General features: G+C 71.0%; 48 protein-coding genes and 1 pseudogene (1 of these 49 running past the window's edge). 35 read left to right on the top strand and 14 right to left on the bottom strand.

Annotated elements, in window-relative coordinates:
• The 12 genes and pseudogenes from VGX25_RS23645 to VGX25_RS23590 form a co-directional block, all read left to right on the top strand.
• Positions 1-10,089, top strand: a pseudogene (locus VGX25_RS23645) (amino acid adenylation domain-containing protein) (its annotated part extends 5,568 nt beyond the left edge of the window); the annotation flags it as partial.
• Between the two features lie 8 nt (positions 10,090-10,097).
• The gene (gene panD, locus VGX25_RS23640) at positions 10,098-10,508 is read left to right on the top strand and encodes an aspartate 1-decarboxylase (protein ID WP_326920073.1); all 411 of its coding nucleotides are present in this window, start codon (positions 10,098-10,100) and stop codon (positions 10,506-10,508) included.
• 1 nt (position 10,509) lies between these two features.
• Positions 10,510-12,318: an ABC transporter ATP-binding protein gene (locus VGX25_RS23635; RefSeq protein WP_326920072.1), complete on the top strand. Its 1,809-nt coding sequence runs from the start codon at positions 10,510-10,512 to the stop codon at positions 12,316-12,318.
• Between the two features lie 94 nt (positions 12,319-12,412).
• Positions 12,413-14,509 carry an ABC transporter ATP-binding protein gene (locus tag VGX25_RS23630; RefSeq protein WP_326920071.1) on the top strand — a complete coding sequence of 699 codons (2,097 nt, stop codon included), beginning with the start codon at positions 12,413-12,415 and terminating at the stop codon, positions 14,507-14,509.
• Positions 14,510-14,520: 11 nt separating this feature from the next.
• Positions 14,521-15,510 carry an ABC transporter substrate-binding protein gene (locus tag VGX25_RS23625; RefSeq protein WP_326920070.1) on the top strand — a complete coding sequence of 330 codons (990 nt, stop codon included), beginning with the start codon at positions 14,521-14,523 and terminating at the stop codon, positions 15,508-15,510.
• An 8-nt stretch (positions 15,511-15,518) separates the two neighbouring features.
• Positions 15,519-15,782, top strand: coding sequence for an MbtH family protein (locus VGX25_RS23620; RefSeq protein ID WP_326920069.1), 264 nt, complete (start codon positions 15,519-15,521; stop codon positions 15,780-15,782).
• A 279-nt stretch (positions 15,783-16,061) separates the two neighbouring features.
• Positions 16,062-17,330, top strand: coding sequence for a hypothetical protein (locus tag VGX25_RS23615; protein ID WP_326920068.1), 1,269 nt, complete (start codon positions 16,062-16,064; stop codon positions 17,328-17,330).
• Between the two features lie 57 nt (positions 17,331-17,387).
• Complete coding sequence (locus VGX25_RS23610; RefSeq protein WP_326920067.1) at positions 17,388-18,602, top strand: hypothetical protein; 1,215 nt, start codon at positions 17,388-17,390, stop codon at positions 18,600-18,602.
• A gap of 109 nt (positions 18,603-18,711) precedes the next feature.
• On the top strand, positions 18,712-19,611 hold the full coding sequence (locus VGX25_RS23605) for a helix-turn-helix transcriptional regulator (protein WP_326920109.1): 900 nt from the start codon (positions 18,712-18,714) through the stop codon (positions 19,609-19,611).
• The gene (locus VGX25_RS23600) at positions 19,577-19,765 is read left to right on the top strand and encodes a DUF397 domain-containing protein (protein ID WP_326920066.1); all 189 of its coding nucleotides are present in this window, start codon (positions 19,577-19,579) and stop codon (positions 19,763-19,765) included. The genes VGX25_RS23605 and VGX25_RS23600 overlap by 35 nt, the downstream gene beginning before the upstream one ends.
• Positions 19,749-22,034, top strand: a complete 2,286-nt coding sequence (locus tag VGX25_RS23595) for a Tex family protein (protein WP_326920065.1) — start codon at positions 19,749-19,751, stop codon at positions 22,032-22,034. The genes VGX25_RS23600 and VGX25_RS23595 overlap by 17 nt, the downstream gene beginning before the upstream one ends.
• Complete coding sequence (locus VGX25_RS23590) at positions 22,034-23,596, top strand: amidohydrolase (RefSeq protein ID WP_326920064.1); 1,563 nt, start codon at positions 22,034-22,036, stop codon at positions 23,594-23,596. The genes VGX25_RS23595 and VGX25_RS23590 overlap by 1 nt, the downstream gene beginning before the upstream one ends.
• Here VGX25_RS23590 and VGX25_RS23585 read toward each other — a convergent pair.
• The 4 genes from VGX25_RS23585 to VGX25_RS23570 all read right to left on the bottom strand — a co-directional run bounded on the left by VGX25_RS23585 (position 23,565) and on the right by VGX25_RS23570 (position 27,055).
• On the bottom strand, positions 23,565-24,548 hold the full coding sequence (locus tag VGX25_RS23585; protein WP_326920108.1) for a methyltransferase: 984 nt from the start codon (positions 24,546-24,548) through the stop codon (positions 23,565-23,567). The two genes, VGX25_RS23590 and VGX25_RS23585, sit on opposite strands and share 32 nt — an antisense overlap.
• 79 nt (positions 24,549-24,627) lie before the next feature.
• Complete coding sequence (locus tag VGX25_RS23580; protein ID WP_326920063.1) at positions 24,628-25,251, bottom strand: class I SAM-dependent methyltransferase; 624 nt, start codon at positions 25,249-25,251, stop codon at positions 24,628-24,630.
• Position 25,252: 1 nt separating this feature from the next.
• Positions 25,253-25,774, bottom strand: coding sequence for a pentapeptide repeat-containing protein (locus VGX25_RS23575; protein WP_326920062.1), 522 nt, complete (start codon positions 25,772-25,774; stop codon positions 25,253-25,255).
• Positions 25,775-26,119: 345 nt separating this feature from the next.
• Positions 26,120-27,055, bottom strand: coding sequence for a methionyl-tRNA formyltransferase (locus VGX25_RS23570; protein WP_326920061.1), 936 nt, complete (start codon positions 27,053-27,055; stop codon positions 26,120-26,122).
• 85 nt (positions 27,056-27,140) lie between these two features.
• Here VGX25_RS23570 and VGX25_RS23565 point away from each other — a divergent pair, with 85 nt between their 5' ends.
• The 5 genes from VGX25_RS23565 (at position 27,141) to VGX25_RS23545 (ending at position 31,517) form a co-directional block, all read left to right on the top strand.
• On the top strand, positions 27,141-28,460 hold the full coding sequence (locus VGX25_RS23565) for a lysine N(6)-hydroxylase/L-ornithine N(5)-oxygenase family protein (RefSeq protein WP_326920060.1): 1,320 nt from the start codon (positions 27,141-27,143) through the stop codon (positions 28,458-28,460).
• A gap of 42 nt (positions 28,461-28,502) precedes the next feature.
• Positions 28,503-29,300: an NAD(P)-dependent oxidoreductase gene (locus tag VGX25_RS23560; RefSeq protein ID WP_326920059.1), complete on the top strand. Its 798-nt coding sequence runs from the start codon at positions 28,503-28,505 to the stop codon at positions 29,298-29,300.
• 88 nt (positions 29,301-29,388) lie between these two features.
• Positions 29,389-29,739, top strand: coding sequence for a YciI family protein (locus VGX25_RS23555; RefSeq protein ID WP_326920058.1), 351 nt, complete (start codon positions 29,389-29,391; stop codon positions 29,737-29,739).
• Complete coding sequence (locus tag VGX25_RS23550) at positions 29,736-30,959, top strand: RNA polymerase sigma factor (protein WP_326920107.1); 1,224 nt, start codon at positions 29,736-29,738, stop codon at positions 30,957-30,959. The genes VGX25_RS23555 and VGX25_RS23550 overlap by 4 nt, the downstream gene beginning before the upstream one ends.
• A 99-nt stretch (positions 30,960-31,058) precedes the next feature.
• Positions 31,059-31,517 (top strand): carboxymuconolactone decarboxylase family protein, encoded by a 459-nt coding sequence (locus VGX25_RS23545; RefSeq protein WP_326920057.1) that lies wholly within the window; start codon positions 31,059-31,061, stop codon positions 31,515-31,517.
• On the opposite strand, the gene VGX25_RS23540 is transcribed toward VGX25_RS23545, so the two are convergent.
• Together VGX25_RS23540 and VGX25_RS23535 are read right to left on the bottom strand one after the other, a co-directional pair.
• The gene (locus tag VGX25_RS23540) at positions 31,518-32,477 is read right to left on the bottom strand and encodes a hypothetical protein (RefSeq protein WP_326920056.1); all 960 of its coding nucleotides are present in this window, start codon (positions 32,475-32,477) and stop codon (positions 31,518-31,520) included.
• The gene (locus VGX25_RS23535) at positions 32,461-33,270 is read right to left on the bottom strand and encodes an IclR family transcriptional regulator (protein WP_326920055.1); all 810 of its coding nucleotides are present in this window, start codon (positions 33,268-33,270) and stop codon (positions 32,461-32,463) included. The genes VGX25_RS23540 and VGX25_RS23535 overlap by 17 nt, the downstream gene beginning before the upstream one ends.
• A 143-nt stretch (positions 33,271-33,413) precedes the next feature.
• Between VGX25_RS23535 and VGX25_RS23530 the strand changes: the two genes are divergently transcribed.
• The 10 genes from VGX25_RS23530 to VGX25_RS23485 all read left to right on the top strand — a co-directional run bounded on the left by VGX25_RS23530 (position 33,414) and on the right by VGX25_RS23485 (position 44,626).
• Positions 33,414-34,727, top strand: coding sequence for a sugar ABC transporter substrate-binding protein (locus VGX25_RS23530; protein ID WP_326920054.1), 1,314 nt, complete (start codon positions 33,414-33,416; stop codon positions 34,725-34,727).
• Positions 34,728-34,870: 143 nt separating this feature from the next.
• A complete protein-coding gene (locus tag VGX25_RS23525; protein ID WP_326920053.1) occupies positions 34,871-35,713 on the top strand; it encodes a sugar ABC transporter permease in 843 nt (280 codons plus the stop codon).
• Entirely contained in the window at positions 35,710-36,576 is an 867-nt protein-coding gene (locus VGX25_RS23520; RefSeq protein WP_326920052.1) for a carbohydrate ABC transporter permease, read from the top strand. Before VGX25_RS23525 ends, VGX25_RS23520 begins: the two co-directional genes overlap by 4 nt.
• A 10-nt stretch (positions 36,577-36,586) precedes the next feature.
• Entirely contained in the window at positions 36,587-37,516 is a 930-nt protein-coding gene (locus VGX25_RS23515; protein ID WP_326920051.1) for a 5-dehydro-4-deoxyglucarate dehydratase, read from the top strand.
• Positions 37,513-38,784 carry a glucarate dehydratase family protein gene (locus tag VGX25_RS23510; protein ID WP_326920050.1) on the top strand — a complete coding sequence of 424 codons (1,272 nt, stop codon included), beginning with the start codon at positions 37,513-37,515 and terminating at the stop codon, positions 38,782-38,784. Before VGX25_RS23515 ends, VGX25_RS23510 begins: the two co-directional genes overlap by 4 nt.
• Positions 38,778-39,902, top strand: coding sequence for a hypothetical protein (locus tag VGX25_RS23505; RefSeq protein ID WP_326920049.1), 1,125 nt, complete (start codon positions 38,778-38,780; stop codon positions 39,900-39,902). The genes VGX25_RS23510 and VGX25_RS23505 overlap by 7 nt, the downstream gene beginning before the upstream one ends.
• Positions 39,903-40,082: 180 nt before the next feature.
• A complete protein-coding gene (locus VGX25_RS23500; protein ID WP_326920048.1) occupies positions 40,083-41,249 on the top strand; it encodes an ROK family transcriptional regulator in 1,167 nt (388 codons plus the stop codon).
• Positions 41,250-41,305: 56 nt separating this feature from the next.
• On the top strand, positions 41,306-42,754 hold the full coding sequence (gene ngcE, locus VGX25_RS23495) for an N-acetylglucosamine/diacetylchitobiose ABC transporter substrate-binding protein (RefSeq protein WP_326920047.1): 1,449 nt from the start codon (positions 41,306-41,308) through the stop codon (positions 42,752-42,754).
• 2 nt (positions 42,755-42,756) lie between these two features.
• On the top strand, positions 42,757-43,668 hold the full coding sequence (locus VGX25_RS23490; RefSeq protein WP_326920046.1) for a sugar ABC transporter permease: 912 nt from the start codon (positions 42,757-42,759) through the stop codon (positions 43,666-43,668).
• Between the two features lies 1 nt (position 43,669).
• Positions 43,670-44,626, top strand: coding sequence for a carbohydrate ABC transporter permease (locus tag VGX25_RS23485; protein ID WP_326920045.1), 957 nt, complete (start codon positions 43,670-43,672; stop codon positions 44,624-44,626).
• Between the two features lie 184 nt (positions 44,627-44,810).
• Here VGX25_RS23485 and VGX25_RS23480 read toward each other — a convergent pair whose 3' ends face one another.
• Genes VGX25_RS23480 through VGX25_RS23470 form a run of 3 tightly spaced genes read right to left on the bottom strand, consistent with a single transcriptional unit; the run spans position 44,811 to position 46,753 of the window.
• On the bottom strand, positions 44,811-45,338 hold the full coding sequence (locus tag VGX25_RS23480) for a methylated-DNA--[protein]-cysteine S-methyltransferase (protein WP_326920044.1): 528 nt from the start codon (positions 45,336-45,338) through the stop codon (positions 44,811-44,813).
• Complete coding sequence (locus VGX25_RS23475) at positions 45,335-46,159, bottom strand: isocitrate lyase/phosphoenolpyruvate mutase family protein (protein ID WP_326920043.1); 825 nt, start codon at positions 46,157-46,159, stop codon at positions 45,335-45,337. Before VGX25_RS23475 ends, VGX25_RS23480 begins: the two co-directional genes overlap by 4 nt.
• A 57-nt stretch (positions 46,160-46,216) precedes the next feature.
• Entirely contained in the window at positions 46,217-46,753 is a 537-nt protein-coding gene (locus VGX25_RS23470) for a GNAT family N-acetyltransferase (protein WP_326920042.1), read from the bottom strand.
• A 70-nt stretch (positions 46,754-46,823) separates the two neighbouring features.
• Here VGX25_RS23470 and VGX25_RS23465 point away from each other — a divergent pair, with 70 nt between their 5' ends.
• Both VGX25_RS23465 and VGX25_RS23460 read left to right on the top strand, forming a co-directional pair.
• A complete protein-coding gene (locus tag VGX25_RS23465) occupies positions 46,824-47,483 on the top strand; it encodes an oxidoreductase (RefSeq protein WP_326920041.1) in 660 nt (219 codons plus the stop codon).
• Entirely contained in the window at positions 47,480-48,241 is a 762-nt protein-coding gene (locus VGX25_RS23460; RefSeq protein WP_326920040.1) for an isocitrate lyase/phosphoenolpyruvate mutase family protein, read from the top strand. Before VGX25_RS23465 ends, VGX25_RS23460 begins: the two co-directional genes overlap by 4 nt.
• 21 nt (positions 48,242-48,262) lie before the next feature.
• Here VGX25_RS23460 and VGX25_RS23455 read toward each other — a convergent pair whose 3' ends face one another.
• Both VGX25_RS23455 and VGX25_RS23450 read right to left on the bottom strand, forming a co-directional pair.
• Positions 48,263-49,480, bottom strand: a complete 1,218-nt coding sequence (locus tag VGX25_RS23455; RefSeq protein WP_326920039.1) for a helix-turn-helix transcriptional regulator — start codon at positions 49,478-49,480, stop codon at positions 48,263-48,265.
• Positions 49,480-49,977, bottom strand: a complete 498-nt coding sequence (locus VGX25_RS23450) for an NUDIX hydrolase (protein ID WP_326920038.1) — start codon at positions 49,975-49,977, stop codon at positions 49,480-49,482. The genes VGX25_RS23455 and VGX25_RS23450 overlap by 1 nt, the downstream gene beginning before the upstream one ends.
• Positions 49,978-50,205: 228 nt before the next feature.
• On the opposite strand from VGX25_RS23450, the gene VGX25_RS23445 reads away from it, so the two are divergent.
• From VGX25_RS23445 to VGX25_RS23420, 6 genes are all read left to right on the top strand, one after another.
• On the top strand, positions 50,206-50,436 hold the full coding sequence (locus VGX25_RS23445; protein ID WP_326920037.1) for a hypothetical protein: 231 nt from the start codon (positions 50,206-50,208) through the stop codon (positions 50,434-50,436).
• Positions 50,437-50,546: 110 nt separating this feature from the next.
• Positions 50,547-51,896, top strand: coding sequence for a M20/M25/M40 family metallo-hydrolase (locus VGX25_RS23440; protein WP_326920036.1), 1,350 nt, complete (start codon positions 50,547-50,549; stop codon positions 51,894-51,896).
• Positions 51,897-51,972: 76 nt separating this feature from the next.
• The gene (locus VGX25_RS23435; protein WP_326920035.1) at positions 51,973-52,578 is read left to right on the top strand and encodes a cysteine hydrolase family protein; all 606 of its coding nucleotides are present in this window, start codon (positions 51,973-51,975) and stop codon (positions 52,576-52,578) included.
• Positions 52,579-52,585: 7 nt separating this feature from the next.
• The gene (locus VGX25_RS23430; protein WP_326920034.1) at positions 52,586-53,491 is read left to right on the top strand and encodes a GlxA family transcriptional regulator; all 906 of its coding nucleotides are present in this window, start codon (positions 52,586-52,588) and stop codon (positions 53,489-53,491) included.
• A gap of 179 nt (positions 53,492-53,670) precedes the next feature.
• On the top strand, positions 53,671-54,009 hold the full coding sequence (locus VGX25_RS23425; protein ID WP_326920033.1) for a VOC family protein: 339 nt from the start codon (positions 53,671-53,673) through the stop codon (positions 54,007-54,009).
• Positions 54,010-54,438: 429 nt separating this feature from the next.
• Positions 54,439-54,696 (top strand): hypothetical protein, encoded by a 258-nt coding sequence (locus VGX25_RS23420; protein ID WP_326920032.1) that lies wholly within the window; start codon positions 54,439-54,441, stop codon positions 54,694-54,696.
• Positions 54,697-54,703: 7 nt separating this feature from the next.
• Here the strand turns inward: VGX25_RS23420 and VGX25_RS23415 are convergent, their stop codons facing one another.
• The 3 genes from VGX25_RS23415 to VGX25_RS23405 all read right to left on the bottom strand — a co-directional run bounded on the left by VGX25_RS23415 (position 54,704) and on the right by VGX25_RS23405 (position 57,275).
• Complete coding sequence (locus tag VGX25_RS23415) at positions 54,704-55,285, bottom strand: sortase domain-bontaining protein (protein WP_326920031.1); 582 nt, start codon at positions 55,283-55,285, stop codon at positions 54,704-54,706.
• Positions 55,282-55,788 carry a hypothetical protein gene (locus tag VGX25_RS23410; protein ID WP_326920030.1) on the bottom strand — a complete coding sequence of 169 codons (507 nt, stop codon included), beginning with the start codon at positions 55,786-55,788 and terminating at the stop codon, positions 55,282-55,284. The genes VGX25_RS23415 and VGX25_RS23410 overlap by 4 nt, the downstream gene beginning before the upstream one ends.
• A gap of 68 nt (positions 55,789-55,856) precedes the next feature.
• Positions 55,857-57,275 carry a sigma-70 family RNA polymerase sigma factor gene (locus tag VGX25_RS23405; protein WP_326920029.1) on the bottom strand — a complete coding sequence of 473 codons (1,419 nt, stop codon included), beginning with the start codon at positions 57,273-57,275 and terminating at the stop codon, positions 55,857-55,859.
• Positions 57,276-57,671: the final 396 nt, after the last annotated feature.

Genomic DNA, 57,671 nt, shown 5'->3' with positions numbered 1-57,671 from the left:
ACCCGGCTGATCGCCCGGGTGCGCTCGGTGTTCGACGCCGAGCTGGCGGTCCGCTCGGTGTTCGAGACTCAGACACCCGCGGGGCTGGCCGCGCTGCTGGAGTCCGGAGTAGACAGTGCGCGACCACCGCTGTGCCGGGTCGAGCGGCGGCCGGAGCGGGTGCCGCTGTCCTACGCGCAGCGGCGACTGTGGTTCCTCGACCGGTTGGAGGGCCCGTCGGCCACGTACAATGTACCGCTGGTGAGGCGCCTGTCCGGGGCGCTGGACGTGGCCGCGCTGCGGGCCGCGCTGGCCGATGTGGTGGACCGGCACGAGGCGCTGCGGACCGTGTTCCCGCTCCACGAAGACACGCCGTATCAGGAGGTGCTGCCGGCCGGCGTGGAGCTCGGGGTCCGCGAGGTGGCCGAAGACGACCTCGACCGGCTGCTGACCGAGCTGGTGCGCGCGCCGTTCGATCTGGCGTCCCGGATTCCCATGCGGGCCGAGCTTTTGACGCTGAACGACCGGAATCATGTGCTGGTGCTGGTGTTTCACCACATCGCCTCCGACGGGTGGTCGATGGCGCCGCTGTGGCGGGACATCGCGGCGGCGTACGCGGCTCGGTGCCGCGGCGAGGCGCCCTGCTGGCTGCCGCTGCCGGTCCAGTACGCGGACTACACGCTGTGGCAGCAGAACCTTGGCGAGTCCCAACTGGACTACTGGCGGGAGACGCTCGCCGGGCTGCCCGAGCGGATCGAGCTGCCGCTGGACCGGCCGCATTCCGCGGTCTCCTCGTACCGGGGCGTGCTCTACACCTTCTCCTGGGACGCCGAGCTGTGCGCCGGGTTGATCGGACTGGCCCGCGCGTGCGGGGCGACCGTGTTCATGGTGGCGCATGCCGCGCTGGCCGCGCTGCTGACCCGGCTGGGCGCCGGCACGGACATCCCGATCGGCACACCGATCGCCGGACGCACCGACCAGGCCCTTGACGACCTTGTCGGGTTCTTCGTCAACACGCTGGTGTTGCGGGTGGACACCTCGGGAGATCCGTCGTTCCGGGAGCTACTGATCCAGGCGCGGGAGCGCAACCTGGACGCGCACGCACACCAGGACGTGCCGTTCGAGCGGCTGGTGGAGGAGCTGAACCCGGCCCGGACGCTGTCCTACCACCCGCTGTTCCAGGTGATGATCGCCGGGCAGAACAACGCCCGCGCCGACGTGACGCTGCCCGGGTTGACCGTCACGGAGATCCCGGTGACGACCGGCACGTCGAAGTTCGACCTTTCTCTGTCGCTGACCGAACGGCCGGACGGGATCGACGGGATCATGGAGTACAGCAGCGAGGTCCTCAATCGATCCACAGTAGACACTTTGCTGGCCCGCCTTGAGCGGCTGCTGCGGGCCGTGGTGGCCGATCCGGACCGGCCGATCGGCGAGGTCGACCTGCTCGCCGACGACGAGCGGGAGCGCGTGCTCGGCCCGTGGAGCGGAACCGTTCGTGACCTCGGCCTGGCCACGTTCCCGGAGCTGTTCGACGCTCAGGTCCGGCAACGACCCGACGCCACCGCTGTGGTGTTCGAGGACGAGTCGCTGTCGTACGCGGAGTTGGATGCGTGGGCGAATCGGTTGGCGCACGCGTTGGTGGAGCGGGGTGCGGGTTCGGAGCGGGTGGTGGCGCTGGCGGTGCCGCGGTCGGTGGAGATGATCGTGGCGCAGCTGGCGGTGCTCAAGGCGGGGGCTGCGTATCTGCCGATCGACCCGGATCTCCCGCGCGACCGCATCGACCTCATGCTGCAGGACGCGAATCCCGTACTGGTGATCGATCGGTTGTGGAATGCCGACGGTTACCCGTCCGTCGCGCCGGAGGTGTCGTTGCTGCCGGAGAACGCGGCGTACGTGATCTACACGTCCGGATCGTCGGGACGGCCCAAGGGAGTCGTCGTCACGCACGCTGGGGTCACCGGCCTGGTGGCGACACAGGTGGAGCGGTTCGGGGTGGGGCGGCACAGCCGGGTGTTGCAGTTCGCGTCGCCGAGTTTCGATGTGGCGTTCTGGGATCTGTGCCTGGGGTTGCTGTCCGGTGGCTGCCTGGTCGTGGTGCCGGCCGAGCGTCGGGTGCCCGGTCCGGCGTTGACGGAGTATGCGGTGGCGCACCGGGTGAACTTCATGATCCTGCCGCCGTCGCTGTTGGCCGAGCTGCCCGCGGAGTGCGTGCTGCCGGAGGATTCGGTGCTGCTGGCGGGGACGGAGCGGGTGTTGCCGGAGTTGGTGCGGCGGTGGGCTCCGGGGCGGCGGATGTTCAACGCCTATGGTCCGACCGAGGCCACCGTGAACTCCTCCCTCGGGGCGTGTGATCCCGACGATCTCCTTGTGCCGATTGGCATCCCCGACCCCGGCACGCGGGCCTACGTGCTGGACGCGGGGCTGCGGCCGGTGCCGCCGGGGGTGGTGGGGGAGTTGTACCTGGGTGGGTCTGGCCTGGCGCGCGGGTATCTGGGCCGGCCGGCTTTGACGGCGGAGCGGTTCGTGGCAAACCCCTTCGGCGACGGAAGCCGGTTGTATCGCACGGGGGATCTGGTGCGGTGGTTGCCGGATGGGCGTTTGGTGTTCGTGGGTCGATCCGATGATCAGGTCAAGATCCGCGGGTACCGGATCGAGCCGGGAGAGATCGAATCCGTGCTGGCGGAGCACTCGTCGGTGGGGCAGTCGGTTGTCGTCGTCCGGGAGGATCGGCTGGTGGCGTACGTCGTTCCGGCGGCGGGTCGGGATGAGGGGGCCGAGGCCGAGCAGGTGGGGCAGTGGCGGGCGCTGCACGATGCGGTGTTCGCCGGCGCTTCGGATGCTTTTGTGGGGTGGAACTCCAGCTACGACGGTGCGCCGATCCCGGTGGCCGAGCTGCGCGAATGGCATGCGGCGACCATCGAGCGGATCATGGCCCTCCAGCCTCGGCGGGTGTTGGAGATCGGGGTCGGCAGCGGCCTGATCCTGTCCGAGGTGGCTCCTCGTTGCGATTTCTACCACGGCATCGACCTGTCCGAGCAGGCGATCGCCAACCTGCGCCGTGAGATTGGCGCGAACGTCCTGCTGGAGGCGCGGCCGGCGCACGATCTGCCGGACGGGGAGTTCGACACGATCATCCTCAACTCGGTCGTGCAGTACTTCCCCAGCGTCGACTACCTGGTGGACGTGGTCCGCTCGGCGTTCGACCGGCTCCTCCCCGGCGGTGCGCTGTTCCTCGGCGACATCCGCAACCTGCGGCTGCTGGACCACTTCCGGGCGGCCACCGGCCGAACCGGACCCGAGCCGGAGCTGCTGCTGGACCCCGGCTTCTGGGCCGCGCTCGGTTTGGGTGAGGCGGACCTGTGGGTCAAGCGCGGGATGCATCACAACGAGCTGACCCGCTACCGCTACGACGTCGTGCTGAACAAGACACCTCCACGGGAGCCGATCGTCGAGCAGGTGATCGCGCTGGACGCGCTCGACGAGGTATTGCGGCAACGGCCAGACCGGATACGCGTGACGGGAGTGCCCAACGGGCGGTTGACGGATGGGCCGGACCCGGAGGACTTCCACCGGCTGGGTGCCGAGTTGGGCTACCACGTCGCGGTCACCTGGGCGGCGCGGGGGACCGAGGGCGCGCTGGACGTGGTGTTCCAGACGGACGGTGAGCCGCGGCAGGTGTACAGGGGGACGCCGGCCCGGGTTGCGTTGTCCTCTTTGGGCAACCATCCCGCTCGGCGATTCGACGTTGCCGCGCTACGGGCGCAGCTGCGGGACCGGTTGCCGCGGTACATGGTGCCGTCGGACATCGTGGTGCTGGACCGGTTGCCGATGTTGCCCTCCGGCAAGGTCGACCGCAAGGCCCTGCCCGATCCCGAGCCGCGGTCGCGGACGACGGGTGGGGCGCCGCGCACGCCGGTGGAGGAGGTGCTGGCCGGGCTGTTCGCCGAGCTGCTCGGCGTGCCGGCGGTGGGGGTGGACGACAACTTCTTCGGCCTGGGCGGGCATTCCCTGCTGGCCACCCGTCTTGTCGCCCGGCTGCGCCCCGTGTTCGCGGTGGAGCTGCAGGTGCGGGCGGTGTTCGAGGCGCCGACGGTGGCCGGGCTCGCCGCATCGCTGGCCGCCATCGAGTCCGGGCCGCGCCGCCCGGCCCTCGAACCGGTCGAGCGTCCGGCGTTCATCCCGCTGTCGTACGCGCAGCAACGGCTGTGGTTCCTGCACCGGCTGGAGGGCCCGTCCCCGACCTACAACATGCCGGTGGCCATGCGGCTGACCGGCGACCTCGACGTCGACGCGCTGCGTGCCGCGCTGTCCGATGTGATCGGCCGGCACGAGGCGCTGCGCACGACCTTCCCGGAGCGGGACGGCGTGCCGTACCAACACGTCCTTGACGAGTACGAGGTGCCGCTTCCCGTGACCCACGCGACGGTCGAAGATGTCGTGGGACACGTGTTCGACCTGGAGACGAGCATTCCGCTCCACGCCGAGCTGCTGGTGCGCGGTGAGCGGGAGCACGTGCTGGTGCTGGTGTTCCACCACATCGCGGCGGACGGCTGGTCTATGGGTCCACTGTGGCGCGACCTGGCTACCGCCTACACCGCCAGGCGCGCCGGCCGGACGCCGGACTGGGCGCCGCTGCCGGTCCAGTACGCCGACTTCACGTTGTGGCAGCGGGACATCGACGTCGAGTCTCAGGTGGACTACTGGCGGGAGACGCTCGCCGGGTTGCCGGACCGGATCGAACTGCCCACCGACCGCCCGCATCCCGCGGAGGCCTCATACCGGGGTGAGCTGTTCCGTTTCTCCTGGGACCTCGACCTGACCGCCCTCACCCGCACCTGCGGCGCCACGGTCTTCATGGTGGTGCACGCCGGGCTCGCGGCCCTGCTCACCCGCCTCGGCGCCGGCACGGACATCCCGATCGGCACACCGATCGCCGGGCGCACCGAGACGGCGCTGGACGACCTCGTCGGATTCTTCGTCAACACCCTGGTGCTGCGGCTGGACACCGCCGGCGACCCGACCTTCCGGGAGCTGGTGGCCCGGGCGCGGGAACGCAATCTGGACGGCCACGCCCATCAGGACGTGCCGTTCGAGCGGCTGGTGGAGGAGCTCAACCCGACCCGGTCGCTGTCCCACCACCCGCTGTTCCAGACGATGCTGGCCTGGCAGAACAATCCCGCCGCCGACATCCGGCTACCCGGCCTGACCGTAGCGGAGGAGCCGATCCGGACCGGCACGGCCCGCACCGACCTCGTGCTCTTCGTCGGTGAGCGACCGGCGTCCGGCATCCGCGGCACCGTCGAGTACAACACCGACGTCTTCGACAGATCCACAGTGGACTCGATCCTGGACCGGTTGGAACGCCTGCTGCGGGCCGCGGTGGCCGATCCCGACCGCCCGATCGGCGGCATCGACCTGCTCACCCCCGACGAGCACCGCAGGCTCACCGCCGAGCGGACCGATCCCGTGCCCGTGGCCGGCGTCGCCGAGCTGTTCGAGGCACAGGTCGCGCGCACCCCCGACCACCCGGCGCTGATCTGCAACGGCGAGACCCTGACCTACGCGCAGCTGGAAGCGCAGGCCGACCGGTTGGCCCGGTGGCTGATCAGCCGCGGCGCCGGCCCGGAGAAGGTCGTCGCCCTCGCCCTGGCCCGGTCGACCCGGCTCGTCGTCGCCATCCTCGCGATCCTCAAGGCCGGGGCGGCCTACCTGCCGCTCGACCTCAACCATCCGGCCGAGCGCATCGAGCTGATGCTCGCCGATGCCGCACCACACCTCATCCTTCGACCCGACGACCTCGCCGGCGTCGATGATCGCGCCCCGGTCGAGTGGCCGACCGTCCATCCCGACAACCCGGCCTACGTGATCTTCACGTCCGGCTCCACGGGCCGGCCCAAGGCCGTCGTCGGCACCCAGCGAGCGCTGGCCAACCGGCTGCACTGGGGCCGGACGCTGACCGAGCCCGGCATCCGGGTGGCCAAGAGCGCGCTCACCTTCATCGACGGCTCCACCGAGCTGCTCGGCGGCCTGGTGTCCGGGGAGACCGTGCTGCTCGCCGACGACGCCACGGCCACCGACCCGTTCGCGTTGTCCACGTTGGTTGAACGGCACGGCGCGGGCATGCTCACGGTGGTGCCCAGCCTGCTGTCCACTGTGGTCGACAGTGCCCCCGAAGGCGCGTTCGACTCCGTGACCACGTGGATCACCAGCGGCGAGGCGCTGCCCGCGGCCCTGGCGGATGCGGTGCTCGCCCGCTGGCCGCGGGCCCGGCTGATCAACCTGTACGGCTGCTCCGAGGTGGCCGGTGACAGCCTCGAACACCGTTGCCAGGCAAGCGAACCCGGACCGGTCCCGATCGGTCGGCCGATCGCGAACACCCGCGCCTACGTGCTCGACGCGGCGCTGCGCCCGGTGCCGCCGGGCGTCCGCGGCGAGCTGTACCTCGCCGGCGCCGGGCTCGCCCGCGGCTACCTCGGCCGGCCCGGGCTCACGGCCGAGCGGTTCGTCGCCGACCCGTTCGGCCCGGCCGGATCCCGGATGTACCGGACCGGAGACATCGTCCGGCACCGGTCCGACGGCGCGCTGGAGTTCCACGGCCGCGCCGACCAGCAGGTCAAGATCCGCGGTGTCCGGGTCGAGCCGGGCGAGGTGGAGGCCGCGCTGGCCGCCCACCCGGACGTCACCCGCGCGGCGGTGATCGCCAGGGAGAACCGCCTGATCGCCTACGCGGCGCCGGCCGGAGACCCGGCCCGGCTGCGCGACCTCCTCGCCCGGCGACTGCCGGACCACCTCGTTCCGTCGGCCGTCGTGGTCCTGCCGGAGCTGCCGGTCACCCCGAACGGCAAGCTCGACCGGCGCGCCCTGCCGGACCCGGTGTCTAGAGTGGACGGACGCGACGCGCGCACCCCCGCCGAGCAGGCACTCTGCGAGCTGTTCGCCGACGTGCTCGGTCTGCCCGAGGTCGGTGTCGAGGACGGGTTCTTCACGCTGGGCGGACATTCGCTGCTGGCCACCCGGCTGGTCAGCCGGATCCGTGGGGTACTCGGCGTCGAGGTCGGAATCCGCGCGGTGTTCGACGCGCCGACCCCGGCCCGCCTCGCCGAGCTGCTGGACCCGGGCCGCGAGCGGCGCCCGCCCCTGCGGCCGGTGGACCGTCCCGACCCGCTGCCGCTTTCCTTCGCCCAGCAACGGCTCTGGTTCCTGGACCGGCTGTCCGGACCCAGCCCCACCTACCACATCCCGTGGGCCTGGCGGCTGTCCGGACCGATCGACGAGCCGGCGCTGCGGGCGGCGCTGTGCGACGTTGTGGCCCGGCACGAAGCCCTGCGCACCGTCTTCCCCGACGAGGGCGGCGCCCCGCGCCAGCAGATCCTGGATCCGGAGCGGGCCCGACCGGTCCTGCGCGTCGAGCCGTTCAGCGAAGCGCGCCTGGCGGAGGCCGCCGGTCACTGCTTCGCGATCGATCGGGAGATCCCCATCCGGGCCCATCTGTTCCATGCCGGCCCGGACGAGCACGTGCTGCTGTTGCTGCTGCACCACATCGCCGCCGACGGCTGGTCCCTGCCGCCGCTGCGCCGGGATCTGGACACCGCGTACGCCGCCCGCCGGGCCGGGCACGCGCCACGGTGGGCCCCGCTGCCCGTGCAGTACGCCGATCACACGCTCTGGCAGCGGAACATCCTCGACGAAGCGTCGCAAGTGGACTACTGGCGGGCGGCCCTTGCCGGCCTGCCCGAGGAGCTGGCCCTGCCGGCCGACCGGCCGCGCCCGCCGCGCATCACCAACCGTGGCGGCACGGTCTCGTTCGCCGTGCCACCCGAGGTGCACCGCGGCCTGCGCGTGGTCGCGCATGGCTGCGACGCCAGCATGTTCATGGTGCTGCAGGCGGCGCTGGCCGCGCTGCTGACCCGGCTCGGCGCGGGCACCGACATCCCGCTGGGCAGCCCGATCGCCGGGCGCACCGACCATGCGCTCGACGACCTGGCCGGATTCTTCGTCAACACGCTGGTGCTGCGCACCGACACCGGAGGCGACCCGACCTTCCGCGAGCTGGTTCGGCGGGTCCGGGAGACCGACCTCGCCGCATACGCCCACCAGGACCTGCCGTTCGAACGCCTGGTGGAGATCCTCAATCCGACCCGGTCGCTGGCCAGGCACCCGCTGTTCCAGGTGATGCTCGCCTTCTACCACGCCCCCTCCGGCACGGAACGGTTCCTCGGCGTCGACGCCGCCTACCGGGACACCGGCCTGCGCCAGGCCAAGTTCGACCTGTCCTTCGACCTGGTCGAGCGGCGCGGCGCCGACGGCATCGAGGGCGACATCGAGTACAGCCTCGACCTGTTCGACGAGTCCACAGTAGACATGCTGGCCCGGCGGCTGGTGCGGCTCATGGCCGCCGCGGCGGCCGATCCGGACGCACCGATCGGCCGGATCGACGTGCTCGAACCCCAGGAGCGCCGGCGCATCCTGCACGAGTGGGGTCGGGGCTCCACTGTGGATGGCACCGGCACGGTGCCGGTTCTGTTCGCCCGGCAGGCGGCGGCCACACCGGACGCCGTCGCGCTGAGCGACGAGCACACCAGCCTGACCTTCGCCGAGCTCGACGAGCGCACCGACCGGCTGGCCCGGCGCCTGGTCGCCCAGGGCGCCGGCCCGGAGCGGATCGTCGCCGTGATCCTCCCGCGCTCGGCCGCGGTGGTCGAGACGATCCTCGCCGTGCTCAAGTCCGGCGCGGCCTACCTGCCGATCGAGCCGGACCAGCCCGAGGACCGGATCGCCGCGATCCTCGCCGACGCCGATCCGGTGCTCGTGCTCACCGGCCCGGACCTCGACGGGCCGGACGGGGATCCGCTGCCACCGCCCGATCCGCGGCATCCGGCCTACGTCATCTACACCTCCGGCTCGACCGGGGCCCCGAAGGGTGTCGTGGTGCCGCATTCTTCGCTCGCCAACCTGTTCCACAGCCACCGCGAGACGTTGTACCGGCCCGCCGGGCGACGGTTGCGGGTCGGCCATGCCTGGTCGTTCGCGTTCGACGCCTCCTGGCAGCCGCAGCTGTGGATGCTCGATGGGCACGAGGTGCACGTGATCGGCGACGAGACCCGCCGAGATCCCGCCCGGCTGGCCGCCGCGATCCGCGACCGCGGCCTGCACTTCCTCGAGCTGACCCCGTCGCAGTTCGAGCAGGTGGGCCACTTCCCACCGGTGACCGGGATCGGCGGCGAGGCCGTCGCCCAGTCGCTGTGGGATCGTCTGCGCGGTGTCGAGGCCTACAACCTTTACGGGCCAACGGAATGCACGGTGGACTCGCTGGTCGCCAGGGTGGGCGACGCGGACCGGCCGGTCGTCGGCCGGCCGGTGCGCAACGCCGCGGCGTACGTGCTCGACGCCGGGCTCGCGCCGGTGCCGGTCGGCGTGGCCGGCGAGCTGTACCTGGCCGGCGCCGGCCTGGCCCGTGGCTACCTGGCCCAGCCCGCGCGTACCGCCGAGCGGTTCATCGCCGACCCGTTGGGAGCGCCCGGCACGCGGATGTACCGGACCGGGGATCTGGTGCGCTGGCGGCCCGACGGCCAGCTGGAGTACCTCGGCCGGACCGACGACCAGGTCAAGATCCGCGGGTTCCGGGTCGAGCCGGGGGAGGTCGCGGCCGTGCTGACCCGGCACGAGTCCGTCGAGCGGGCCGTCGTCGTGGTCCGGGACGATCGCCTTGTGGCCTATACGGTTCCGGCCGTGCCGGGCCTGCGCGAGTTCGCCGCCCGCGCGCTGCCCGAGTACATGGTCCCGGCCGCGGTCGTCGGCCTGGACGCGTTTCCGGTGACCCCGAACGGAAAGCTCGACCTGGCGGCGCTGCCCGCTCCTGATCTCGGCGGGCGGCCAGGGCGGCGGCCGAGCACGCCGCTCGAGGGTGTCCTGTGTGGAGTGCTCGCCGGGGTGCTCGGGCTGGCCGAGGTCGGCGTGGACGACGACCTGTTCGGCCTCGGCGGGCACTCGATGCTGCTCGTGGCGCTGCGCAACCGGATTCGCGAGGAGACCGGTCTGGACGTTCCCATCGCCGAGTTCTTCCGCAACCCGACCGTCGCCGGGCTGGCCGCCCGGTTCACCAGCTGAGGACGCCCATGCGACGCACCCTGCTGCACGCCAAGATCCACCGGGCCACCGTCACCCAGGCCGACCTGCACTACGTCGGCTCGCTCACCATCGACGCCGACCTGCTGAAGGCCGCGGACATCGTTGAGGGAGAACGGGTTCAGGTCGTCGACATCACCAACGGCGCCCGGCTGGAAACCTACGCCATCACCGGCGAGCCAGGCTCCGGAGTCATCGGGATCAACGGCGCCGCCGCACACCTTGTCCACCCCGGCGACCTGGTGATCATCATGAGCTACGCGCAGCTCGACGAATCCGAGATCGCCGGCCACCGGCCGACCGTGGTACACGTCGACGGCGCCAACCGCCCGGTCGCCCTCGGCTCCGATCCCGCGGAACCCGTGCCCGGCAACGACTTCCAGCGCAGCGGGCGGGCTTGACATGGCACTCCTGCGCCGCGCGATCGCCGGTCAACACCGGCACGTGGCCGCCGCCGCCGCGCTGCACGCCCTGCACCAGGCCGGTGAGGCGCTCGTGCCGGTCCTGATCGGCGTGGTGATCGATCGCGCGGTCGCCGCCGACGGCTCCGGCGTCCTTGCCGCCTGGCTGGGAGTCCTGGCTGCCGTGTTCGCCGTGCTGTCATACAGCTTCCGGTTCGGCGCCCGCGCCGGCGAGCGCGCCGCCGAGCAGTCCGCCCACGAACTCCGCCTAGCCCTGACCCGGCGCGTGCTCGACCCGCGCGGCGGCCCGGAATCGGGCCACCTTCCCGGCGAGCTCGCCAGCCTGGCCACCGCCGACGCCCAACAGGTCGGCGCCCTCAACCGGTCCCTACCCTATGGGATCGCCGCGCTCACCGGCCTCCTCGTGACCGCCATCGCCCTACTGCGCATCTCCATCCCGTTAGGACTGGCCGTCCTCCTCGGCGCACCCCCGCTGCTCTGGCTCGCCCACCTGCTCGGCCGGCCGATGGAACGGCGCAGCGGCGCGGAACGCGAACGCGCCGCGCACGCCTCGGGCATCGCCGCCGACCTGATCGCCGGACTCCGAGTCCTCAAAGGACTCCGCGCCGAACCGGCCGCTGTCACCCGCTACCGGTGCACCAGCCAGGAGTCACTCGCCGCAACCATCCGCGCGGCCAGGGCACAGGCCTGGCACGACGGCGGAATGCTGGCACTCAACGGAATCTTCCTAGCCATCGTCGCACTCATCGGCGGCCGCCTGGCAACCTCGGGCACGATCACGGTCGGCGAGCTAGTGGCCGCAGTCGGCCTCGCGCAGTTCCTCCTCGGCCCCCTGACAATGTTCGCCTCGCTCAACGCCGAACTCGCCCAAGCCCGCGCCTCCGCCCGCCGCATCACCGCCGTCCTCGCCACCCCACCCGCGGCACCAACTGCCAGCCGAACCCCCGATCTCCGCACCACCCCCGGCGAGCCGCTCGACGTCGTCACCCCGGATCCGGCCACGGCCGCCGCCCCGCCCGCGGCGTCGGATGTTGGCCGAGCCCTCGATCTCCGGGCCACCCCCGGCGAGCCGCTCGACGTCGTCACCCCGGATCCGGCCACGGCCGCCGCCCCGCCCGCGGCGTCGGATGTTGGCCGAACTCCCGATCTCCGGGCCACCCCGGGCGAGCCGCTCGACGTCGTCACCCCGGATCCGGCCACGGCCGCCGCCCCGGCCGCCCCGGCCGCGGCGTCGGATGTTGGCCGAGCCCTCGATTTGCGGGCCACCGCTGGTGAGTTGCTCGGTGTTGTCACCCCCGACCCGGCCACGGCCGCCGAGCTACTGGACCACCTCGCCGGCGCCGGGGCGCTCGTCGCCCCGCACGACGCGCACCTGTTCGAGTCCACAGTGCTCGACAACGTGGCCTCCGCCGCCACCCTCGACCCCCGGCGCGCGCTGGCCGCCGCCCGCGCCGACGCCCTGCCGGACGGTGATCTCACCGAGCGCGGCCGCTCCCTGTCCGGCGGCCAACGCCAGCGCGTCGCCCTCGCCCGCGCGCTCGCCGCCGACCCACCCGTCCTGGTCCTGCACGATCCCACCACCGCCGTCGACGCCGTCACCGAGGCCGCCATCGCCACCGGCATCCGCGACCTCCGCCGCGCCCGCACCACGATCATCCTCACCACCAGCCCCGCCCTCCTCGCCGTGGCCGACCGCGTGGTGCTGATCGAGGACGGCGCGATCACCGCCGAGGGCACGCACGCCGAGCTGGCCGGGCACGCCGGCTACCGGAAGGCGGTGCTCGCATGACGCGAATCCGGATCGGACAGTCGTGTCACATTGCGTCCCCAGGAAGGGAAGCGATGTCGCATCACTCACCGACCGCTGTGGCGGTGGTGCCCTCATGAGCCTCCTTCCGATCGCCACCCCCGCCCGCACCCGATCCGCCGTCCACCGACTGCTCCGTCCACACCGGACACTCGCCGCCCTGGCGTTCGCCGTGCTGCTCGCGTCCACCACGGCAGGCCTGGCCACCGCGCCGCTGCTGGGCCGCATCGTCGATCTGGTAGCCGCGAACAGAGGCGCCGGGGCGATCACCGTACCGGTCGTGCTGCTCGTGCTCGCCGCAGTCGGGCAGGGCGTCCTGCTGGGAGTCGGGAGTGGACTGGTGGCCCAGCTCGGCGAGCGGATGCTGGCCCGGCTCCGCGAGCGGTTCGTCGAGCGCGCGCTGGGCCTGCCGCTCGATCAGGTCGAGCGCGCCGGCTCCGGCGACCTCATCTCCCGGGTGAGCGACGACGTCACGGTGATCGCCGAAGCCGTCCGCAACGCCCTGCCCGCACTCGCCCGCTCTGCCCTCACCATCGCACTGACCCTGGCCGGCATGGCCGTGCTCGACTGGCGCTTCCTCGCCGCGGCACTCCTAGCCGTTCCGATCCAGCTGCACACCGTCCGCTGGTACGCCCGTCGCGCCGGCCCCCTGTACGCCCGCCAGCGGGTTGCCGTCGGCGCGCAACGGCACCAGCTGCTCGACACCTTCGGCGGCGCCGCCACCGTCCGGGCCTTCCGACTGACGGATGTCCATAGTGGACGAATCCGCGACGCCTCCCAGGCGGCCGTGGACCTGGCGCTCACCGCCGCCCGGCTGTGGACGAGGTTCTTCGGCCGCCTCAACTTCGCCGAGCTCATCGGCCTCGCCGCGGTACTCACCACCGGATTCCTGTTGGTCCGCGGGGGAGAGGTATCCCTCGGCACCGCCACCGCCGCCGCACTCTACTTCCACGGCCTCTTCAACCCGATCAATGTCGCCCTCGCCCTGGTCGACGACGCCCAGGCCGCCACAGCCAGCCTTGCCCGCCTCGTCGGAGTGGCCGGCGAGCCAGATGAAGGCCACCTAGACACAGGTGACCGCAGCAAGGGCCACCTTCACGAGGGTGGCCGCGATGAAGGCCACCTTCACGAAGGTGACCGCGATGAAGGTGGCCTTCGTATGGGTGGCCAGAGTGGGGGTGGCTTTTACGAGGGTCGCCGAGGGTGGGGTCACCTTGACGAAGGTGGCCGGGGTGGAGGTCACCTTCACGAAGGTGAGCGGGGTGAAGGTGGCTTTGGTGGGGGTGGTTGCAGTGGGGGTGGCCTTCGCGAGGGTGACTGGGGTGGAGGTGGCCTTCATGAAGGTGAGCGGGGTGAAGGTGGCCTTCGTATGGGTGGCCGGAGTGGGGGTGGCTTTGGTGGGGGTGGCCGGGGTGAGGGTGGCTTTGGCTGGGGTGAGGGTGGCTTTGGTGGGGGTGACGGGGGTGAGGGTGGCCTTCATGTCGTGGTTCGGGGTGTGCACCATGCCTACCGGCTGGGGAAGGAGGTTCTGCAGGGGGTTGATCTTGAGATTCACTCCGGAGAACGGGTGGCGCTGGTTGGGGTTAGTGGGGCTGGGAAGAGCACGCTGGCGAAGCTGATTGCGGGGGTGCATCGGCCGACGAGGGGGAGTGTTCGGGTCGGCGGGCGGGTCGTGCTGGTGACTCAGGAGGTGCACGTCTTTGCCGGGCCGCTTGCCGATGATCTGCGGTTGGGACGGGCGAAGGCCACCGATGCGCAGCTCGGGGATGCCCTGGGTCGGGTTGGGGCGCTGGCGTGGGTGGGGGCGTTGCCGGAGGGGATGGCCACCATTGTGGGGGAGGGTGGGCATCGGCTGACCGCCGCGCAGGCGCAGCAGTTGGCGTTGGCCAGGGTGATTTTGGCTGATCCGCCGATTGTGATTCTTGATGAGGCGACCGCCGAGGCGGGCAGTGCCGGGGCTCGGTTGCTTGAGAAGGCGGCGGGCGCGGCGCTTGCGGGGCGCAGTGCGCTGATTGTGGCGCACCGGCTTACCCAGGCGGCCAGTGCCGATCGGGTGGTCGTGTTGGACGGGGGCCGGGTCGTCGAGTCCGGAACGCACGAGGAGCTGGTCGCCGCGGGCGGCCACTACGCCGTCCTGTGGGACGCGTGGAGCAGCAAGGTAATCCAACATTAGCGAGGTGTCTCATGCGCACGGTGTCCCGTCGCGGCTTCCTTATCGGCGCCGGCGGAGTTGCCGCGGCCGTGCTTTCGGGCTGTGGTAACGATTCCGGGCTCGCGGCATCGGCAAGCGGTCCGTGGGAGTTCACCGACGACCGCGGCCTGAAGATCACCCGGGACGGCCGGCCGCAGCGGATCGTCGCCTACGTCAGCTCCGCGGCCGCCCTGTGGGACCTCGGGGTGCGCCCGATCGGCGCGTTCGGACCGCAGAAGACGGGGGACGGGGGCAAGGAGATCCAAGCTGGCAACCTCGATTTGAGCACGGTCCAGTCGGTCGGCAACGCCTGGGACGACTTCAACATCGAGAAGTTCATCTCGCTCGATCCCGATCTGGTCGTTACCGGACTGACCGGCCCCGAGCCCACGAACCTATGGGCGATCACCCCCGAGGTCGGCACGAAGATCCAGCAGGTCGCACCGATCCTCGCGCTCAGCGAGTACAAGGTGACCCTGCCCAAGGTCATCGACCGGTACACCCAGCTCGCCACGGCGCTCGGCGGAACCGTCGACACCGCCGCGCGCGACGAGTTCCAGCGGGCCTCCGACGAGCTGCGCAAGGCCGCCGCGGAGCGGGCCGGCCTGAAGGTGCTCGTGGTATACGCCGACAAGGACGGCATCTACGTGGCCAAGCCGGAGTTCTTCGCCGACCTGGCCTACTACCGCGAGCTCGGCCTCGACATCGTGTCCGGCGGTGGCTCCGAGGACTGGTGGGAGCAGCTGAGCTGGGAGCAGGTCGCGAAGTACCCCGCCGACCTGATTCTCACCGACTCCCGCTCGTTCTCCCTGACCCAGCAACAGATGGCTGAGTTCCCCACCTGGCAACAACTTCCCGCCGTGCGCGCCGGTCAGCTCGGCGCGTGGTCGGCCGAGCCCCGCTTCAACCACCAGCTCGCCACGCCGGTGATCCGCCAGCTCACCGACGTGGTCAAGCGGTCCCGCACCGACATCACCGTCTAGGAGCCACCATGACCAACCCCTTCGAGTCCCCCGACGCCCCCTACCTGGTGCTGGTCAACGACGAGGACCAGCACAGCCTCTGGCCCACCTTCGCCGACATCCCGGCCGGATGGACCAAGGTCTTCGGCGAGGCCACCCGCGACGCCTGCCTGTCGTACATCGAAACGAACTGGACGGACATGCGCCCGCGCAGCCTCCGGGAAAAGATGGACGGGACGACCAGAAGTGAGGAGCCGGCGCCGGGGGAATCTGGTCGACGCGAGCCAGCCTGACTGGAAGCCGAGAAGGAGAGCCAGTGCGATGGTGAGCAGATAGATCACGGAGACCTCTCAGGGTGGTGACGAGTCGCAGCTGGATCTGGCTGCCGTACGACGGGACCACGAGGCGCACGCAAAGATCAACCGATTGGCCATTGGCCGGCGGGTGGCCAGTGCACCGTGGCTGGTCAGCAAATCTTTGTGGCCACAAGACGGGGTCAGCCGAGTGATCTCGGAGGACATGTATAATCCGTCGCCGATCAATGACTTCCGGATCCAAGGCAGGACAGCTCGGTGGACCATGGCGACGGTGACGGCTTACGGCGCAGGTCCGAGTTGCGGCTCGCCTTGCAGAAACTGGCTCAGGGTCGAGGGGTTCAGCGCAAAGATCTCGTGGAGGCGCTCGGCGGCGAACTTGGTGAGCTGCGCAGGCATTGGGGACTGAACCTCACAGAGCCCGGCATCGCAGATCGCTCAAGGCTGCGCTCAGCGGTACGCGACGCCATCGTCGGTAATCTCCGGGTTCATGTCGAGAACCTGACGCCTCCCCGAGGGAAATCGCCACGCACGTACGCTCACGCGGTGTTGGTGAGCTTCAACGCCCTGCTCGACCCGGCGCATGCTTATCTCGAGGACTCGGACATCACCGCCCGGCGAGAATGGCTTGCCAGTGAGCAGGTCCCCGAGTCGTACCGGGTCAACGCTCGCACGAGCCGGCGGTACCTCAACCACGCCATCGACCAGATAGTGCAACAGATTCTCGCTGCTGGCCACGAGCCCGTGCAGAGGGATGTCCGAGCGGGCGACGACGGGGCGGAGTCGCGAGACACGGCCGACCGGCCAGAGCCAGATACGGCTCCGAGAGCGCGCATGATGCGAAGACCCCGGTCCATTGTCGTGGCCACGGGTATCGCGGCCGTGACAGTATTGACAGCGGCCCTGGTTATCATCGACCCCTTCAAATCCGCAGCCAGAGACCCAATCAGCATCCAGCTCTCGCCGATCGACTTCAGCACCGGGCAAATTGCCTCGCCCGACTTGGTGGTTCCAGAAGATCTTGCCAGCCTCGAGCAGCCGCCGGTTTACGATGATCAAGAACCCGCGCCATTCGAAGCTTGGGTCAAGGAGCATCGCGGCGTTCGTGCCGAGCGCCTGGACGTGAACTTCCTCGCTCGTAGCGGCCTGGCGGAACCAACCGTCATCGTCAATGTGCGCGTCGAGGTGGTTCGCCGTGAGCCGCCGATGAGAGGCACCCGGATCGTGCCACCAGTTGGCGGTGGAGGACAACCGATACGGCAGTTGTATGTTGACCTCGACACGACGCCACCGAAGATTACCAAGGGTGCCGAGTGGGACTTCCCCCTTCGTATCTCCCAGGTCGACCCGGAGGGGTTCTCGGTTCGGGCGCGGACGCAACGCTGTCATTGCTATTGGGTCATTGAGCTTGACCTGCTGCTGCCAAGCGATGAATTGCAGGTCGTCAAGGTCGACAACAATGGAGCACCGTTCGAGTTGACAAGCATTGCCAATACGACGGGCGAGCTTGCCCTGCCGAAAAAGTAGCTCGCTCCGTTCAGCGCTGGAGGTCATGGGATGCAGGTTAGATTCACGGTGATTGTGGTGGCCGTCGCTCTCACATGCAGCGCAAGTAGCGGTGTGGTACGAGCGGGGGAGGACGAGCGGGTCTTCGCCGCGACCGCGACAGATCACATGGTTACCGCGGCCTACACCTCGGCCCGCCGTATCCTCGTGTCCGCCGCAGAAAGGCCTTTTCGCGAGGATTCTCGAACTCGCAACCAAGGTGGAATCATCACAACCATGGACCACGAATGGGCGTTAGAGGAGCTGACGAGACCTCAACTGCTGCTGAGTCGGTTGTTAACCACGCAACGAGACGGCACTGAAGGTATAGGTAACCTGCTGCAGATCCATGCCGTCGCCCCGGCGGGAGATGGCACCCTTTGTTATATCGAGTTGGCGTTCAACTTCACACAGTACAGCCCGCTCGCCTCGGGCGATCTCACAGTTGAGCAAGCCTATCGTGCGTTTCACCAGCCAGGCCGGCAGTCGATCCAGGTCGTGGACGTTCAGGTCTCGCCTAGCGCCACGCGTAGTAGGACGAGGTTTGACTTCCCTGAGTCCGAGACCGTATATGTCTCCTACGACCACGAGTTTGGGACCTATGAATCGCCTATGCCGGAGGGCGACGGGAGTCAACCAACGTCCGACGAGGAGCTTATGCGTACAACGCGACTGGTGAATCAGGTCACGGACTGCATCATCGAATCACTTGCGCGTGACAAGTCAGATCATGGGCGGCCATCGTCTGTTGGTAACCAGCGTCTGCGCCAACTCGGCATCTGTTCAGCTCCATGCGTCATCACCGGGAAAGTGTCCTTTGCGCATCCCATCTGGGGATCGAGCACGTTGCTCACGGCCTTGACGCTGGAACTGGGCCCACCGGTAGCACATATCGTTGTTCTTGACCCTACCCACCAGGTCCGATGGTCTTACTCTGCTGACTGGCTCGATATCGGCCTTTCCTATCCGCACTCCGACAAATCTGGCAACCTCTTCATCGAGTTCAACCCGGGGCGATACGATGGAGTCGTGGTACTTCGGCCGGTTGCTGACGGGTTCGAGGACTTCTCCACTCTTCCCGACCCTGAGGTCAACGATCCCGGCCGCTTCTACGGTGCACGGCTCATCGACACCGACCAGCGCGGTAACTTTCTGATTGAACTATCCAAGAATGACTGCACTCCAGATTGTGCGGACGGCACTGTCACGCAGACGGTCTACTCTTGGAATGGCGCTGATTACGCGCCGCAATAGCAGGCCGTCCTTTGCCTACCCGGCAACAACGGTGCACCACTGATCCGTTGGGGTGGACTTTCGCGTGTCCCGGTAGGACGGTGGCCCGGTGGCTCCTAGCGTGTCGGGCATGGGTCGATCGAATGCCAGGGCGTCGTACCGGGAGCTGGGCCAGCGGCTACGGCAATGCCGGCAGGCGGCCGGTATGTCCGGTTTGCAGGTGGCGCGCGTGAACCAATGGCCGCCGTCGAAGGTGTCGCGGATGGAGAGTGGGCACCACAATGTCACCGATCTCGAGCTGTTGGACTATCTGGTGAGCTGCGGCATCTATCCCGCCCAGGCTGGCGAGCTGATGGACCTGTGCCGCCAGGCGATGCGCGACCTCGGCTACTGGCTCAGCCCGCACGGCGAGTGGCTGCCGGACTCGCTCAAGTCGCTGATCTATCACGAGTCCACCGCGGCCAGGACCACCACCTACGATCCGCTAGTCGTGCACGGTTTGCTGCAGACCGCCGACTATGCACGCGCGTGGATCGCGACCGAGCGCTGGCGAAGCCCGGAGAGTGTCCAAGAGTGCGTGGACATCAGGATGCGGCGGCAGCGAATCCTGCACCTGGAGCGGCCGGCCCGGTTCACGTTCTTCGTGCACGAGCAGGCGTTGCTCCTGCAGGTGGGTGGCCCGAAGGTCATGCATGAGCAGATGCTCCAGATTGTCCTGCTCGCCGCGCTCGACCATGTCACGGTACGGGTCGTGCCGTGGGCCGCCGGGGAGCATTCGGCATTCGGCGGATCATTCCAGCTGCTCGAATACGCCGAGCACCGACCGCTGGTGTACCTGGACAACTACGCTACGGGGCTGTTCCTGGAAGACCAGGAGTACGTCAAGCCCTACCGCACCCTCCTCAGGACCATCGCCGACGTCGCCCTGGATGAGGGACAATCACGGGAGGTGATTGCCGCCCTGGCAAACGTGTACGACCGAGGGAGCGAGCGGAATGCCGGCCACCGCGTGGAGGAAGAGCAGCTTTAGCAACCAAGGTGGGGGCTCCTGCGTGGAGGTGGCGTTCGCCGAGGTGGGGGTGGCCATGCGGGACTCGAAGAACCCGGGTGGGGGAGTGCTGCGCGTGCCGGTGCCGGCCTGGCGGCGGCTCGTTGCAGAATGCTCGGGTGCAATCGATTCATGAGCGGCTCGCCGAGGAGCTCGGCGTCCGCGAACGGCAGGTCACGGCGGCGGTCGAGCTGCTCGACGGGGGTGCGACGGTCCCGTTCATCGCCCGGTACCGCAAGGAGGTCACCGGCAGCCTGGACGACCAGCAGCTGCGCACGCTCGAGGAACGCCTGCGCTACCTGCGTGAGCTGGAGGAACGCCGGACCGCGATCCTCGACTCGATCCGCGAGCAGGGCAAGCTCACCGACGAGCTGACCGCCCGGATCATGGCGGCCGACTCCAAGGCCCGCCTCGAGGACATCTACCTGCCGTACAAGCCCAAGCGGCGCACCAAGGCGCAGATCGCCCGCGAGGCCGGCCTGCAGCCGCTCGCCGATCTCCTGCTCGGCGACCCCACCCGCGACCCGCAGACCGAGGCCGCGGCCTTCGTCGACGATGAGCTGGGCGTGGCCGACGCCGCGGCCGCCCTCGACGGGGCCAGGGCCATCCTGATCGAGCAGTTCGCCGAGGACGCCGACCTGATCGGCGCCCTGCGCGAGCGGATGTGGACCACCGGCCGGCTGTCGTCCAAGGTCCGCGACGGCAAGCAGGAGGCCGGCGCCAAGTTCGCCGACTACTTCGACTGGTCCGAGCCGCTCACCAAGCTCCCGTCGCACCGGATCCTGGCCATGTTCCGCGGTGAGAAGGAGGAGATCCTCGACCTCACCCTGCGACCCGACGACTCCGAGGATCCTCTCGGCCCGAGCGACTACGAGCGGACCATCGCCAGCCACTTCCGCATCGCCGATCGCGGCCGCCCGGCCGACCGCTGGCTGCTGGACACCGTCCGGCTCGCCTGGCGCGCCCGGATCCTGGTCCGCCTCGACGTCGACCTGCGGATGCGCCTGCGTCAGGCCGCCGAGGAGGAGGCCGTCCGGGTGTTCGCCGCCAACCTGCGCGACCTGCTGCTCGCCGCGCCGGCGGGCACCCGGGCCACGATGGGCCTCGACCCCGGCTACCGCACCGGGGTGAAGGTGGCCGTCGTCGACCGCACCGGCAAGGTGGTCGCCACCGAGACGATCTACCCGCACCAGCCGCAGCAGCGCTGGGACGAGGCGCTCGCGGTGCTGGCCGCGCTGGCCGAGCGGCACGACGTCGAGCTGATCGCGATCGGCAACGGCACCGCGTCGCGGGAGACCGACAAGCTCGCCGGCGAGCTGATCAAGCTCAACCCGAAGCTCACCAAGGTCGTCGTGTCCGAGGCGGGAGCCTCGGTCTACTCGGCGTCCGCCTACGCCGCCCAGGAACTGCCCGGCCTGGACGTGTCGCTGCGCGGCGCGGTCTCCATCGCCCGACGCCTCCAGGACCCGCTCGCCGAGCTGGTCAAGATCGACCCCAAGTCCATCGGAGTCGGGCAGTACCAACATGATGTGCCCGAGTCGATGCTGTCCCGCTCGCTCGACGCGGTCGTCGAGGACTGCGTCAACGCGGTCGGTGTCGATGTCAACACCGCCTCCGCGCCGCTGCTCACCCGCGTCTCCGGCATCGGCGAGGGGCTTGCCGCCCAGATCGTGGCGCACCGCGACGGCAACGGTCCATTCCGGACTCGCCGGGCGCTGAAGGACGTGCCACGCCTGGGGCCCAAGGCGTTCGAGCAGTGCGCCGGCTTCCTGCGCATCCCCGGCGGCGACGACCCGCTTGACTCCTCGGCCGTGCACCCCGAGGCCTATCCGGTGGTCCGCCGCATCCTCAAGGCCACCGGCGGCGACCTGACCAAGCTCATCGGCAACACCGGGGTGCTGCGCAAGCTCGACCCATCGTCCTTTGTGGACGACACGTTCGGCTTGCCAACGGTGACCGACATCCTGGCCGAGTTGGAGAAGCCGGGTCGCGACCCCCGCCCGGCGTTCAAGACCGCCACCTTCGCCGAGGGCGTGGACAAGATCTCCGACCTGCGGCCCGGCATGGTCCTGGAGGGCGTGGTCACCAACGTCGCGGCGTTCGGCGCGTTCGTCGACGTAGGCGTGCACCAGGACGGGCTGGTCCACGTCTCGGCGATGTCCCGCAACTTCGTCAAGGATCCGCGCGACGTCGTCAAGCCCGGCGACGTGGTCCGGGTCAAGGTCCTCGACGTCGACGTGGCCCGCAAACGCATCGGCCTCACCCTGCGCCTCGACGACGAGCCGGGCAAACCCGCGGCGCCGAAAGGTCCGCGTCCGTCCCGCCAGGACCGCAAGCCCCGCGGTCCCGCGCCGGCCGGCGGCTCGATGGCGGATGCCTTGCGCCGCGCGGGTTTCAACAACTGATGCTCGACCTTCGCCTGACCAACGCCAACGTCATCACGATGGACCCGGCGTACCCCGCCGCGCGCGAGATCGGCATCTGGCGGGGTCGCATCGTGGGTCTGGACGACGCCGTCGCCGCGCTGCCCGCGGCGCACGTCTCCGATCTTCAGGGTGCGACCGTCCTACCCGGATTCATCGACGCGCACGTCCACCTGACCTGGGCCGGGCTCACCGAAGGCGGCGTCACCATCGCCGGCGCCACCCGCGTCGACGACGCGCTCGCGATCATCGCCGACGCCGCGGCAGCCCGGCCGGCCGGCGAGTGGGTGGAGATCCACGGCTACGACCAGCGGGTGCTCGGCCGCCACCTCACCGCCGCCGAGCTGGACCCGATCAGCCGGGGCCGCCACGTCGTGCTGCTGCACACGTCCGGTCACGCCGGGGTCGTCAACACCGCCGTGCTTGACCGGCTTCCCGGCGTGCCGCACGACAACGGGCTGCTCGGCGACGCCGGCCTGACCGCGATGCGCGGCGTGCGCCCGCCGTATCCGGTCGCCGAGATCGCCGACGCGATCGAACGGTCCGCGCGCACCTGCCGTTCGGAAGGCGTGACCGCCGCAGCCGAAGCCGGGATCGGTGTCCACGGTGGACTGATCAGCTACAGCGGCGCGGAGGCCGCCGCGTTCCAGCTGCTCGCCGACACCGGCCGGCTGCCGATCCGCGTCCGCCTGATGGTGGCCGCCGAAGCCCTGCACCCGCTGGCCACCCACCCGTCCGACGGCATCGCCCGCGGCATCGACCTCGGCCTGCGCACCGGTTTCGGCGGCGACCGCCTGTCCCTGGGCGCCATCAAGATGTTCACCGACGGCGGCATGGGCCCGCGCACCGCCGCCCTTTCCGCCCCGTACGCCGGCTCCGACCACAGCGGCGACCTGTTCACCGACCCCGACGTGATCCACGGCTACGTGCGCGACGGCCACCGCGCCGGTTGGCAGCTCGCCATCCACGCCATCGGCGACCGTGCCGTCGACCTCGCCCTCGACGCGCTCGAGGCCGCCCAGACGGCCCACCCGCGCCCGGACGCGCGCCACCGCATCGAGCACGCCGGCCTGGTTCGCCCCGACCAGCTTCCCCGCTTCGCCGCTGTCGGCGCCACCGCCGTGGTCCAGCCGAGCTTTCTGTGGTACTTCGGCGACGACTACGCGGCCATCATGGGCGAGGATCGGATGGCCTGGCTCTACCGCGGCAAGTCGTTCCTGAACCACGGCATCCCGCTGGTCGCCAGCTCCGACCGCCCGGTCACCCCCGGCGCTCCGCTGCGCGCCATCCAGTTCATGGTCACCCGCACGTCGTCCTCCGGCCGGCTCATCGGACCCGACGAGCCGGTCACCGTCGACGCCGCCCTCCGCGCCTACACCAGCAACGCCGCCCACGCCTGCCGCTGGGAGAGCGTCCTCGGCTCCGTCACCCCGGGCAAGCACGCCGATCTCGTGGTGCTGGGCGACGATCCGCGCCGCGTCGACCCCTCCCGCATCGCCGAGATCGACGTGATCACCACGCTGGTCGCCGGCGAGCGACCGTGAACTCCAGTGCCGTGCGGCCTTCCGCCACGGGACTGCAGCCGCGGAGCGTGAGCCCGCAGTCGGCGGCGAGTCCGGCGAGCTCGTCGACGGTCCGTTCCCGGCCGCCGAAGCACATCAGCATGAACAGGTCCATCGCGGTGCCGGCCCCCTGACCCCGCAGCGGCTCGATCACCACGACGGTGCCGTTCGGTGCGGCGGCCCGACGGCATCCGGCCAGGATCTTGCGGGCGTGGTCGTCGTCCCAGTCGTGCAGGATGTCGGACAGAAGATAGGCGTCGGCCCCCACGGGCAGCGGGTCGAAGAAGCTGCCGGAAACGGTGCCGGCCCGATCATCGAGTCCGGCTGCCGCGAACCTGTCGGCCGCGGCGGTCGTCGTGGGCGCCAGATCCAGGACCCGTCCGCGGAGACCGGGGCGGGCGTGCAGGATCGCGGCGAGCACCGTGCCATCGCCCCCGCCGACGTCGAGGATCTCGGTGAAGCGGCTCCAGTCGAAGCGTTGCGCGATCTGCGGGGCCTGCACCCGGAATCGCCAGCTCATCTGGGCGTCGAACGAGCGCCGCAACTCCGGCCTGGCGTCGAGGTCCGCCCAGAAATCCCGCCCGTATCGGTGCGCGTAGGCCGAAGCGCCGGTGGTGATCGTCTCGAGCAGGTCGACGAAGGCGAGGTCGGCGCGACCGCCGGCGCGGTTGATGTCGAGCAGGGGCTTGATCCCTTCCGGGGCGTCCTCGCTCAGCTGGGCGCCGAGGCTGGTGGGTCGATAGTGGCCGGACTCCGCATCGAGGTCGAAGACGCCGACCGCGACCAGATGATCAAGCAAGCAGCGCAGGGCCGACGGAACGGTTCCGGTCTCGGCCGCGAGTCGCTCCGCGGTTGCTCCCGCGCCGCCCGCGCGCTCGGCCAGGCCGAGCGTCGCGGCCACCCGGATGGACATGGGGGTGGCCAGATCGGCCATGGCTCGAATCGACGGTGTCGCGGCTGACGGGTCCACCGTCCCAGGCTATCCATGCCGACCCGACCGCCCCCGCCGCCGGTCAACGCTGCGCGATCACCCACTGGAAGGTCGCCGCGCCTTCGGGTTCCTGGATGGTCACCAGCTCGTCGACGAGCAGGGTGAGGCCGGCCTGCCGGAGCAGCTCACGGTTGGTCGCCGGGTCGTGGCTGCTGAAGTACATGGGGGCGCCGAGCCAGTCGTCCTCGACACCGTCGGCGCTATCGCAGGCCAAGGCGGCGAGAAACAGCCCACCGGGGCGCAGCCATCGAGTGATCCGCTCGTACAGCGCGGCGTGCTCGTGTCTTGGCACGTGCCCGATCGAGTAGAACGCGGTCACGGCGTCGAAGCTGCCCGCGGGGAACCGCAGCGCGGTCATGTCCTCCTTGCGGAAACGGGCCCGCGGAACCATGCGTCGGGCGAGCTCGAGCTGCCCCGCCGAGATGTCGACGCCCAGCACGTCGTGCTGCTCGGCGAGTGCCGCCGTGCACGGGATCCCGGAGCCGCAGCCGAGGTCGAGCACGGCGGCCGGTGTACGCAGCCGGGCCAACAAGTCCTCGAGAAACCGCATGCGCGGGGCGTCGTCGATCTCGTTGCCCCAGTCGAGGTATCCGCCGGCGATCTGGTCGTAGCCCGCTTCGACGACGTGTCGGGGATCGCTTTCCATCTCAACCTTCCACGATCAGACCGGCTTCCGCGGCGATCAGGTTGGACACCGCCACCGCCTGTTCGGGGCCGATGGTGGCGCCACGCAAGGAGAGTAGGCCGCGGGCGGTGGTGAAGCGGGAGGTGCGCAGGTCACAGTTCGACGCGCGGGTGGCGCGGAACTCGGTGTCGATGAAGTCGCAGTCGGCGAAGACCACATTGGACAGATCGCCGCTGATCGTGGCCTCGCGGAACGAGCATCCGAGGAACACGGCCACCCCCTTGACCTTCTCGATGTGCAGCAGCCCGTAGTCCAACCGGCAGTCCTCGACGACAAGGTCCGTCGCCAGCTCCAGCGACAACCGCAATCCCATCGCGCGGCACGTTCGCAGCTCGACCCGGCGCGCCACCACCTGCTGCAGCGAGGCGTTGGACAGCTCGACGCTGCGCAGCACCACATCGGTGAGCGTGAGCGGGCCGAGCTTGGCTCCCGACAGGTCGACCCGCTCCACGATCGCGGTGCTGATGGTCCCCTCACCGGCCACCTCGGCCTGGTCACCCCCTCCACCCGCGCCGAGTCCCACTCGAACTCGCCGGCGAAGTCCGCCACCCCGCCGGCCAGCTCGGCGCCCTCGACCTCGGGCATCCGAATCGTCCGCTCCCCAACCACCTTGCGCTCGGCCACGCGCCGACAGTAGCCGCTCCGGACGGCATGGGGATCTGCCTCGGGCCCACCGCCGACACCGCGGGCTTCCTGATCGACCACGCTGGACGGGATCCCGGCTTGCGTACCACAGGACGACGACGCAGGTCTTCGCGGAGGAGCGGATGCGTGCCTACCGCGCGCTCGGCCGGGACTCCACGGCGAAGACGGCGCGGGCGCAGGAGGTTCAGGTCAGGTAGCCGCCCATGGTGCGGAAGTACTCGGTGGCGGGCAGTTCCCGCCCGTCGTCGGTGCGGACGCGCTTGATCAGCAGGCCGTGGTTGTGGCCGCGGCGGGCGTCCGGGCCGGCGACGATCACCACGCCGTCGTCCTCGCGGATGAAGATGCGGCCGGGGGTTCCGCCGTAGCGGCGGCGGGAGACCGCGGCGGACACCACGCGGATCCGCTTGCCGCGGTGGAAGGTGAAGGCGTTGGGGTAGGGGTCGGACTGGGCGCGGACGAGGCGCTCGAGGTCCTCGGCGGTCCAGGTCCAGTCGATCCGACTGTCCTCAATGGACCGCTTGTGGAAGAACGTGGCCTTGCCGCGATCCTGGGGCGTCCAGTCGGTCCGGCCGGACGCGATCAGCGCGAGGGCCTCGGTGGTGACCGGGGCGATCAGGGCCACGGTCTTGTGGAACAGGTCCGTGGCCGTGTCGGTGTCGGATACCGGCACGGCGTGCTGCACCACGATGTCGCCGGCGTCGAGGTCGGAGTTCATCATGTGCGCGGTGACGCCGACCTCGCGCTCGCCGTTGATCAGCGCCCAGATCAGCGGGGAGAAGCCGGCGTAGGCCGGCAGCAGGGAGTCGTGCACGTTCAGGGTGCCGTGCCGGGGCAGCGTGAAGATCTGCGGCGGCAGCCAGGTGCGCCAGTTGTTGGCCACGATGAGGTCGAGCTCGGCCTCCTCGAGCCGGTGCACGAGCTCGTCGTCCGGGCGGGACCGCAGGAGCACCGGAACCCCGTGCCGCTCGGCCAGATCCGCAACGGAGTCGGCCCAGATCTTCTCGTAGGCGTGATCGCTTTCCGGATGCGTGACCGCGAGCGCCACCTCGTGCGGCGCGGCCAGCAGCGCCTCGAGGGTCCGATAGCCCCAGGTCTGGTACCCGAACATGGCGACGCGCATCCCCGCTCCCTCGCTCCTCGCTCGTCGGTGAGGTCGGTGACCTACCCCTACTCCAGTGATCGATGTTAGGTTAGCCTTACTTCACATGCGACCGGGCGACCCGGGGGTGCCGATGTACGACGTGGTCGGAGTTGGCTTCGGACCGTCCAATCTCGCGCTGGCGATCGCGCTCGACGAGCACAACCGGGACGCCGAAACCCCCCTGAGCGCGTTGTTCCTCGAGCGCCAACCGAGGTTCGGCTGGCACCGCGGCATGCTCATCGACGACGCCACCATGCAGGTGTCCTTCCTCAAGGACCTGGTGACCCTGCGGAACCCCACGAGCGAGTTCAGCTTCCTGGCCTACCTGCACGGCCGGGGGCGATTGATCGACTTCGTCAACCACAAGTCGCTTTTCCCGCTGCGGGTGGAGTTCCACGACTACCTGGAATGGGCCGCGGCGCGGTTCGCCGACCGGGTCCGGTACGGCCACGAGGTCACGGCGGTGCGCCCGCTGCCGGGCGGTTTCGAGGTGACGGCCGGGACCGGCGAACGGTCCGTGCCGTTCCGTGCCCGCAACCTCGTGCTCGGCCTCGGCCTCGAGCCGAACCTGCCGGAGGGCGCGGTGCTCGGCGCCCGCATCTGGCACAACCGCGACCTGCTCGGCAGGATCGACGATCTCGGCGACCTCGCGGCCGGACGGTTCGCGGTCGTCGGCGCCGGGCAGAGCGCGGCCGAGGTGACCAAGTTCCTGCACGAGCGGTTCCCGGATGCCGACGTCTGCGCGATCTTCTCCCGGTACGGCTACAGCCCCGCCGACGACAGCCCGTTCGCCAACCGGGTCTTCGATCCCGCCGCCGTCGACCAGTTCTACGCCGCGCCGGACGACGTCAAGCAGCGGATCCTCGGCTACCACGCCAACACCAACTACTCGGTCGTAGACAGCGACCTGATCGAGGAGCTCTACCGGCGGGTGTACCGGGAGAAGGTGCTCGGCGCCGAGCGGCTCAAGATCTACAACGCGTCGCGCGTGGTGGAGGTGGTGGAGACCGTCGGCGGCGTCCGGGCCACGGTCGAGTCGATGACCACGCGCGCGAAGTCCGTGCTGGACTGCGACGTCCTGGTGTACGCGACCGGCTACCGGCCGGCCGATCCGCTGGCCCTGCTCGGCGACGCGGCCACGGCGTGCCGCCTCGACGGTGCGGGCCGGGTACGGGTCGACCGCGACTACCGGCTGGTGTCCGATTTGGACGCCGGGATCTACCTGCAGGGCGGCACCGAGCACACGCACGGGATCTCGTCGTCGCTGCTGAGCACCACGGTCGTGCGGGTCGCCGACATCCTGCAATCGATCGTGCGCCGGCGGCACGCGGGTCCAGATATGTGGACGCCGGCCACCCTTGCGAACGCTTCGCCGGTGCGGTAAGACCGGGGCGGATCCCGCTCCGCCGATCATCGGAGTCACGTCTTGCCCCAGCGAATTCTGCTCACCGGCGCGGCCGGTGGCGTCGGCACGCTCATGCGACCCAGGCTGGCCAGGCCCGATCGGGTGCTGCGGCTGCTGGACATCGCGCCGCTGCCGCCCGCCGCCGACGGCGAGTCCGTCGAGCCGGTCACCGCGTCGATCACCGACCTGGCGGCGATGGTCGACGCCTGCGCCGACGTGGACGCGATCGTCCATCTGGGCGGCCAGGCCACCGAGGGCCCGTGGGACAGGATTCTGGACGTCAACATTCACGGCACCTATGTCGTGCTCGAGGCGGCCCGGCGCGCCGGCGTCGGGCGGGTGATCCTGGCCAGCAGCAACCACGCGGTCGGCTTCCACCCGCTGGCCGAGACGCCGGTCCCGGACTACCGGTTTCCCCGGCCGGACACCTACTACGGCGTGAGCAAGGTGACGATGGAGGCGCTCGGCAGCCTTTACCACGACAAGTACGGGCTGGACGTGATCGCGATCCGGATCGGGGCCTGGTTCGAGCGACCGCAGGACGAGCGGATGCTGGGCATCTGGCTGTCCCCGGACGACGGCGCGCGCCTGCTCGAGGCCGCGATCTCCGTGCCGGCGCCGGGGTTCCGGGTCGTCTGGGGCGTCTCGGCCAACACCCGCGGGATCGTCTCGCTGGCCGAGGCGCGCGCGATCGGCTACGAGCCCCAGGACGATTCCGAGGCCTACGCCGAGGGCCTCCCGCCCACCGACGAGCGCGGCCGCACCTTCGTCGGCGGCTGGTTCTGCTCGCCCGACCTCGACGTGGAACCGAAGCCGTGACGCCCGGGTGTCCAGATCGGCGGGTGCTCGTTCGTCCATAGGGTGACAGGCTGGCGAGAGGCGCCGGCCGGAAGCCCGAGGAGGAGCTATGCCGCAGTACGTTGCCCTGATCTACTCGGCGGACGTGGACTGGAGCCTGCCGGAGTACGCCGAGGAGATCAAGGAGTACAACGAGTTCGGGATGGCGGCGGAGGCCGTGATCAGGGGCGGGAACGCGCTGTACCCGACGGCGACGGCGACGACGGTGCGGGTCGCCGGGGGCAAGGGCGGAGACGTGCTCACCAGCGACGGGCCGTACGCCGAGACCAAGGAGGCCCTGACCGGGTTCTACCTGCTGGAGTGCGCCGACCTGGACGAGGCCGTGAAGACCGCCGCGCGGATCCCCGCAGCCTGGACGGGCGGCGCGGTCGAGGTTCGGCCGGTCATCCAGTTCGGCTGATGGGCGCCGGTGACGCGGTCGCGCGGCTGGTGCGCGAGGAGGGGACGCGGGTCCTGGCCACGCTGATCCGCGTCACCGGCAGCATCGACCTTGCCGAGGACGCGGCGCAGGACGCCGTCGTCAGAGCGTTGGAGACGTGGTCGCGGGACGGGGTGCCGGACAATCCGCGGGCCTGGTTGCTGGTCACGGCGAAGCGGCGCGCGATCGACATCGTCCGGCGTGAGGCCGGCCGGGCCGGGAAGGAGGCGGAGGCGATGACGTTCGCCGACCCCGGCCCGGAGCCGGCCGAGGACATCCGGGACGACCTGCTGCGGCTGGTGTTCACCTGCTGCCATCCCGCGCTCGCGGTCGAGGCGCAGGTGGCGCTGGCGCTGCGGACGCTCGGCGGGTTGTCCACCGCGGAGGTGGCCCGCGGGCTGATGGTGCCCGAGGCGACCATGGCCAAGCGCCTCACCCGGGCGAAGCAGAAGATCGCGCAGGCCGGGATCCCGTACCGGGTGCCGCCGGCCGATGAGCTGCCGGAGCGGCTGGCCGGGGTCGCGGCCACGGTGTATCTGATCTTCAACGAGGGGTACGCGGCCGGCGCCGGCGCGGAGCTCGTCCGGGTCCCGCTGACGGCAGAGGCGATCCGGCTGGCCCGGCTGCTGGCCGAGCTGATGCCGGACGAGCCGACCGTGCTCGGCCTGCTGGCGCTGCTGTTGCTGCACGACTCCCGGCGTGGCACCCGGGTCGACGCCGAGGGGCGGCCGGTGCTGCTTGGTGATCAGGACCGGACCCGGTGGGACGCCGAGGCGATCAAGGAGGGGGTCGAGCTGGTCGGCGCGGCGCTGCGGCGCACCCGGGACCGGCCGGACGCCTACGTGGTGCAGGCCGCGATCGCCGCATGCCACGCGATCGCGGCCTCCTATGCCGAGACCAACTGGGACGCGATCATCTCCTGGTACGACGTGCTGCTGAGCATCCAGGACACCTCGGTCGTGCGGCTCAACCGGGCGGTGGCAGTGGCCGAGCGGGACGGTCCGGCGGCGGGCCTTGAGCTCGTCGACCGGATCACGGACCTGGACTCCTACCCGTGGTGGCACGCCACCCGGGCCGAGCTGCTGCGCCGCCTCGGGCACAGCGAGCCGGCCATGGCGGCGTGCCGGCGGGCGCTGGCGCTGACGATGAGCGAGCCGCAGGCCGAGCACCTGCGCCGCCGGTTCGCCGATCTCGCACCGTGAGCCGGGCAACATCCTCACGCTGTCACGATCCCAGGCCGCGGTGTCGTCCTACGCGTGACCGACGAACGCGGAAGGGAACATGGAGCCATGGAACCGAGGATGAACATCGCGAAGCTAGCGCCCGAGGCGTACAAGCACATGTACGGCCTCGAGCAGTTCCTCGCGAACAGCACGCTCCCGGCGACGATCAAGGAGCTGGTGAAGCTGCGGGTGAGCCAGCTGAACGGGTGCGGGTTCTGCGTGGACATGCACAGCCACGATCTCAAGGCGGCCGGGGAGACCGACGAGCGGCTGTTCACGGTCGTGGCCTGGCGGGAGGCGCCGTACTTCACCGAGCAGGAGCGGGCCGCGCTCGCGCTGGCCGAGGAGGCGACCCGGCTCGGCCCCGAGGGCGTCAGCGACGCGGTGTGGGACAAGGCCAAGGAGCAGTTCGACGAGCAGACGCTCGCCGCGCTGGTGGTCGCGATCGCCACGATCAACGCGTGGAACCGGTACGGCGTCACGCTTCGGCTCGTCGCGGGCTCGCACCGGAGGTCCCAGGTCGCGGTTGGACAGTGATCAGGCGGCACCGAAGATCGGCTCGTGCTCGCGGTTGTGGAGCATGTCGAGGGAGCGCCCGGCCGGCGTCGAGCCGGTCGGGCGCCACCGCACCTGGACCGACGAGCCGGCTCGCAGCACGGTGGCCCCGGGGAGCACGGTCGAGTAGGGCTCCCCGGTCGGCGAGATCGCCTCGTGCAGCACGCGGGTGACGTAGTCGACGCTGCCGATGGATTGTCCTGTGGCACAAAGGATTTCGGTGACGTCGGTGGCCGGGCCGGCGCGCACCCCGGCGGCGTAGGTCACGGCCGGGTTGCCGCCGAGGCCGGTGAGCCCGGGACTGTCGCCGCGCGCGATCACCGCGGCGATCACGTCGTCCAGGCAGGCCGCGAGCGCCGCGATGGTCGGGTCCGCGGCGAGGCCGTGGCGTCCCGGCGCGGCCACCCAGTCCAGCGCGTCCCCGGCGTTGGCCCACAGGAACTGGCCCGGCGCCGTCCGCGCCACGGTGACCGGGCCGAGCGGGCCGGTGCGGTAGTCCTCGGCGGCGCGCCACACGCCGCCGTCTTCCCGCGTGGCATGGCCGGCGAACCAGGAGTCCGCCCGCTGCCGGTCGTAGTCGCCCCACCAGGCACCCGCGCCGTGCGTCGCCGGTCCCGCCGCGATCCGGACGCGCATCCCGGCCGGGTCGATCCCGAGCTGGCTCACGATCCGCTGCGCGTGTGCCACGAGACCGCCGAGGCCGGCCGACCGCAGGGTCGTGAACCGCGCCGGATCGGCGCGGGCCAGATCGTTGATCGCGGCGACGTCGCTGTACTCCACATAGGACCGTGTGATGTCGTTGGCGTGGATGAAGGACAGCGCGTCCCGCAGCCCCGCCGGCGGGCGCGCCGGCCCCGCCGCCTTGTGGACGGAGCACCCGACCGTGAGCACGAGGACGGCGATCAGCAGCGCGACCCGGGCCCGGTCAGCGGATGCCGGCACGGCGCAGGGTCGTGGCCAGGTCCTGGGTGCGGGCGAGGACGGCGGCGGCGATGCGGTGGATCTCCGAGTCGGTTGCGGCCTCCGCGGGCATGGAGCAGCTGATCGCGTCGGTGGCCGGGATGCGGTAGTCGACGACGGCGGCGACGCACGCCACGCCGGGGGTGCCCTGCTCGGACTCGAACGCCCAGCCGCGGGAGCGGACCACGTCGAGCTCGGCGTGCAGCGCGGCGCGGTCGGTGATGGTGTTCTCGGTCAGCGCCTCCAGCGTCGGCGGCAGGACCGAGTCGATCTCCTCCGGGGTGAGCGCGGCGAGCAGGGCCTGGCCGAGCGCGGTGAGGTGCGCGGGCAGCCGGCGGCCGACCCGGGAGAACAGCCGGACCGAGTCGCGGCGGTCGCGGCTGGCCAGGTAGAGGACGTGCGCCCCGTCCCGGCGGGCGTAGTGGGTGGTGTGGCCGACCTCGGCGCGCAGGTCCTCGAGGGCCTCGCAGGCGTAGGGGAGGGCGGGGTCGCGGTCGAGGTACGCGGTGCCGGACAGCAGGGCGTGCGGTCCGACGCCGAACGCGGAGCCGGCGGCGTCGGCCTCGACCCATTTGAGCTCGCGCAGGGTGCGGACCAGGGCGTGCAGCGATGATCGCGGGTAGCCCATGCGCTCCTGCAACTCGGCGAGGGTGAGCTTGGTGGGGGAGGCGGCCAGGGTTTCCAGGATGCGCACGGTGCGCTCGGCGGACTTCACCGACGGGACGTCACGAAGGGGAACGGGTGCGGCGCCGGTCCGCTCATGAGGTTGTGCCATGGTGCCCTCGATTCGGCCGGTCGGCTGTTGACCTCCAGGTTAGCGGAGGCCTAACGTGTCGATGCCGCCAATCACATGTACGGATGACGTCCACATATGTAGACAGGAGCCGCATCGTGACTCACCGACGAGCTGCGACGTGTATGTCCACTCTCCTGGCAGCCGCACTCCTGAGTGTCGGTGCGGCGGCATGTGGCAGCGAGGGCGCGGCCAACGTCGCGCAGGACCCGGGCGCGCCGCTGCAGATCTGGGTGCGCAAGCCGCCGGGATCGCCGACCGAGAAGACGGCCAGGGAGCTGGCCGCGAAGTTCACCGAGAAGACCGGCACCCAGACCACGGTCACCGCGCTGTTCGACGACTTCGAGACCAAGCTGCAGCAGGCCGCGGCGCAGAAGCAGCTGCCGGACATCGTGATCAACGACACCGCGCAGCGCGGCACCCTGGTCAAGCAGGGCATCGTGCGCGAGATCAACCGCAACGACATCGAGGGCCAGGACAAGCTGACGCCGTCGGCGTGGAACGCGGCCACCCAGGCCGACGGAAAGGTCTACGCGGTGCCGTTCTCGGCGCAGTCCTTCGCGCTGTTCATCCGCAAGGACTGGCGCGAGAAGCTCGGCCTTGCCCAGCCCAAGACCTGGGACGAGCTGCGGGCGCTCGGCAAGGCATTCACCGAGAAGGACCCGGACGGCAACGGAAAGCCGGACACGTACGGGTTCGTCGTGCCCGGCTCGACCAAGCGCGGCTACGCGGCCTGGTTCTTCTCCAGCTTCCTGTGGTCCGGCGGCGGCGACTTCCTGTCCGAGAGCAACGGAAAATACGCGCCGGCGATCGGCAGCGACGCCTCGGTGGCCGCCGTCCGCTGGTTCCAGGAACTGTTCTGTGTGGACAAATCGGTCGTCCCCGGCGCGGTGACCCTGGAAACCGTGCCGGCGCACCCGATGTTCGAGAAGGGCCAGGGCGGCATCTACTTCACCGGCCCCTACAACATGGCCCGGTTCGACAAGAACCTCGGCAAGGACAAGTACGAGGTGGTCCCCGCACCGCCCGGCCCCGGCGGCACCGCGGTCTCCCTGGCCGAAGGCGAGAACGTCTACCTGATGGCCGGCTCGAAGAACCAGGCCGGCCAGGAGCGCTTCGCCGAGTTCGCGATCTCCGTGGAGGGCCAGACGATCGGCATGGCCGGCGACACCGACGGCAACATCGTCCGGCTGCCGGTCAACTCCGAGGTCAAGCTCGACGACGTGCGCAAGGACACCCGCTGGCAGACCTTCGAGACCATCTACAAAACGGGTGGCCGCTACGTCCCGTCCGTGCCCGAGTGGACCCCGTTCCTGCAGAACGCGGCCGCGGCGATCAACACGGTGATCGCCGACTGCAACGCCGACGTCAAGGCCCAGCTCACCAAGCTGGCCGGCACATTCGACGAGGAACTCCGCAAGCAGGGCGTCGCCGGTTGATGAGCGTGGTTCGCGAAGGCGGAACACGGCTGCACGAGGCCGGAACACGGCTGCCGGAAGGCGGGACACGCCCGGGCGGCAGCCACCACATCGGCGTGTCCCGCCTTCGCGCAGGCATGTTCCGCCCTCGGGTGGGGTCGTGGGTGGCCGCGTGGTTGTTCCTGGTGCCGGCGCTGCTCATTTTTGCGGTGTTCAAGTTCGTGCCGATGGTGCAGGCCATCAACATGAGCTTCCTCGAGGTGCGGCCGTACCTCGGGGACCGGTGGGTGGGGTTGGACAACTACGAGCACGTGCTGACCGATCCGGCGTTCCTCAACGCGATCCGCAACACGATCATTTTGGCCGTCGGACAGACCGGGGGCGCGATCGTGGTGGGTTTGGCGCTGGCGCTGCTGGTCGAGGGTACCGCCCGGCACCTGTGGTTGGTGCGTACCGCGGTGTTTCTGCCGGTGGTGACGGCGATCGCGGTCGTGGTGGAGGTGTGGCGGATCCTCTACTTCCCGGCGCCGGACGGCACGATCAACGACATCCTGGGTTGGGTCGGCCTCGGGCCCTCGCAGTTTCTCAACTCCGCGGACTCCTCGATGGCCTCGGTGATCGCGGTGGGGATCTGGCGGCAGGCGCCCTACGACATGATGATAATCCTGGCCGGGCTCGCCGGGGTCGACAGGAACCTGTACGAAGCGTCCGCAGTGGACGGTGCGGGCGTCGCGAGAAGACTGTGGCACGTGACGTTCCCCGCGCTGCGGCCGGTGTTCACGATCCTGTTCACGCTGGCGGCCATCCGTGGGCTGCGGATCTTCACCGAGGTGTACCTGCTGACCAACGGCGGGCCGGACGGGTCGACCGACGTGATGATGACGCTGATCTTCCGGATCGGGTTCGAGCGTAACGAGATCGGCCTGGCCGCGGCCGGGACCGTGGTGTTGCTCCTGGCGACGGTGGCGCTGACGCTGGCCGTCAGGTTAGCCAGGTGGCGACGATGAACCGGCAGACCGACACCGCCCTTGGCCTGTCCGCGCGCTCGGGTCCTGTTGCGACGGTGAGCAAGGTACTGCTGTACGGCGTGCTGGTCGTGGTGTTCGCCGGGCCGCTGATCATGTTGCTGGTCAGCGCGTTCCGGCGGGTGCCGAGCCCGACCCGATTGAGCCTCATCCCGGGCGACTTCACGCTGGACAACTTCGCCGTCGCCTTCGACCGCGGGGTGCTCGGCTACCTGCTCAACTCGTTCATCGTGGTCGGCGGTGCCCTGCTGCTGCAGATCGCGGTCAGCGTCTCGGCGGCCTACGCGTTGGCGCGCAAGCGGTTCCCGGGCCTGCGGCTGGTGTTCCTGCTGATCCTGTCGACCATGATGCTGCCGGAGGAGATCCTGGTGATCCCCCTTGCCGGGGTGCTGGCCGACGTGCCGCTCGTGCACGTGAACCTGACCGGCAGCCTGCTCGGTATGATCGTTCCGGTGGGCGCGTGGGGGTTCTCCATCCTGGTCATGGCCGAGTTCATGAAGGAAATCCCGCTGGAGCTGGAGGAGGCGGCGCGCCTTGACGGGGCGGGGGAGCTGCGTATCTTCGCCTCCGTGGTGCTCCCGCTGTGCCGGCCGGCGCTCGGCGTGATCGGCATCTTCGGCTTCACGATGATCTGGGACCAGTACCTGCTGCCGCTGCTGGTCGCCACGGACGCCGGCCAGTTCACGCTGCCGCTGGCGCTACGCACCCTGCGGTCCGATGAGGACGTCGGGTTGGGTGTGCTGCTGGCCGCGGCGCTGCTCGCCCTGCTGCCCTCGGTGATCGCGTTCATCGCCATGCAGCGCCAGTTCATGAACGGCCTCACCTCCGGCGCCATCAAGGGTTGAAAGGAACACGATGCACCTGACCGGACTGCTCTCCTTCCCGCTGACCCCGTTCACCGCGGACGACACCGTGGCCACCGGGGTCCTCGCCGAGCATGTCGCCGCGCACGTCGCCGCCGAACCGGCGGGGCTGTTCGTGGCCTGTGGCACCGGAGAGCTCACCGCATTGTCCATTGCGGAGTACCGGGAGGTGCTGTCCACCGCGCGTCGGGTGGTGGACGGCCGGATGCCGGTGTTCGCCGGGGTGGGCGGCGGCCCGCGGATCGCGCGCGAGTTCTTAACCGTCGCCGCGGAGTCCGGTGTGGACGGTGTGCTGCTGCTGCCGCCGTACCTGGTGCACGGGCCACCGGCCGGGATGGTCGACTTCGTCCGCTACGTGGCCGCGGCCGCGCCGCTGCCGATCGTGGTCTACCAGCGGGCCAACGCGATCCTCGACCCGGCCGCCGCGGTGGCCCTGCTCGACCTGCCCACCGTCATCGGGATCAAGGACGGCGAGGGCGACCTCGACCGGATGCGCGCGCTGATCGACGCGGTGCGCACCAGCGGGCACCCGAGGGCCGCGGAGTTCGGCTTCCTCAACGGGTTGCCGACCGCCGAGCTGTCCGTGCCCGCCTACCGCGCGCTGGGTGTGGACGGCTACTCGTCGGCCGTGCTGTGCTTCGTCCCGGAGATCGCCACCGCGTTCTACGCCGCGGTCGAACGGGAGGACGCCGAGACCGTGCAGACCCTGATGGACGAGTTCTACGTGCCGTTCGCCGCGCTGCGGGAGACCACGCCCGGCTACGCGGTGGCCCTGGTCAAGGCCGGGGCACGGTTGCGCGGGCAGCCGGTGGGCCCGGTGCGACCGCCCCTCCGCGACGTCACCGCAGAGCATCTGGCTCAACTGGAGGAGATCATCGCACGCGGCCGCGCGGCGCTTGCGAACATCAAGGCGGTGGCATGAGCACCCGGCCGGCGATCAGGGGAGCCGTGGTCACCCCGATCGCGTTCCCCGACCCGCCGCTGCTCAACGCCAACGGGGTGCACCAGCCGTGGGCGCTGCGCTCGATCATCGAGCTGCGCGCCGGCGGGGAGCTGGTCGGCCTCGGCGAGAGCTACGGCGACGAGCCGCATCTGGCGCTGCTGCACCGGGCCGCCGCGGCGCTCGTCGGGCTCGACCCGTTCGACCTGGCCGACCTGCGCCGGCGGGTGGCCGGCGCGCTGGGCGCGGGGCTCGACGTCCCGGACCGGCACGGGTTGACCGGCGGCTCCAGCCCGGCCAAGACGCTGGCCAGGGTGCTCTCCCCGTTCGAGGTGGCCTGCCTTGACCTGCAAGGGAAGCTGACCGATCGGCCGGTGTGCGACCTGCTCGGCGGGCGGGCCCGCGACCGGGTGCCGTTCTCCGCCTACCTGTTCTACAAATGGGCGGCGCATCCCGGGGCCGAGCCGGACGAGTGGGGCGAGGCGCTCGACCCGGATCAGATCGTGGCCCAGGCCCGGCGGATGGTGCAGCGGTACGGCTTCCGTTCGATCAAGCTCAAGGGCGGCGTGTTCCCACCGGACCAGGAGATCGCCGCGATCCGGGCGCTGCGCACGGAGTTCCCGGACCACCCGCTGCGGCTGGACCCGAACACCGCCTGGACGGTGCCGACCTCGGTGAAGGTGGCCGCCGAGACCGAGGGCCTGCTGGAGTACCTCGAGGACCCGACCGAGGGCATCGCGGGAATGGCGGAGGTGGCCGCGCACGCGTCGATGCCGCTGGCCACCAACATGTGCGTGATCCAGTTCGCGGACCTGCCGGAGGCGTTCGCCCGCCGCGCGGTGGGCGTGGTGCTGGCCGATCACCACTACTGGGGCGGGCTGCGCGCCGCCACCGAGCTGGCCGCGATCTGCCGGACCTGGGACGTCGGCGTGTCCATGCACTCCAACAGCCACCTCGGGATCAGCCTCGCCGCGATGACCCACCTGGCCGCGGCCACGCCGAACCTGACCTACGCGGTCGACACGCACACGCCGTGGCAGTGCGGCGTCGACGTGGTGCGCGCGCCGCTGCGGTTCTCCGGCGGGTCGATCGAGGTGCCGAACCGGCCCGGCCTCGGGGTCGAGCTGGACCGCGACGCGCTGGCCCGGATGAACGCCGACTACCTGCGGTGCGGGGTCCGGGAGCGGGACGACACCACCTACATGCGCACGATCCGGCCGGACTTCGTGGGTAAGCTGCCGCGGTGGTGATCACCGGACATGCCTACCCGTGGGACGTGCTCGGCGACCCGGGTTTCGTCGAACGCGTGACCGACCTGGGCATCACCCACGTGACGCTCGCCGCCGCCTACCACTCGACCCGCGCCGCCACCCCGCTGCACCCGCTGCACCAGGTGATCGACGCCCGGTACGCCGCGCTGTACCGGCCGGTCCGCGCGGAGGTCTGGGCGTCGCGGCGGCTGCGCCCGCTGGCCCCGGACTGGATCACGTCGGCCGACCCGTTCGCCGCCGCCGCGGCCCTGCTGCGGGACGCCGGCCTGCGGGTCTCCGCCTGGATCGTGCTGACCCACAACACCCGGCTGGGCACCGAGCCCGGCTCGCCCGCGGTGATCAACTGCTTCGGCGACCGGTACCCCTACGCGCTGTGCCCGGCGCATCCCGACGTGCGGGAGTACGCGGCCACCCTGGCGGGTGAGGCGGTGCGCGGCGTGCGGGTGGACGGGGTGTCGCTGGAGGCGTGCGGCCAGCTCGGCCTTTCGCACAACAGCCACCACGAGAAGACCGACGGGGCCTGGACGCCGCTGGCCGCCCGGCTGCTGTCGGTGTGCTGCTGCACGGCCTGCCGGTCGGCGTGGCGGGACCGGGGGCTGGACCCGGCCCAGGTGACCGGCGCCCTGCGCGCCGCGGTGAAGGCGGACGAGGAGCTGTCCCGCGAGATTGCGACGGAGCTGCTCGCCGTCCGGCACCGCGCCACCGACCTGCTGCGCGCCGAGGTGCTGGAGGGGCTCGCCGAGCACGCGCCGGGTGCGCCGGTGTCGCTGCACGGCCACCCCGACCCGTGGGCGGCCGGGGCCTCGCCGGGTCTGACCGCCGCCGCGGTGAAGGACGTCGACGCGGTGCTGGTGCCGGCCTGGCCGACCGAGCAGGCCACGGCCGACGACGTGGCGGCGGTCGCCGCGCTCGGCGTGCCGGTCGAGGCCTACGTCACGGTGCTGCCGCCGGCCGACCCGGCCCGGCTTCCCGAGCACGTGCGCCGCCTGGTCGCGGCCGGGGCGGGCGGGCTTGCCCTCTACCATCTCGGCCTTGCTCCCCGGGCCCGGCTCCCGTTGCTCCGCGAGGTGGTCAGGGCGATTGGTCTGTACCAGTAACATCCCAACTCCGGGGCGTGTTCGGGACCCCGGGTGGCGGTCGCGGCGCGGTAACGGTATGGTCCAGACCATTGACGTGACCGGTAACACTTCCTAGCCTCCCCGAGTTAGGAAAGTTTCCTAACTCGACGAGAGGTCTGAACCATTCGCATGCCCGGGACGCCCAGCGTGCTTCGAGCCATGAACGACAAGGCGGCGCTCGAAGTCCTGCTGGAGCGCGGACCGCTGACCCGGTCCCAGCTCGCGTCCATCACGGGCATCTCCAAGCCGACCGCCTCCCAGCTCCTGGCCCGCCTACAGGCGTCCGGACTGGTGGTGCGGGACGGCATCCGCGAGGGGTTGCCCGGCCGCACGGCGGAGCTGTACCGGGTCAACCCGAGGGCGAGCTACGTGGCCGGGGTGGACGTCACGCCCGGCCGCATCTGCGTGCGGGTCGCGGAGATCACCGGACAGGTGATCGGCGAGCACGAGCTGGCCACGCCCGGCCGGTCCGGGGGCCAGGTCGTCGAGCGGGTCCGCGCGGCGATCGACGGGGCCTGCGGTCCGGCCGGGATCACCATCGCCCAGCTCGGACGCGTGGTGATCGGCGTGCCCGGTGCGGTCAACCCCGCCACCGGGCGGCTGTTCTACGCCCCGCACCTGTCGGGCTGGCACGTGCCGCGGCTGGTCGAGACGCTGGCCGACGGGCTCGGCGTGCCGGTGGCGGTGGAGAACGACGTCAACCTGGTGGCCCAGGCCGAGCAGGCCTACGGGGTCGCCACCGAGGCGCCGAGCTTCGCCGTCGTCTGGATCGGTAACGGGATCGGCATGGCGTTGGTCATCGACGGGCGGCTGTACCGGGGGTGGACCGGTGGGGCGGGGGAGGTCGGCTACATGCCGGTGCCCGGCGCGCCCACCGCGCGGGACGTCGGCCGCACCGCCAACCATGGCATGCAGGCGTTCGCCGGGGGACCGGCGGTCCATAAGATCATGCGCTCGCACGGCTTCCGCGGACACGATCCCGCGGCCGCCGTGCGGTTCGCCACCCGCGTCCTCACCAGCGGGCGCGATGGCGAACGCCGGCAGCGCGCGCACTTCGCGCTGTCCGATGTGGCCGGTCGGGTGGCCATGGGCCTCGCGGCCATCGTCGCGGTCGTCGACCCCGCGCTCGTCGTGCTCACCGGCGCCGTCGCCCTTGCCGGCGGCGAGGCGCTGCGGGCACTCATCGAGCGGGAGCTGCACGCAATCTCCCTGCCCCGCCCACCGGTTCGGCTGTCCGTGCTCTCGGCCGAACCGGTGCTCGAGGGTGCGCTCGTGCTCGCGCTTCGACAGGCGCAGGACGAGCTGTTCACCTCGACGGTGCCCTGACTCCCTGCCCCAGCTAGCGTTCCCTCGCGTACCAACGAAGGAGAAGAGAGAAGGAAATGTCCGAATCCATCCGCGATACCACAGACCTCTCCCGGCGCAGGATGCTGCGCGGGATTGGCCTGGCCGCGTTCCTCGCCGTGCCCGGCGCTGGGGTGCTCTCCGCCTGCGCGACCGGTGGCGAGAGTGAGAGCCCGCCCGCGTCCGGTCCCGCCAACACCGGCAACGCGGAGAACCCGTTCGGGGTGAAGGCGGACGCGCCGCTCGAGGTCGTGATCTTTACGGGCGGACTCGGCGAGACCTACGCCACCGAGGGCCACGAGCCGCTGTACAAGAAGAAGTTCCCCAACGCGACCATCAAGCACGTTGGCACCCAGCAGATCTCGCAGCAGCTGCAGCCGCGGTTCGCGGCCGGCGACCCGCCGGACTTCATCGCCAACTCGGGCACCAACCTGATGGACAACACCGCCCTCGTCGAGGACAGTCAGCTGCTCGACCTGACCCCGTTGCTCGAGGCGCCGTCCATTGACGACCCGAGCAAGAAGATCAAGGACACGCTGCTGCCGGGCACCATCGAGCCGGGTCTGGTCAACGGCAAGCCGTACGTGCTCAACTACGTGTCCATCGGCTACGGCCTGTGGTACGACAAGAACCTGTTCGCCAAGAACAGCTGGACGCCGCCGAAGACGTTCGACGAGTTCAAGGCGCTTGCCGAGAAGATGAAGTCGGCCGGGATCATCCCGTACTCCTACGCCGGCGCCAACGCGTCGTACTACCAGTACTGGATGATCATGATCTCGGCCGCGAAGATCGGCGGCAACGAGGTCATCGTCGCCCTCGACAACCTCGACGACGGCGCGTGGACCGCCGAGCCGGTGCGCAAGTCCGCCGCGGCGTGGGCCGAGATCATCCAGACGTACGGCGACAAGGCGCACGAGGGTCTCAAGCACACCGAGGTGCAGACCCTGCAGAACCAGGGCAAGGTCGGCCTGTACCCGTCCGGCTCGTGGCTGGAGAACGAGCAGAAGAAGGAGACCCCGGCCACCTTCGAGTACGCCATGGCCCCGACGCCCAGCGTCACCTCCAGCGACAAGATGCCGTACGAGGCGATCCGGACCGTCGCCGGTGAGGGCTACATCATCCCGGCCAAGGGCAAGAACACCGCCGGCGCGCTGGAGTACATGCGGATCATGCTGTCCAAGGAGGGCGCGAAGGTCTTCTACGAGAAGTCCGGAAACCTTACTGTGGTCAAGGGCGCCGCCGATGGCGTGTCGCTGTCCCCGGGCAACAAGAGCGTCGCCGACGCCGTGTCCAAGGCCGGCGACAACCTCGTGACGTTCAGCAACATCGAGAGCTGGTGGAAGGACCTGGAGAAGGAGCTGCGCACGCAGACCAACGCGCTGATGTTCGGCCGGATCACCGCGGACCAGTTCTGCGAGAACATGGAGAACAAGGCGAAGCAGACCAAGAACGACCCGGCCATCCCCAAGCAGCACAGGGATAAGTGATCATGCGGCAGGGCAGGTATCGGTTCATCATCGGCTTCCTCGCGGTGCCGGTGTTTCTGTACGGGCTCTACGTGATCTGGCCGTTCGCGCAGGCGTTCTACCTGGCGATGACCAGCAAGCGCACCGCGGCCAGCCCGGACAGGTTCATCGGCTTCGACAACTTCGAGCGGTTGTTCCAAAGCGACCGATTCTGGAAGGCCGTCGGCCACCACGGTGTGCTGCTGCTTGCCCTGCCGTTGATCACCCTGGCCATCGCGTTGTTCCTTGCCTACCTGCTCAACGTGGCGGGCGGCAGCCGGGGCGGCGGGATGACCGGGATCTTCGGGTCGAAGGTCTACAAGGTGATCTTCTTCCTGCCCCAGGTCCTGGCCGTCGCCCTGGTCGCCGTGCTGTTTCAGGCGATCTACCGCCCGGACGGCCTCGGCGCGCTGAACGCCGTGCTGGAGTCGGTCGGGCTGGGGCGGGTCGGCTGGCTGCTGGAACCCAACCTGGCGCTGTGGTCGATCATCGGCGTGCTGGTCTGGCAGGCGGTCGGCTTCTACGTGGTGCTGTTCTCGGCCGGGATGGCGTCGATCCCGGCCGAGATCTACGAGTCGGCCGAGATGGACGGGTGCGGACGGTTCCGGATGTTCTTCTCGGTGACGCTGCCGTTGCTGTGGGACACGTTGCAGGTCGCCTGGGTCTACCTGGGAATCGCCGCGTTCGACGCGTTCGCCGTGGTGCAGCTGCTCTCGGTCGACTTCGGCGGTCCGGACGGCGCGACCACGGTGCTACCGCTGGAGATCTGGCAGGAGGCGTTCCGCAACTCCCGGTTCGGCTACGCCTCGGCGATGGGAGTGGCGTTGTTCTTCCTGACCCTCACGTTCGCCATCCTGGCCCTGCGGGTCACCCGGCGCGAGCGGATCGAGTACTGACATGGCCCTGACGACCACGCAGACGAAGACCCCGCCCCCGGTCCGCCCCGCCCCCGCGCGCAGCCGGTACGTCCGCCGCGAGCGCAATGTCTTCACCGGACTGTCGCACGTGGCGCTGGTGGTCTGGTCGATCACCGTGATCCTGCCGATCCTGTGGACCTTCCTCGGCGCGTTCAAGACCAACACCGAGCTGTTCGGCAGCGCGCTGTCGTTGCCGAGCGAGCTGCGCCTCGACGCCTGGGGCCGGGCGTGGGAGAGGGCGCACGTCGGCCAGTACATGATCAACAGCGTCATCGTGGTGACGTTCAGCACCGCGGGCACGATGCTGTTCGGCTCCATGGCCGCCTACGTGCTGGCCCGGTACCCGTTCCGGGGCAACCGGATGATCTACTTCCTGTTCGTCGCCGGGCTGGTCTTCCCGATCTACCTCGCGCTGGTTCCGCTGTTCCTCGTTGTGCTGCGGGTGGGGGAGTTCCTCGGGCAGGCGCCGCTGATCGGCTCGTTCCTCGAAACCACGTTCGGGCTCAACAGCCACGGCGGCCTGATCCTGGTCTACATCGCGTACTCGCTGCCGTTCACCGTGTTCTTCATGGCGGCGTTCTTCCGGACGCTGCCGACCTCGGTCGCCGAGGCCGCGATGATCGACGGCGCCTCGCACACCCGCACCTTCTTCCAGATCATGGTGCCGATGGCCAAGCCGGGGCTGATCAGCATCACGATCTTCAACGTGCTCGGGCAGTGGAACCAGTACCTGCTGCCGCTGGTGCTGCTGTCCACCGCCCGGGACAAGTGGGTGCTCACCCAGGGCATCGCGGACATCTCGGTCACCGCGGGCTACGAGGCGGACTGGCCGGGCCTGTTCGCCGCGCTGAGCATGGCGATCATCCCGATGATCATCATCTACGTGATCTTCCAGCGGCAGATCCAGGCCGGTCTCACGGCGGGCGCGGTGAAGTAGCAGCCCACCGACTTCTCGTTCGGCGCCAACGGTCTCCCGGCGGCCTCGCGAACCACATCGTCCAGCGCGGACGAGCCGTTCGTCCGAATTAGACTGTCCGATGTATACGAGGCGATGCTCGACTTCGAGTGCGCGATCCAGGGCCCACCTTGACTCCAGCCATGGGAGGGGTCGATATCCGGGGTCAGAAGAGGGTGGGTGGGAGGTGGCCTTCGAGGGTGAGCAGGTGGCGTTTGGACTCCACGCCGTCGCCGGCACTGAAGCCGCCGAGGCCGTCGCCGGCGACGACGCGGTGGCACGGGACGATGATCGGGATGGGGTTGGTGGCCATGATGGTGCCGATGGTGCGGGCGGGGATCGGGGTGGGTGTGGGGGTGAGGCGGGCGAGGCCGCCGTAGGTGACGACCTCGCCGTAGGGGACCTGGGAGTGCAGGGTGTGCAGGACCTGCCGGCGGGTGGCGGAGAGCGAGCGCCAGTCGATGTCCACAGTGAACTGACGGAGGGTGCCGGCGAAGTAGCCGGCCAGCTCGGCGATCACCGGGGTGGTGCGGGCGGGGTCCCGGACGGCGGGGAGGCCGAGCCGGCGGGCGATGCGGAAGCGGATCTCGGGGGAGTCCCCGAAGCCGGTGGCGGCGACGCCGAGCTCGGTCACGCCGACGAGGACGTCACCGACCTCGGTCGGGAGGCTGCCGAACGCGATGGTGTCGGTCATGGTCGGGGCCCGACGAGCGCGTTGAGCTCGGGGTAGGTCATGGCGCCGTCCATCAGCCGGTAGGTGCCGGAGGTGAGGAGCTCCTCGGCGCAGCGGCGGGCGGCGGCGTAGGCGACCTCGGTGAGCGAGCCGCCCACGCTGACCCGGGCGACCCCGAGGTCGGCCAGTGTCGGGACGGGCAGGGAGCCGGCGCCGGCCAGGACGTTGAGCGGGGCGTCGATCTCCCTGACCAGGGTGGCGATGGTGCTCTCGTCGCGGACGCCGGGCACGAAGATCCCGTCGGCGCCGGCGGCGAGGTAGGCGGCGGCCCTGGCGAGCACGTCGGCGAGGCGGTCGGCGGGGTCGCCGACGCCCCGCAGGTAGGTGTCGATGCGGGCGTTGACGAACAGGTGCGGGGCGGCCTGCTTGGCGGCGGCGACGCGCTCGGCGTGCGCGGCGGCCGGCAGCAGCGGCGCGGGGCCGGAGTCGTGCGCGCCGTCCTCGAGGTTGACGCCGACGGCGCCGGCCGCCCAGACGAGCCGGATGCTCTCGGCGACCTCGTCGGGTTCGACGGCGTAGCCGCCCTCGATGTCGGCGGTGACCGGGACCCGGACCGCGTCGGCGATCCGGGTGATGGCCGCCACGGCCGCGTCCCGCCCGAGCTTGCCGCCGTCCGGGGCGCCGAGGCTCCACGCGACCCCGGCGCTGGTGGTGGCGACGGCGGCGGCGCCGGCCTCCTCGACGATGCGCGCGCTGGCCACGTCCCAGGCATTGGGCAGGATCAGCACCCTTCCGGAACGGTGCAGACCGCCGAACAGCTCAGCTTTGTCCCGTTGCGTCATGCCGACAAGTCAATCAGCAGACACCGACACGCAAACCCGATTTCGCGCCCCACGCCGTCAACTCTGTCCGGACATGTCCGTCGGGCGGAGCCGGAACACCTGCAACCGTAGGTCGTAGTACTTGGTGGTCTCGCCGACCCAGACCATCCCGATCCGCTCCGCGGTGGCGATCGCCCGCGTGTTCGTCGGCCGGGCGACGGCGAACAGCTCGTCGATGTCCTGCGTGAACGCCCAGCGCGCGAGCGCCGTGGCCGCCTCGGCCGCATAGCCGTGGCCCCAGGCGTCCGGGCGCAGCTGCCAGCTCAGCTCGAGATCCTCCTCGTACGGCGGCAGCAACCGGATCGCAAGGCCGCCGATCACCTCGCCGGTGTCGCGCAGCTGCACGGCCCACCGGCCCCGCGGCGGGAGTTGCTCGGGTTGCTCGGCGATCCAGGTCTCCAGCAACGTGCGCATGGCCGTGACGTCGTCGACCTGCCCCATGACCGGGGTGAGCCAGCGGGTGACCTCCGCGGCCCCGTAGATCGCCAGCGCGGCCTTGGCATCGTCGACCTCCCAGGGCCGCACCAGCAACCGTTCGGTGGTCAAGGGTTCCATGAGACCACCGTACCCAGGCACGACGTCGGGTCGGTCCGCGCCGACACGTCCGGGCCCTACCGTGGCGTGCATGCCCACGATCACCGGAACCGTCGAGGTGCGCACCACGCTGGAAGATCCCGACGTCGCCGTGCCCACCGTGCCGCCGGCGCGGCGCGGGATCGCCTGGCTGCGCGCCGGCGTCGCCCGGTTCAGCACCGGTGACGCACATCACCGCCGGCGCGCAACGGCCATCGCGCTGCTGGCCACAGTGGACACCGCCGAGCTGCGCGAGCGCGCCCGCGGCACCGCGGCTCCGGTCGAGGTGCTGGCCGGTGCGCTCGGCCTGGCCGGGTCGGCCGGCGGCGTCGCCACCGTCGCCCGCTCGTACCACCCGCACCTGGAGATCACGGCGGAAGCGGACGATGCGGTCGCCCGCCTGGTCGAGGCCTGCGGCGGAACGTGGGACGAGGCCACGGCCGCGCGGATCGGGCTGCTCGTCCAGGCCTGCGACGCCACCGCCGCGCTCGTCCGCAATGCCTTGCGGCGCGGGGAAACCGGCGACGCCGGGGCGATCGTGGCGCGCACCCTGGCCGACGATCCGCCGGTCCGGATCACCCGGCGGGTGCGCGCCGGCGAGCCGATCGAGCTGGACCTGACCGGGCTGCCGTTCGGCGCGGGCCCGCACGCCTGCCCCGGCCGCGAGCATGCGATCGCCATTGCCCGGGGAATGCTCGAGGCGGGGCGATGACCACGTTCCGGGAGCTGCACAGGACCGGCGAACCGCTGCTGCTGCCCAACGCCTGGGACTACGCCTCGGCCGCGGCGCTGGCCGAGGCGGGGTTCGCCGCGATCGGCACCACCAGCCTCGGCGTGGCCGCGGCCCACGGCCTGCCCGATGGGCACGGCCTGGCCCGCTCCGAGACCGTGGCGCTCGCCCGGCTGCTGCACCGGTTGCCCTGCCCGTTCACCGTGGACATCGAGGCCGGCTTCGGCGCCGACCCCGCGGAGGTGGCCGACCTCGCCACGGAGCTGGCGAGCCTCGGTGCGGCCGGCGTCAACCTGGAGGATGGTCGTCCACATGGGACACTCGCCGACCCGGCCCGCCAGGTCGAGCTGATCGAGGCCGTCAAGCGGGCCACCCCGGACCTGTTCGTCAACGCCCGCATCGACACCTACTGGCTCGGCGTCGACGACTCCACGGCCGAGCGTGCCGACCGGTACACCGCCGCCGGCGCCGACGGGATTTTCGTGCCCGGCCTTGCCGACGAGGACCGGATCCGCGAGCTGCTCGGCACGATTGCCGTGCCGCTCAACATCCTGTACCTGCCACACCGGCACACCGTGCGGCGCCTGGCCGAGCTGGGCGTGCGGCGGATCTCCACCGGCTCGCTGCTGTACCGCACCGGTCTGCACGCCGCGGTCGGCGCCGCGCTTGCCATCCGCGACGGCGAGCCGATCCCGCTGAACCCGCCCGGCTACGCGGAAATCCAGCGGCTCAGCCAATAGCGGCGGCCGCGCGGGATGCCGCTAGCTGATCACGCCGTAGTGCGCGGCCAGCGCGGCGAAATCCTCGCCGCGGCGGCGGGCGGCGCGGTCGACGAGGGTGCGCATGGTCGACGCGCCGAGGGGCTGGTACTGGACCCAGTCGGGGGCCAGGTCGCGGGCCTGCGCGAGGTAGCCCAGCGCGAGGCGGTCGTTGCGCAGCTCGGCGGCGGCCGAGGCGAGCATGAGCCGGTGGCCGGCCTCCCAGAACGCGGGCACGTCGCCGGTGCTCCCGGGGAGGCGCTCGGCGAGGCGCAGCGCGGTCTCCGGATCGCCCAGCCGGACGGTCTGATCCACCACCTGCAGCGCGGCCACCCGCGGGCCGAAGATCGCCGCCTCGCTGGCGCGGTCGCGGCCGGCCCGCACCGCGGCGGCGTGCGCGACGGCGAGCAGGTCGTTCGCCCGCTCCCCGCGTCCGGCGCGCAGCGCGGCCGAGGCGGCGTTGAACAGCAGGTTGCCGAACACGCCTGCCCGGTCCGGGTCCTTGTCGAGCATCCGCGGCTCGATCCGCTCGGCGGCCCGGACGGCGACCCGCTCGGCCTCGTCCGGCCGGCCCTGCCGGACGAGCGTCCACACCAGGTAACGCAGCGACACCGCGGTCTCGAGGTCGGGGGCGTCGGACAGGCGCGCGGTGTGCAGAGCCCGCTCGGCGGAGGTCCAGGCCAGGTCGTCGAGCCCGAACCGGCCGGCGATGCCGGCGCCGAGCCGGTACGCGGTGGACAGCACCCGGTGGGCGGCGGCCTTGGCGTCGTCCGAGCTGGCGTGGGCCAGCCGGCGCGCGTCGACGAGCAGCGTCGGCAGCGCGTGCAGCAGCTCGCCGTGCCGGCCGTCCACGTAGGCCCGCCAGGCCCGGTGCGCGGTGCCGGCGAGCACCTCGAGCGGCAGCACCTCGGCGGTCTCGGTGAAGTCGGCCAGCCCGGGGATCTCCTCGGTCGCCGTGATGGCCTGGCGCAACTCGACGACGCCGACCCCGTCCGGCCCGCGCACCGGGGGCAGGATCCCGAGCAGCATGGCGGGGCTGACGCCGAGCGCGGCGGCCAGCTTGTTCACCGTCGACGGCCGGGTGGTCTGCCGCTCGCCGCGCTCGATGCGGGCGACGGTGTCCACCGCGACCCCGGCGGCCGCCGCCAGCTGCTCCTGGGAGAGATCTCGCGCCTTGCGGATGCGGGCGAGATTCTCGGGCAACGACCACGGAACCGGCATCAGGCCACGCGCTTTCCCCGCTCGCACAACGCGGCCTGGCCGGCGATGGCGGCCTCGACCGCCGCGGCCAACCGGTCGGCCAGCAGCGACTCGGCCCTGGTCCGGACGTCATCGGGGGTGCAGAGGCGAGCGGACACGATCTCCGGGCTGAACACCAGCTCGGCGACCTCGCCCTCGCCGATCGTGCCGCCGTCGAACACGAACGCGACCCGCTCCGGCAGTTTGTCGCCGTTGCGCGGCGTGACGTGATCGACGACCAGCAGCCGACCCACCGTGCGGGCCAGCCCGATCTCCTCGTGCAGCTCGCGCACGGCGGTGTCCCACGGCGCCTCGCCGTCTTCGACCACACCGCCGGGAATCTCCCAGCGCGGCTTGTAGGACGGTTCGACCAGCAGGACCCGGCCGCGCGCGTCGCGCAGCAGAACGCCGGCGGACATGCGTTTGCGGGGTAACCGCGCCACATATTCGTCGTACGGCAGCAGGTCCAGGTTCGTCATGTTTCGACTCCCGTCACGCCGATCCTCATCGAGGTTACCCCGCAGTCGGAATGGGATTCACTGCCCAGGAGGCAGGGTTGACGGTGAAAGCCCCGTGGAGAACCGGTTTCCGGGCGGTGTCGCCCCACGACGTGGCGGATCAAGCTGTAGCGACCCGTGCTGGGAAGGAAACGAGATGTCATGGCGTGGCGCACCAATCGGACCAATCGAATGGTGCGGAGGTGGGGAATGAGTTGGAGACAGAAGCCCGTCGGGGCCGACTTGCTACGCCTGTTCGGCCCGTGGCTGGACGGAGTCGAGCTCGCTGCGGGCAAATGCCTGCTGTCCACCGAGACGGTGCCGCGAAAGCTGCTCGGCGAGCGGTGCCCGGAGCCGGGCTGCCGGTCGATCATCGTGGGTTGCTCGCCCGACGAGCTCATCGACCGCATCGCGGCACACCGCAAACGCTGCCACGGCTGACGGTCGGGGACGCCGGTCGGAAAGCAATGTGACATTGCTTCCACTTGCGACGGTCGGAGGGACCGCGGCGCTGTCATGATCGCTCTAGCGGATCCTGATAAGAAGAGTGCATGAGCGATGAGCTGCGTGCTGCCGTGCGCGACGTGCTGCCCGGAGTGCGGGCCGACCTCGAGGCCCTGATCCGCATCCCGTCGGTGAGCGCGGACCCGGCCGCGGCCGGCGAGGTGCTCCGCTCGGCGCAGGCGACCGCGGCGCTGCTGCGCGACGCCGGCATGCCCGAGGTGGAGATCCTCGACGACGTCGAGGGGTGCGCGCCCGCGGTGCTCGCCCGCTACCCGGCGCCGCCCGGCGCACCGACCGTGCTGCTCTACGCCCACCACGACGTGCAGCCGACCGGCGACCCGTCCGGCTGGACCAGCCCGCCGTTCCAGCCGGTGGAGCGCGACGGGCGGCTCTACGGCCGCGGATCGTCCGACGACAAGGCCGGTATCGCCGCGCACCTGGCCGCGCTGCGCGCCCACGGCGGCCGGCCGCCGGTCGGGGTCACGGTGTTCGTCGAGGGCGAGGAGGAGATCGGGTCGCCGACGCTGGGCGCGTTCCTCGAGCGGCACCGTGACGAGCTCGCCGCCGACGTGATCGTGCTGGCCGACTCGGACAACGTGGAGCTCGGCACGCCGTCGTTCACCACGAGCCTGCGCGGCATGTGCTCGTGCGTCGTGGAGCTGCGCGCGCTGCGGCACGGCGCGCACTCCGGCGGCTTCGGCGGCGTCGCCCCGGACGCGCTGACCGCGCTGTGCCGGCTGCTGGCGACGCTGCACGACGACGTGGGCAACGTCGCGGTGGACGGGCTGCTCACCGGCAAGCCGTTCGACTTCGACTACCCCGAGGACCGGTTCCGCGCCGAGGCGGCCATGCTCGACGGGGTCGCGCTGATCGGCGACGGCAGCATCGCCGAACGGCTGTGGACCAGGCCGTCGGCCACCGTGCTGGCCATCGACGCCACCCCGGTGGCCGACGCGTCCAACACGCTCGCCCCGGCGGCAAGGGCCAAGGTCGGCCTGCGGCTGGCCCCTGGCGACGACCCGGACCGGGCGCTGGCGGCGCTGCGCCGGCACCTGGAGCAGCACACTCCGTGGGGCCTGCACGTGACCGTGAGCGACGGCCGGACCGCGCAGTCGCACGCCATCGACGCCAGCGGGCCGATGTTCGACGCGGCCCGCCGGGCGTTCCGGGCCGCCTACGGTCGCGAGGTCGTCGACATCGGCCAGGGCGGCACGATCCCGTTCATCGCGGAGTTCGCCGCCGCCTTCCCGGCCGCGGCGATCCTGGTCACCAGCGCCGGGGCGGACCCGGAATGCCGGGCCCACTCCACCGACGAGAGCCTGCCGCTGGCCGACTTCGAACGCGCCTGCCTCGCCGAGGCCCTCCTGCTTGCCGAGCTCGCCTCCACCGGCTCCTGATCCGTGACCGGATCCGTCCGCATCGGGGCTCGATCGAGCCTGTCGGGCGGTGCCGCGCGCGGGTGAGACTTGGGGCATGACCACAGCTCTTCTCGTGATCGATGTTCAGGAGTCGTTCCGCCGGCAGCCGATCTGGTCGCTCACGTCCAATCCGGACATCGTGGGCGCGGTGAACCGGTTGGTGGAGCACGCAAGGGCGAACGGGCAGCCGGTGATCTGGGTGCTGCACACCGCGCCGGGCACCGGTGGGGTGTTCGACCCGGCCCTCGGCCACGTCCGGCCGATGGCGGGGCTGGCGCCCGCGGCGGGGGAGCCGGTGATCACCAAGACCTCGCACAACGCCTTCACCACGACGAATCTGCAGCAGCTGCTCACCGAGCGGGGCGTTCGCAAGCTGATCATCAGCGGGATCCGGACCGAGCAGTGCTGCGAGACGACGGCCAGGGTGGGCTCCGATCTCGGGTACCGGATCACGTTCGTCACCGAGGCCACGACGACCAACCCCATCGCGCACCGGGACGCGCCCGAGGACCTCACCCCGGAGGAGTTGCTGGCCGATCCGCGGACCCTGCGGACCGAGGACATCCTCGCCCGGACCGAGTTCATGCTCGCCGGCCGGTTCGCCACGATCCGGACGGTGGACGAGGTCACCGGCGCACCGGCCCTGGAGACCGTAGGCTGACCAGATCATGCCCCGAGTCGTCCTCGTCCTGGTTCCCGACGTGCACCTGCTCGACCTCGCCGGGCCGGCCCAGGCGTTCGGCACCGCGGCCGGCCACGGGTACGACTACCGGCTCGACTACCTGGCCGAGCAGCCGGAAGTCCTGACGGCGCAAGGCCTTCCGGTGCGCGCCGAGGTGGAATGGCCGGAGCTGGACCGGTCCGACCTGATCCTCGTTCCCGGCTGGCGGATCACCAACGGGGACGGGCGCGAACGGCTGACCGAGCCCACCCTGCGGCGGCTGCGCGAGCACCACGCCGCGGGTGGCACGGTCGCCAGCGTGTGCGCGGGCGCGTTCGCGCTCGCCAGGGCCGGGCTGCTGGACGGCCGGCGCTGCACCACGCATCACGACCTGCAGGACGCCCTTGCCCGCAGGTACCCGCGGGCGCGGGTGGCGCGCGACGTGCTCTACGTGGTCGACGACCGGGTGGTCACCTCCGCCGGCATCGCCAGCGGCATCGACCTGGCCCTGCACCTGATCGCCATGCGGCACGGGCCGGGCGCCGCCGGCCGGGTCGCACGGGACATGGTCGTCTACGCCCGCCGCAACGGTGACGAGCCGCAGACCAGCGCGCTGCTGCGGCACCGGGCGCACCTCAACGACGCCGTGCACCGGATCCAGGACCTGATCGAGGCCCGCTTCACCGACCGGCTCCGGCTCGCCGACCTGGCCGCCGAGTCCGGCCTCAGCGAGCGCACCGTCACCCGCCTCTTCGGCCGCGCCACCGGCCTGACCCCGTTGCGCTACCAGCACATCCTGCGCCTCGAACGCGCCGAGCACCTCATCGGCCACGGCGCCACCGTCGAAACCGCCGCCCGCGCCGTCGGCTTCGAGGACGCCCGCATGCTCCGCCGCCTCCGCGCCCGCGCCTAGGGGCGTGTATCGAAAGCGCCGGTCATAGTTACCCGTTGCTGTGAGGCAGGGGTTAACCGCTATTTCAGTGGTGGATGTGGCGGGTACGGTGTGGTCGGTGATCGCGTGCAGCGGCGGCGTACGGCGACAGGCGCGCGGACGCGAAGGAGCGAATGGTGCCAGGCGCTGTACTGCGAGGGGTGACTGTGGACTGTGCTGACCCGCAGGTGCTGGCGGGCTTCTACGGTGCGCTGACCGGGATGCGCGAGCTGTTCAGTACGGACGAGTTCGTCGCTTTGACGGACGGCTCCGGCTGTGATCTGGGGTTCCAGCGGGTTGACGGGTACCGGGCTCCGCAGTGGCCGGGTCAGGACGTGCCACAACAGTTCCATCTGGATTTCCGCGCTGACGACCTTGATGCGGTGGAAGCGCTGGCGCTGGAACTCGGCGCGGCCAAACCGGCCCATCAGCCCGGCGACGGACGCTGGCGGGTACTGCTGGATCCGGCTGGCCACCCCTTTTGCCTGACGTCTTCCTGACATCCCGGCGTGGACAGGTAACTCCCGTCAGACGCCGGAGCGCTCAGGCGTGGTCGGGCGGTTCATCAGCTGCTGGCCGCCTCGGAGCGGGCATGGCGTCGGCGGTGCTGGTCACAGCCACTCGTTGAGGGCCGCGACGAGGGCGGTCGCCTCGTCGCGGACCGCGAGCTTGCCGTACGTACTTTAGGCCGGCACATCGCAGACCGGTCCGGGTGCCCCGGCGGCGACCTGGCCGGGACCGACCGCGGCCGGCGCCATTGACGGCGGGCCCGCGCCCACCGCGGGTTTGGCAGCGGGCGTCCCGCCGGTCGCCGGTATCCCGGCCACCCCGGGCGCCGCCCCGGCAGCGCCGCCGGTCGAGGCGCGGACCGCGCTGAACGCACAGCCCGCCGGGCCGGCCCCGGTCGGCCCCACGGAGGGCGACCAGTCGTGAACGAGATCCTCCCGATCGTCGCCGGGCTGCTGGTCGGACTGCTGCTGGGTGGGCTGAAACCGGCCCGCCGCGCCCCGCTCGGGGTCACGCTCGCGGTCGTGCTCGGCTCGCTGGCGACGATCATCACCGGTGAGTACAGGATCGGCTGGGAGTTCCTGCTGATCGACATCCCGCTGGTCGGCGTCGCCTCCGTGGTGAGCTACCTCGGTGCCAGGGCACTCCGCGTGCGCCTGACCCGGCCCACGGAAGGCTGATGCCGACTCAGGCCACGAGCTGGTCGGCGTAGACGATGACGTTGTCGAGGTAGCTGCTGGCCTTGCGGTCGAACGGGCCGCCGCAGGTGATCAGGCGCAGCACCGGCATCGTGGTGCCGTTCCAGATCCTGGCCGCCGGCAGCTCGGTCTTGGCCGCCTGCTCCTTGCCGGTGACGGCGAAGGTGCGGGCGCCCTCCGGATAGTGGACGGTCACCCGATCACCGGCGTGCAGCTCGCGCAGCCGGTGGAACACGTCGGGGCCCTCTGCGTCGGAGTCCACGTGGGCCACCACGACGGCCGGGCCCGGCTGGCCGGGCTTGGGACCGAGGTCGTACCAGCCGGCGTGGCCGAACTCGGGGGTCTGCATGGCGCCGTCCGGCCGCAGCCCGACCGCGACGAGCGGCGCGTCCACACCGATGGCCGGGATCGTGATCCGCAGCGGCGCGCCCAGCTCGGCGGCGGGCGCGGTGCCGGTGGGGTCCGGGGGCCGGTCGGCGCGCACCCGGTCGAGCCGCGCGGCGATGACGATCGCGACCGCGGCCGCCGCGACCGCGGCCAGCATGACCAGGACCGGGCGCCCGGTTCTCATCGGCGGTCCTGCTCGGACCGGGCCATCCAGTAGCCGGACACGCCCGCGGCCAGGGTCAGCACGGCCAGCAAGGGCACGACCCAGAACAGCCAGGTCGGCGCGCCGGGCACGGCGCTGCCGCCGGTGCCGGTGTCGATCCGGTTGGGCGTCGGGATGCCGGCCGGCGTCGTGGTGGTGGTTGGCGTGGTGGGCGGCTTCGGCCTGGCCGGTCTCGCGGTCCTGCTGGGGGTGGGTTGGGTCGGCTCCGTGGTCTCGGTGGGCGTCGTGGGGGCGGAAGGGTCGGTGGTGGGCGGCGCGATCACGATGTCGGTGGCCGGCAGGTCGACGTCGGGCCTGGGGTTGGTGGTCGTGGTCGTCGTGGTGGTGGCGGGCGGTGGCGCGATCTCGGTCGGGTTGACCGGATCCGGCGGCGCCGCGATGCCCGGCTGCGCGCCGAGCAGCAGGGTGCCGATCAGGATCAGGCCGGCGATGGTGGCCAGGCGGATGTCTCGGGTGCGGCTCACGGGCTCCTCCTCGGTGACGGTGGTGTCGCCGGATAGGAGCCGCGGCACCCGAGGGCCTTACAACTTTCCTAGCCGCTGCATTCGCTGACGAAGAACGTGTTCTTCGGTCCGGTCGCGGTGTTGCCCGCGGCGTCGGTCGCGGTGATCTGCCAGACCACTCCGCCGGACAGGGTGAACTGCGGGAACTGCGCGAACCAGACGTCGCCGCGCGGCGCCATCCGGGTCGAGCCCGGCTGCTGATCCGGACCGGTCCAGTGCAGGATCGCGGAGGCGACCCCGGTGTCGTCGACCAGGGTCGCGGTGACCGAGTTGACGTTGGGCGGCCGGCACCCCGGCACGAAGATCCGCGGATGTTGCGCGGCCTGCCGCACGATGTCCGGCGGGGACGTGTCGGGTGGCGGGGGCGGCGGCTGCGGGGGAGTGGTCGTCGTGGTGGTCGTGGTCGTCGTCCGCGGTGAGCCCGGCCGGGTCGTGGTGGTCGTCGCCGGCGGCGTCGTGGTGGCGGCCGGCGGCAGCGCGGACGGCGGGGTCGGGGCGGTCGAGCCGGTCGAGCCGGACGGGGTGGAGGTCGTCGGGAGCAGGTCCTGGGCGACCGGCGCGCCGGGGAGGCCGCCGACCCGTCCCCAGAAGGTGGCCAGGCCGAGGGCGACGAGCAGGGTGGTCGCGGCGGCGACCATGGGCAGGCGGGACGGCCGGGGCGGCTTCGCCGGACGTTCGTACGCGACCAGCTCCACCCGGTCCAGCACCCGGTCGCGCAGCGCCAGCGGGGCGGTGACCAGCGGGACGGCGGCGAGCAGGGCGATCGGGCTGACCATGGTCCGGCGGCGCTCGCCGCACACCGCGCACTTGTCGACGTGCCGGGCCACCCGCTTGCGCATCAGCGGCGTGAACCGACCGTCCCAAGTGGACAGGAGCTCGCTCAGCTCGGCGCAGTCGTCGCGGCCGAGCCGGGCGATCAGCAGTGCCCCGAGCGAGCGCTCGACCTGGTCGCGCAGCCTGGTCAGCAGCACGTAGGCGTGGCCGGCGCTGACCCCCATGGCCTCGCCGAGCTCGGCCCCGTCCAGGCCCTGGCGCACGTGCAGGTCGAGCAGCGCACGGTCCCGTTCGGACAGCCCGGCCGCCGCGCTCCAGACGAGCTCGCGCAGCGCGCCGACCTCCGCGGCGCGCTGCGGACCGGCGTCCGGGTCGGGCATCTCGCTCACCTCGGTGTCCAGCACGATCCGCTTGCGCGCCCTCGTCCTGCGCAGCGCAACACTGCGCGCAACCGCGTAGAGCCAGGGCCGGAGCCGCTCCGGATCGTTCAGTTGGGCCAACCGCTGCGCCACGAGCACGAACGTGTCCTGCACCGCGTCCTCGGCGTCCTGCCGATCGCGCAGCACGGAGTGGCAGAAGTCGTACAACCGGTCGGCGTACCGGTCGTACACGGCCGCGAACGCCTCCCGGTCGCCGGCCAGCACACCGGCCACGAGTTCGGCATCCGTGCTCATCTGCGCTCCGTCGACGACAGCTGTCAAAGGTTGGGAGTCCCGAGGTGGGAGCATCCTTACAACTTCTCGGCCGAGAGTCGATCGTCGGAACGGCCTAACGGCGCGCGGAAGCGTGGTGACATCGCTTCCCTCGGCGCAAGGCGCGCATGGGTCTGCGAAAACGACACCGCGCCGCGCGCGCGGCGCGGCCATGGTTCTCGTGGCGATCATGGTCGGAGCGCGACAGCGCAAGCCCAGCCACCCTGCCACCGCACCGGGAGGTGACATCGCTTTCCTCGGCGCAAGGCCACGTCGGGTCGGCCTGCGGCTGCCGTCGCGGGCCGCCGGTTGACCCGGGGGCTGGAGCACCGGGACCCCATGGTGGCGCGGATCGGCATGCGAAACGGCGTCGTGCCG

The sequence above is a fragment of the Actinophytocola sp. genome (genome assembly GCF_035942955.1).
Lineage (GTDB): Bacteria > Actinomycetota > Actinomycetes > Mycobacteriales > Pseudonocardiaceae > DASYTH01.
This window is presented reverse-complemented; position numbering and strand designations above follow the sequence as displayed.

What these genes read in the sequence shown, in the direction of transcription:
- panD (WP_326920073.1), top strand. Translation starts at nt 10,098, where the DNA reads ATGCGACGCACCCTGCTGCACGCCAAGATCCACCGGGCCACCGTCACC.
- VGX25_RS23635 (WP_326920072.1), top strand. Translation starts at nt 10,510, where the DNA reads ATGGCACTCCTGCGCCGCGCGATCGCCGGTCAACACCGGCACGTGGCC.
- VGX25_RS23630 (WP_326920071.1), top strand. Translation starts at nt 12,413, where the DNA reads ATGAGCCTCCTTCCGATCGCCACCCCCGCCCGCACCCGATCCGCCGTC.
- VGX25_RS23625 (WP_326920070.1), top strand. Translation starts at nt 14,521, where the DNA reads ATGCGCACGGTGTCCCGTCGCGGCTTCCTTATCGGCGCCGGCGGAGTT.
- VGX25_RS23620 (WP_326920069.1), top strand. Translation starts at nt 15,519, where the DNA reads ATGACCAACCCCTTCGAGTCCCCCGACGCCCCCTACCTGGTGCTGGTC.
- VGX25_RS23605 (WP_326920109.1), top strand. Translation starts at nt 18,712, where the DNA reads ATGGGTCGATCGAATGCCAGGGCGTCGTACCGGGAGCTGGGCCAGCGG.
- VGX25_RS23600 (WP_326920066.1), top strand. Translation starts at nt 19,577, where the DNA reads ATGCCGGCCACCGCGTGGAGGAAGAGCAGCTTTAGCAACCAAGGTGGG.
- VGX25_RS23590 (WP_326920064.1), top strand. Translation starts at nt 22,034, where the DNA reads ATGCTCGACCTTCGCCTGACCAACGCCAACGTCATCACGATGGACCCG.
- VGX25_RS23585 (WP_326920108.1), bottom strand. Translation starts at nt 24,548, where the DNA reads ATGGCCGATCTGGCCACCCCCATGTCCATCCGGGTGGCCGCGACGCTC.
- VGX25_RS23580 (WP_326920063.1), bottom strand. Translation starts at nt 25,251, where the DNA reads ATGGAAAGCGATCCCCGACACGTCGTCGAAGCGGGCTACGACCAGATC.
- VGX25_RS23570 (WP_326920061.1), bottom strand. Translation starts at nt 27,055, where the DNA reads ATGCGCGTCGCCATGTTCGGGTACCAGACCTGGGGCTATCGGACCCTC.
- VGX25_RS23565 (WP_326920060.1), top strand. Translation starts at nt 27,141, where the DNA reads ATGCGACCGGGCGACCCGGGGGTGCCGATGTACGACGTGGTCGGAGTT.
- VGX25_RS23555 (WP_326920058.1), top strand. Translation starts at nt 29,389, where the DNA reads ATGCCGCAGTACGTTGCCCTGATCTACTCGGCGGACGTGGACTGGAGC.
- VGX25_RS23545 (WP_326920057.1), top strand. Translation starts at nt 31,059, where the DNA reads ATGAACATCGCGAAGCTAGCGCCCGAGGCGTACAAGCACATGTACGGC.
- VGX25_RS23535 (WP_326920055.1), bottom strand. Translation starts at nt 33,270, where the DNA reads ATGGCACAACCTCATGAGCGGACCGGCGCCGCACCCGTTCCCCTTCGT.
- VGX25_RS23530 (WP_326920054.1), top strand. Translation starts at nt 33,414, where the DNA reads ATGTCCACTCTCCTGGCAGCCGCACTCCTGAGTGTCGGTGCGGCGGCA.
- VGX25_RS23520 (WP_326920052.1), top strand. Translation starts at nt 35,710, where the DNA reads ATGAACCGGCAGACCGACACCGCCCTTGGCCTGTCCGCGCGCTCGGGT.
- VGX25_RS23515 (WP_326920051.1), top strand. Translation starts at nt 36,587, where the DNA reads ATGCACCTGACCGGACTGCTCTCCTTCCCGCTGACCCCGTTCACCGCG.
- VGX25_RS23510 (WP_326920050.1), top strand. Translation starts at nt 37,513, where the DNA reads ATGAGCACCCGGCCGGCGATCAGGGGAGCCGTGGTCACCCCGATCGCG.
- VGX25_RS23500 (WP_326920048.1), top strand. Translation starts at nt 40,083, where the DNA reads ATGAACGACAAGGCGGCGCTCGAAGTCCTGCTGGAGCGCGGACCGCTG.
- ngcE (WP_326920047.1), top strand. Translation starts at nt 41,306, where the DNA reads ATGTCCGAATCCATCCGCGATACCACAGACCTCTCCCGGCGCAGGATG.
- VGX25_RS23490 (WP_326920046.1), top strand. Translation starts at nt 42,757, where the DNA reads ATGCGGCAGGGCAGGTATCGGTTCATCATCGGCTTCCTCGCGGTGCCG.
- VGX25_RS23485 (WP_326920045.1), top strand. Translation starts at nt 43,670, where the DNA reads ATGGCCCTGACGACCACGCAGACGAAGACCCCGCCCCCGGTCCGCCCC.
- VGX25_RS23480 (WP_326920044.1), bottom strand. Translation starts at nt 45,338, where the DNA reads ATGACCGACACCATCGCGTTCGGCAGCCTCCCGACCGAGGTCGGTGAC.
- VGX25_RS23475 (WP_326920043.1), bottom strand. Translation starts at nt 46,159, where the DNA reads ATGACGCAACGGGACAAAGCTGAGCTGTTCGGCGGTCTGCACCGTTCC.
- VGX25_RS23470 (WP_326920042.1), bottom strand. Translation starts at nt 46,753, where the DNA reads ATGGAACCCTTGACCACCGAACGGTTGCTGGTGCGGCCCTGGGAGGTC.
- VGX25_RS23465 (WP_326920041.1), top strand. Translation starts at nt 46,824, where the DNA reads ATGCCCACGATCACCGGAACCGTCGAGGTGCGCACCACGCTGGAAGAT.
- VGX25_RS23460 (WP_326920040.1), top strand. Translation starts at nt 47,480, where the DNA reads ATGACCACGTTCCGGGAGCTGCACAGGACCGGCGAACCGCTGCTGCTG.
- VGX25_RS23455 (WP_326920039.1), bottom strand. Translation starts at nt 49,480, where the DNA reads ATGCCGGTTCCGTGGTCGTTGCCCGAGAATCTCGCCCGCATCCGCAAG.
- VGX25_RS23450 (WP_326920038.1), bottom strand. Translation starts at nt 49,977, where the DNA reads ATGACGAACCTGGACCTGCTGCCGTACGACGAATATGTGGCGCGGTTA.
- VGX25_RS23445 (WP_326920037.1), top strand. Translation starts at nt 50,206, where the DNA reads ATGAGTTGGAGACAGAAGCCCGTCGGGGCCGACTTGCTACGCCTGTTC.
- VGX25_RS23440 (WP_326920036.1), top strand. Translation starts at nt 50,547, where the DNA reads ATGAGCGATGAGCTGCGTGCTGCCGTGCGCGACGTGCTGCCCGGAGTG.
- VGX25_RS23435 (WP_326920035.1), top strand. Translation starts at nt 51,973, where the DNA reads ATGACCACAGCTCTTCTCGTGATCGATGTTCAGGAGTCGTTCCGCCGG.
- VGX25_RS23430 (WP_326920034.1), top strand. Translation starts at nt 52,586, where the DNA reads ATGCCCCGAGTCGTCCTCGTCCTGGTTCCCGACGTGCACCTGCTCGAC.
- VGX25_RS23415 (WP_326920031.1), bottom strand. Translation starts at nt 55,285, where the DNA reads ATGAGAACCGGGCGCCCGGTCCTGGTCATGCTGGCCGCGGTCGCGGCG.
- VGX25_RS23405 (WP_326920029.1), bottom strand. Translation starts at nt 57,275, where the DNA reads ATGAGCACGGATGCCGAACTCGTGGCCGGTGTGCTGGCCGGCGACCGG.